We start from the raw sequence: 55,328 nt of genomic DNA on the forward strand, positions 1-55,328 counted from the left end.
GTTCGCGAGGCCGCTGGCGTAGACCTCGATCTTGAAACCCTCCGGGACCTTCAGCTTGTCGAGCGGCAGCTTGGCGGCCGCGGTCGCCAGAGGCGGTCCGGCCACCGGCGCGAGCTTGGCCGCGGCGCCGCCCTCGGGCCGGCCGTAGAGCGCCGAGCCGCGATCGACCTGGACGCTGGGCGGCGGGGCGGCGGTCGCGGGCGTCTCCTGCGCGACGACCGGGCCGGATCCTATCAGGCCGAGACTGAGTCCGGCGAGGGCGGCGGCGAGGCCGCGGGTCAGGATCGGCTGGCTGATCGGCGTCATGATGTCTCCCGGTGGCGGCGGCCTCGCGGACCGCCCGCTCGCTCTGCACTCTTTATTCAACGGTCCGCCGGGGAGTGCGACCGGCCCGGGTGGCAGGGAGGCGACACTCCGCGGCCGCCGTAACGTCGGCCGGGATTCGGCGCGCCGCCGCCTCCTTCGGGGCCATCTTCGGCTGTCGCGTCGGCTCACCTTGCGTTTTGGGCAATGATCTCCGAAAACGCCCCCCGTCCGGGAAGCTTAGGCTTGGCCGGGGCTGCCGGCCGTCCGCCGGAGCCCGGCCGACGCGGCGTTCCGATCCGGTTCGAGGACACGTATCGATGATCGATTACGCGCAGGCGCGGCGGATGATGGTCGACTGCCAGTTGCGGACCTTCGACGTGAACGACAACTTGGTGCTCGACGCGTTCGACACCGTGCCGCGCGAGGCCTTCGTGCCGAAGGGCCGCGAGCCCTTCGCGTATATCGACCAGACCCTGAACCTCGGCGAGGCCGGCGGCGAAACTCGCTGCATGCCGGCCCCGATGGTCGTGGCCCGGATGATCCAGGCCCTGCGGGTCCGGCCGGGCGTCGCCGCCCTCGACGTCGCCACCGGCTACGGCTACGCCGCCGCCGTCATGGCTGAGCTCGGCGCGCAGGTGACGGCGCTGGAATCGGTGCCCGATCTCGCCGCGGCGGCGCGCACCCGGCTCGGCGCCTCCGCCCAGGTGATCGAAGGCCCGATCGCCGACGGCGCGCCCAAGCAGGGCCCCTTCGACGTCATCCTGATCAACGGCCGGGTCGAGGTCCGGCCGCAGGCGCTGCTGAACCAGCTCAAGGACGACGGTCGCCTGGTCTGCGTGTTCGGTCCGCACCGCAACGCCAAGGTCACGCTCTTCGTGCGCGCCGGCGACGCGTTCGGCGCTCGGCCGCTGTTCGACGCGTCGCTGCCCGGTCTCGAGGCCTTCGCGGTGGAAGCCGGCTTCGCGTTCTGAAAGCGCGCGCCGGATCGCGTCCGCCCCCGTCGGCGCGGGCGGATCCGTGACTGCGCCGCAGGCCCCGATCAGCCGAGCCTGTAATCCCCCAGCCGGGCCCGGCGGGCGCTCCGGCGATAGGCCATCACCGAGTCGGGCCAGAGGGTGTTGTTGCGCCCGGACGCGTCGAGGTACCAGCTGCGGCAACCGCCGGCCTGCCAGATGCTGTCGGCCATGCGGCTGTGGATCCGGTCCACGAACCGGGCCTGGGCCTCCGGCCGGACCTCGATGGTCTGCCTCCCGCGGCGCAGCGCCTTCAGGCAGTCGAGGACGTGCTGCACTTGGATCTCGATCATCGAGATGACCGAGTTGTGGCCCAGCCCGGTATTGGGCCCGAGCAGCATGAAGAAATTGGGGAATCCCGCGACCGTGATGCCCTGATAGGCGCCCACGCCGCCGGACCAGGCCTCAGTCAAGCTCCGGCCGTCGCGGCCGACGAGGTGCATCCGCGCGAAGGTCGCGGCCACGTCGAAGCCCGTGGCATAGACGATCACGTCGAGGTCGTGATGCCGCCCGGCCTCGGTGGTCACGCCGGTCTCGGTGATCCGGGCGATGCCGTCCGTCTCCAGGGTGACGTTCGGACGCTGGAGCGCGGGGTAGTACTCGTCGGAGATCAGCACCCGCTTGCAGCCGAGGCGGTAATTCGGCGTCAGCTTCGCCCGCAGGGCCTTGTCGGGGACCGCCTTGGCGAGATGGTGCCGCGCCAGGGACTCGGCCTGGCCGGTGAGCTTCGAGACCTTGGTGAAGCCGAGCAGCGCCCGCACCTCGTGCAGCCAGAACAACCGCGCCCGCTCGAGCCGCCGGCTGAGCGGCAGGCGCCGGTAGCGCTCCCGGGCCCGCTCCGCGATGGCGTGGTCGTTCTTGGGCATGATCCAGGGCGGGGTGCGCTGGAACAGCGTCAGGTGCGACGCGACGGCGGCGAGTTCCGGCACCACCTGGATCGCGCTGGCGCCGGTGCCGATCACCCCGACTCGCTTGCCGGCCAGCGCCACGGAGTGGTCCCAGGCCGCCGTGTGGAAGGCGGGGCCGGCGAACGCGTCGCGGCCGGGGATATCCGGGTAGGCCGGATGGTGGAGCCCGCCCATGCCCGCGACGATCGCGCGCGCCGTGATCGGGCCCCGGTCGGTCTCCACGTGCCACAGGGCGCGCGCCGCGTCCCAGGTGGCGCCGGTGAAGGTCGTCCCGAGCTGGATCAGGGGCGTCAGGCCGTTCCGCTCGGCGGTGTCCCGGAGATAGGCCAGGATCTCCGGCTGCGGCGCGTACATCCGGCTCCAGTCGGCCTTCGGCGCGAAGGACAGCGAGTAGAGGTGGGATGGGACGTCGCAGGCCGCCCCCGGGTAGGTGTTGTCGTGCCACGTGCCGCCGATGCCGTCGGCCTTCTCGATCACCCGCAGCGGGCCGATGCCCGCCTGCCGGCAGCGGATCGCCATCGCGAGCCCCGAGAATCCGGCGCCGACGATCAGGACGGCCAGGGTCTCGTCCGCGAGCTCGGTCATCGCTGGGTGCTCCCGGACGGGGCGTGCGGCGCGTGCGCCGTCAGGAAGGCCGCGGCCTCGTCGAGGGAGGTCCGCGCCTCCGGCAGCATGCTGGCAGCGAACTGCCAGGCGTGGGACACGACCGGGAACAGCTTGAGCTCCGTCTCGACGCCGGCCCTGCGGGCCCGCTCCGCCATGCGCACGGAATCGTCGCGCAGGACCTCGCGGGCGCCGACATGGAACAGCAGCGGCGGGAAGCCGATCGGGTCGCCGTAGAGCGGCGAGACCCGCGGATCGGCCGGATCGGCGGCGCCCAGATACATCGGCCGGATCGCCGCGAGCGCCTGCGGGTCGAACATGGCGTCGCGCCACGCATTGGTCACCCGCGACCCGTCCTCGGACATGAAGTCCGTGGCCGGCGAGAACAGGGCCGCCGCCCAGGGCATCGGCAGGCCGCGGGCGCGGGCCTCGCCCATCAGCACGAGGGCGAGGTTGCCGCCGGCCGACTCGCCCGCCACGCAGGCGGCCCCCTCGGCGCTGAACGCCGCCCAGACCGCCGTGACGTCGTCGACCGCCGCGGGGAACGGGTGCTCGGGGGCGAGGCGGTACTCGGGCGCGAAGATCGTGAAGCCCCGGTTCGCCAGCGCGCCGGTGACCGGACGGTGCGTCCGCGGCGAGCAGGCGATGAAGCCGCCGCCGTGGATGTAGAGCATCCGCCGGCCGGGGCCCGCTTTCGGCCGGACCCACTCGCCCTTCACGCCACCGACGATGCCCGGCTCGTAGGTGACGCCCTTGGGGTCGGGGAAGGTCGGTGCCTCGAAGATCCGGCGGAACGCGGCCGCGTCCCGCGCCCGGGACAGGGGGCCGCGGACCCGGCTGCGGACCATGTAGGCCCCGAGATACGCGCGCAGGCTCGCCATCTCAGAGCGTCCCGCCGGACAGGCGCACGATCGTCTTCCAGTAGCCCACCGGCATCAGCCGCTGGATCAGCGCGGCGTTCTTCGCGTCCTTGCCGATGACGATCCGGGGCGCCCGGGCCTCGATGCCGCGGATGATGGCGGCGGCCGCGTCGGCGGGCGCCAGGGTCAGGAGCTTGCCGAACGCCTCCCGCGCCTCCTCGTCCTCTACGGCCGCGCGCTTCGCAGCCTCCGGATCGCTCGGCGGCCGCCGGCCGCGGGCGTTGCGGGAGATGGCGGTGGCGACGCCGCCCGGGTGGACCACCGTCACCCCGAGGCCAGTGCCGGCGTACTCGTGCCGCAGCGCCTCCGAGAAGCCGCGCACGCCGAACTTGCTGGTGCAGTAGGCGACTTGGCCCGGCGGCGCGATCAGACCGAACAGGCTCGACAGGTTGACGATCTGCGCCGCCGGCCGGGCGCGGAGCATCGGCAGGAAGGCGTGGCACATCCGCACGACGGCGCGCAGGTTGATGTCGAGAAGCCACTCGAAATCGTCGAGATGCGTCTCGTCGAACCGGCCGCCGAGGGCGACGCCGGCATTGTTGATGAGGAGGTCGAGATGCCCGGACCGCTCCGCGACCCAGGCGGGCAGCGCGCGGATCCCCTCGGCATCCGTGAGGTCAAGGACGCGCGTCTCCACCGTGACGCCGCGGATCTTCGCGGCGACGGCCGCGAGGCCGGTCTCGTCTCGGTCCACCAGGAGAAGGGTGCAGCCCTTCGCGGCGAGGCCCTCGGCCAGCGCCGCGCCGATGCCGCTCGCCGCCCCGGTGATCAGGGCCACCGCGCCCGCGAGTTGGAACCGCTGTGCCAAACCGCGCCCCCCGTGCCGCCGATCTGGATCGGATCGTCCACGGGGGATAGGCCCCGCCGGCCGGATTGTCTAGGGTGAACACCCTAGACGGGGACGGGATCATGTCGCGGGGCGAGGGTCGGAGGGTCGAGTGCGAGCGGGAGGTCGGCCCGGAGCCCGGTCCCGCGGCCGCGTCGCCCGACACGCGCACCCGGATCCTCGCCGTCAGCCTCGCGCTGTTCAATGCCCGCGGCCTCGGCCACGTCACGACGGCGGAGATCGCGGCCGCGGCGGGGATCCGCGAGGGCAATCTGCAGTACCATTTCCCGCGCAAGCGCGGCCTCGTCGAAGCCCTGTTCGCGGCCTTCGAGACCGAGGCCGTGGCGGTGGCGGGCCGGATGCCCGCCGACCCCGCGGCGCCGGAGGCGCTGCTCGCCTACCAGAGGGCGTGGTTCGACCTGATGTGGCGCTACCGCTGCGTCTACCGCGACGGTATCGCCATGGTGGAGATCGCGCCGGCCCTGCGCGCCCGGGTGCACGCGCTGCGGGCCGAGACCCAGGCGCTGGCCCGCGCCGTGTTCGAGGCGGCCGTGCGGGCGGGGCAGCTGCGCGTTTCCCCGGACGCGCTCGGGCGACTCATCGACAACGCCTGGATCGTGTCGAGCCACTGGATGAGCCACCGTCTCCAGGGCGGCACCGCCCTGACGGAAGCGGATCGGGACTGGGGCTTCGCGCAGGTCCGCGACCTCTTCGCGCCCTATCTCGCGCCCGAGAGCCCTACTTGACGGCCACTGGCCCGATCCTTCCATGCGCTCCGGCCAAGCTCGGACCCGAAGGACGCGATGCTCGACCGCCTGACCCATGCCGGCCTCAGCCTGCTCGTGCTGCTCGCGGTCGCGTTCCTGTTCTCGACCAACCGGCGGGCGATCAGTCCCCGCGTGGTCCTCACGGGACTGGCTTTGCAGGTCGGCCTCGGCGCGCTGGTCCTGTTCCTGCCCGCCGGGCAGGCCGCGCTGCGCGCTGCCGCGGACGCGGTCGTGACCGTGCTGTCCTACGGCGACCGCGGCACGGCCTTCCTGTTCGGCGGCCTCGTCGAGCCGAAGATGTTCGAGCTGTTCGGCGGCTCAGGCTTCATCCTGGCGCTGCGGGTCCTGCCGCAGATCCTCTACGTCTCCGCGCTGATCGGCGTGCTCTACCACCTCGGCGTGATGCAGGTGCTCGCCCGCGGGCTCGGCGCCGTGCTCCGGCGGATCCTCGGCACCTCGCCGATCGAGTCGTTCTCGGCGGTGATCACGATCGCCATCGGCCAGAGCGAGATCGCCGTCGCCCTGCGCCCGTTCCTCGCCCTGCTGACCGGCGCCGAGCTGTTCGCCGTCATGTCGAGCGGCGCCGCGTCGACGGCGGGCTCGATCCTGGCCGGCTACGCGGCGCTCGGCGTGCCCATGACCTACCTGCTCGCGGCCTCCGTGATGGCGATCCCGGGGGGCCTCGTCTACGCCAAGATCCTGATGCCCTCGACGGAGCCGACCAGGATCGCCACCACCCGGGTAGAGTTCGGCGAGACACGGGCGGCCAACATCATCGAGGCGGCGGCCGACGGCACTCAGAAGGGGCTCGCGGTGGCGGTCTCGGTGGGGGCCATGCTGATCGCCTTCGTCGGGCTGATCGCGCTGGCGGACGGCCTGTTCGGCACCCTCGGCGGCTGGATCGGCTACCCGTCCGCCTCGTTCGAGGGCGTGCTCGGCTGGGCGCTCGCCCCGCTGGCGTGGCTGCTCGGCGTGCCCTGGGACCAGGCGACCCTGGTCGGCGGGGCGATCGGCCAGAAGCTCGCCTTCAACGAGTTCCTGGCCTACGCCAACCTGTCGCCGGTCCTGAAAGCCGGAACCCTCGAGCCGCGGGCGCAGGCCATCGTCTGCTTCGCCCTGTGCGGCTTCGCGAATCTCGCGTCGATCGCGATCCAGCTCGCGAGCTTCTCCAGCCTCGTCCCGGAGCGGCGCTCGGAGGTCGCCCGGTACGGCCTGCGGGCCATCCTCGCGGGGACGCTGTCGAACCTCACGAGCGCGGCGATCGCGGGGCTGTTCGTGGCGTGACGGGTCAGGCCGCCTTGCGCGCCGCGAGCAGCAGCGCGTTCGGGCGGGTCCGCTTCGGCACCGGCAGGACGCGGTCGAGGACGGCGCCGACGCCGTACGCGAAGGCGAGCGCCGCCGCCCAGGACCATGTCCGCCGGAAGAAGCGGTCGCGGCAGCGGACGGGGCTGACCTTGGCCATCCAGTGGATCAGCGAATCGTGCCGGTCCATGCCGATGGCGTGGACGGCCTCGGGCGTGCAGCCGAGCGTCCCGGCCAGCGCCTCCAGGGCTCTGGGCGTCCACCACGTCAGGTGGTGGGGCGGCGCGTTGATGACGAAATTCGGGACCGTGGTGTTGGGCGAGGGCCAGAGCGGCGTGCCGATCAGGACCACGCCGCCCGGCTTGACGCAGGCCGCGAGCGCCCGGGCGAAACCCAGCGGGTCCGCCACGTGCTCGATCACCTGGAACGCGCAGGCGACGTCGTAGACCGGCCCGACGCGCGCCGCGTGCGCCTCCACGGTCTCGTCGAGGATCGCGCCGGTCGGGTCCTCGGCGGAGAAGTTCGGATCGAGGCCGGTATAGGTGGCGTCCGGCACGTAGGCGCGGAACCCGCCGTGGCCGCAGCCGACATCGAGCACCCGGGCTCCGGACGGGACGTGCGCGGCGGCCTGGCGGAATTCCAGGCGCTCCGTCTCCGGGCCGGCGAGCTTATCGTGCGCGGCGATCCGGCCGTAAAACGCCCGGTAGAAGGCCGCGTCGCCGGCCACCGGCGGATCGAAGAAGATCAGTCCCGTAGGAGATTCCCAGAGCCGGAACGTGCCGGCGGGGCGGAGCAGCGGCCCGACATCGACGCGGCCGGAATAGTGCCAGAGGAGCGTCAGGAAGCCGGCGTCCAAGCGCTCGACGCAGCGCAGAGCGGGGGCACCGGTGATCGGGCAGGGGGGGATCGACCGATCGGCCGTGTGCGCGCTGTCCGCCAAACTGGTCCTCGCTCGCTCCGCAGGCCCGGCTGGTCCGGGGCGCCGCAGCGGCACAGGTTTGGTGCGGCCCGTCAAGCCGAGGCGCGGCTCGTGGCGAGCGCGCAAAGAAAAAGGCGCCGCTTCGGATGAAGCAGCGCCCGGAAACGTCAGAGCGACGTCTTAGTGGAAGGTGTCGATCTCAGCGGACTCGTAGCTGGTGACTTCCATGCCGACGCAGATCTCGGAGACGACGGGGGCGGACCAAGCCATGATTTCCTCCAGGTAAGTTGATGCGATGGATAGAGAGGCCACGAAGGCCGGAGCGAACCGCGCTCCGGACCGCGCGCGACTTAGTTGAACGTGTCGATCTCGGCGGACTCGTAGCTGGTGACTTCCATGCCGACGCAGATCTCGGACACGATCGGGGCAGACCAAGCCATGGCGTTTCTCCTCGCTGTTGCTGCGATCCATATAGGCAATATCTTGGACGCAATACAAGCGAGCACAACACTTATATTTCTCATAGGGAGCCTGGCCGTGGGCGGCGCGGGGTCGTTCCGTGGCCGCGCGGCCACCCGCCGGAGTCCTGTTCGGCATCGGCTGCGGATGGGCGCGGTTTCGGCTTGACGGGCCCCGCGCCCGGGCGCACGACGCACCCGCGCGACGGTGTCCTCGACGGTGTCGCGCTCCCATTCCAGCAGCGACCCGCGAAGCGACGTGCCCGACCGATCGTGCCTGCCGTGCCCGGCCCCGTGCCGTCGTTCCGCCTGAGCCGCTGAGAGGCCCGGCCGCGGGGTGACCGACGCGGCGGCCGGCCACGGCCCAGACCCAGGATGACCGGCGCCGCGTCGCCTCGTAACCCACGAGGCGAGGCCATGAACGAGATCGCCCCCTTCGATACGCGCGTCGATCCCTCCGTGCTGGCCGCCCGCCTGTCGGACGAACGGGCGCCCGACATCGTCGAGGCCTTGAACGACGAGGCACCCGAGGTCGCCGCCGCCATCCTGCTCGGCCTGCCGCTGGAGCGGGCGATCGAGGTGCTGGACCAGCCGGAACTCGACTGCGCCGCCGACATCATCGAGATGCTGCCGCGGGACCGGGTCGCGGGCTACCTGTCGGGCATGTCGGCCGACCGGGTCACGGACGTGTTCCGCGAGATCGAGGAGCCGGGCCGCTCCGACCTGCGTGCCCGCCTCGACGCCGAGACCCGCGGCGCTGTCGATCGCCTGTCGGCCTACGGCGAGGAGACCGTGGGCTCGCTGATGACCACCGAGTTCGTCACCGTGCCGGGGACCTGGACGGTGGGCCAGACGCTGGAGCACATCCGCCACGTCGAGAAGACCCGGGAGACGATCTACGCGATCTTCGTGCTCGACCCGCGCACCCGCGCGCTCACCAAGGCGGTGCCCCTGCGGCGCCTGATCTCGGGGGACCCGGGCGACAACGTGCTCAGCGTTGCGCCGGGACGCCGGCCGCTCGCGGTCTCGCCCACGGCGAGCCGCGAGGAGGCGGCCCGGCTGATCTCCAAGTACGACCTCCTGGCGCTGCCGGTCGTCGACGCGGTCGGCCACGTGATCGGCATCGTCACCGTCGACGACATGATCGACGCGATGATCGAGAAGCAGACGCAGGACGTGCAGCGCTTCGGCGGCATGGAGGCGCTGCCCGAGCCCTACATGGATATCGGCTTCTTCACGATGATCCGGAAGCGGGCCGGCTGGCTGTGCGCGCTGTTCCTGTCGGAGATGCTCACCGCCTCGGCCATGCAGGGCTTCGAGGGCGAGCTGGAGAAGGCGATCGTCCTGACCCTGTTCATCCCGCTCATCATGAGCTCCGGCGGCAATTCCGGCTCGCAGGCGACCTCGCTGCTGATCCGGGCGCTGGCGCTCCACCAGATCCGCCTGCGCGACTGGTGGCGGGTGGCGCTGCGCGAATTGCCGACCGGGATCTTCCTCGGCGCGATCCTCGGCGTGATCGCGGTGATCCGGATCGTCGCGTGGCAGAAGCTCGGCCTCTACGATTACGGCGCGCACTGGCCGCTGGTCGCCGCCACGGTCGGCGCGGCGCTGGTCGGGATCGTGACCTTCGGATCGCTCGCCGGCTCGATGCTGCCGTTCCTGCTCCAGCGGATCGGCTTCGATCCGGCCACCGCCTCGGCGCCCTTCGTGGCGACGCTGGTCGATGTCACCGGCCTCGTCATCTACTTCTCGGTGGCCCCCCTCATCCTAAAAAAAAAACTGCTGTAGGAAGGCCTCCGCGCATCATCCCGTGACCGCCTCGGCCAGCCGCTTCCTCTGGACCTTGCCGTTCGCCGTCCGCGGCAGGGCGTCGAGGAAGCGGATCTCCCGCGGGCGCTTGTAGGCGGCGAGCCGCTCGGCGCACCACGCGAGCAGGGCCTCCGCGTCGGGCTCGGCGCCCGCCTGCAGCACCACGAAGCCGCAGATGACCGAGACGTCCGCCCGCACCGGCAGCTCGGCGACGCCCACTTCCGCCACGGACGGGTGGGTCGACAGCACCGCCTCCACCTCGTTCGGCGAGACCCGGTAGCCCATCGCCTTCATCAGGTCGTTGTTGCGGCCCTCGAACCAGAGGTAGCCGTCGGCGTCGAGGCGCGCGAGATCGCCGCCGACGAACCAGTCGCCGCGCATGACCTCCGCCTCTTCCTCCGGCCGGTTCCAGTAGCCGAGCATCAGCGCAGGCTCGGTCCGGTGGACGGCGAGGAGCCCGCTCTCTCCGGCCGGGAGCGGCACGGGCTCGCCCGCCACGGGCAGGATCGCCACCCGCCGGCCCGGCTGCGGCTTGCCGGGCGAGCCGGGGCGCACCGGGATGGTCGGGCCGCTGGAGATGTAGGTCGAGATCTCGCTCATCCCCAGCGCCTCGTAGAGGGGCTTGCCGGTGGCCTGCTGCCAAGCCTCCAGCAGCTCCACCGCGAGGGGCTCGCCGGCCGCGCAGCCGTGGCGGAGGCTCGACAGGTCGTGGGCGCCGAGGTCGCCGTACTTGAGGATCTGGCGGTAGAGCGTCGGGACGGCGGCGAACAGGGTCGCGCCGTACGCCGCGATCAGGCGCGGCCAGACTCCGGGATCGCGCGGGCCGTTGTAGAGCACCGCGGTCGCGCCCACCGACCAGGGATCGCTCAGGCCGACGCCCAGCGTGTAGGTCCAGTTCATGGTACCGGCGTGGAGCATCACGTCGGATTCGGTGAGACCGAGCCAGTGGTCGAGCATGGGGCGGCGGCCATAGGCGGCGCGGTGGGCGTGCAGCACCCCCTTGGGCCGGCTCGTCGTGCCGGAGGTGTAGATCAGCATCGCCGGGTCGTCGGCGGCGGTGTCGGCGTAGTCGGGCAGGGGTGGGCCAGCCTTCAGGGCGGAGACCGCGGCGGCGTCGAGCAGGAGGCGCCCGCCCAGGACCTCGGGCGCGACCGTGCAGCCGCTTCCGATCACCACGGCGGCGGCCCCGGAATTGTCCATGAGGAACGCCGCCTCGCTCTCGGTGAGCTGTGGCGAGGACGGCAGCGCCACGAGGCCGGCCGCCAGGGCGCCGAAGTAGACGAGGACGTAGTCGGCCTCGTTGTCCATCCGGATCATCACCCGGTCGCCGGGCCTCAGGCCGAGGCCGAGGAGACCCGCCGCGATGCCGCGCACCGCCCGCTCGACTTCGCCGAAGCTGAGGCGGTCCGCGGTGCCGTCGCCGACCATCACCAGGGCGGTCTTGTCGGGACGCAGGCGCGCGTTCTCGGCGAGGCAGTACCGCGCCGCGTTGAAGCGGGCCGGCGGACGGCGGTCATCGTGCTGGCTGTCGGACACCGGGCGCTCCCCGCGGGCGGCTTTTCGCCGGGTGTCCCGCCTGGGCGCGCCTGCGTCAACTGGGGCCGTCGCCCCGCCGGCGAGCGCGGCCCCCGGGCAGTCTGGCCCTCAGGTCCGCCGCTGCGCCTGGCCCTCCTGCTCCTCGAAGCCCTTGAGCATCTTGTCGAGGGTCATCGGGTAGTCGCGGACCCGGATCCCGGTGGCGTTGTAGATCGCGTTGGCGAGCGAGGCGCCGGCGCCGCAGATGCCGAGCTCACCGAGCCCCTTGCTCTTCAGCGGGTTCGCCTTGTCGTCGAGCTCCGGCAGGAACACCGCGTCGATCTCCGGGAGGTCGGCGTGGACCGGCACGTGGTACTCGGCCATGTCGTGGTTGACGAAGAAGCTGTAGCGCGGATCGACCACGGCATCCTCCATCAGCGCCGCGCCGACGCCAAAGGTCATGCCGCCGATCGCTTGGCTGCGCGCGGTCTTGGCGTTGAGGATGCGCCCGCCGGTGAACACGCCGAGCATCCGCCGCAGCCGGATCTCACCGGTATCGACGTCGACCCCGACCTCTGCGAAGTGCGCTCCGTACGAGTACTGCGAGAACTTCTGCTTCATCTCTCCAGGCTTGATCTCGCCGGAGGCCTCCAGCCCGGACTTGGCGAGATCGGTGAGCGACTCGGTGCGGTTGCCGGACGTGACCGCGCCGTCGCGGAAGGTGGCGCCGTCCGGGTTGAGGTCGCCGGCCTTGAGCAGGGCCTGCCGGAGGTTGTCGCAGGCGACGTAGAGCGCCGAGCCCGCCGAGCCGGCGCCGAAGGATCCCCCGGAGCCGGCCGCGAACGGGAACTCGGTGTCGCCCATCTCGACCCGCACGCGCTCGGGCGGCAGCCCCAGCATCTCGCCGGCGATCTGGGTGAGGATCGTGTAGGTGCCGGTGCCGGGATCGGTCATCGCCATCCGCACCACCAGCACGCCGTCCGGCCCGAGGCGGACCTTCGCGGCGGACGGCATCAGCGGGTTGAGGCGCGCGGCCGCCGACATGCCCATGCCGACGAGCCAGTTGCCCTCGCGCCGGGAGCCCGCGGCCTGCCGCCTGTCCCAGCCGAACAGGCGCGCGCCCTCGTGCATGCAGGGCACCAGCTTGCGGGTCGAGAACGGGACTTTCTTCTCGGGATCCTCGGCCGGCTCGTTGCGCACCCGGAGCTCGATCGGGTCGATCTTCAGCTGCTCGGCGAGCTCGTCCATGGCGCACTCGAAGGCGAGCTGGCCTACGGCCTCCCCGGGAGCGCGCATCGCCGAGGCGATCGGCATGTTGAGGTTGACCAGCCGATGGCGCGTCACGCGGTTCTGCGCGGCGTACAGGGAGCGGGTGACGTTGGCCGAGGTCTCGAAGAACCCGTCGCCCTCGGCGGTGTCGGACCAGGATTCGTGGCTGATCGCGGAGAGACGGCCGTCGCGGTCGGCGCCGAGGCGGATCCGCTGGATCGTGTCGGTCCGGTGGGTCGCGACGTGGAACTCCTGCTGCCGGGTGAGCGCGACCTTCACGGGACGCTGGATCACCTTCGAGGCCAGGATCGCGAGCGTCGCCTCCGGCTGGACCTGCAGCTTCGCGCCGAATCCGCCGCCGATATAGGGGCTGACGATGCGCACCTTCTCGGGGGGGAGCTTGAGCACCGAGCCGAGGGATTTCTGGCCCCGGTTCGGCATCTGGTTGGCCGTGTAGAGCACGACCCCGTCGCCCTCCCAAGACGCGATGGTGGCGTGCGGCTCCATCTGCGCGTGGATCTGGTTCGGCGTGACATACTCCACGTCGAGCTTGACCGGTGCGGCCGCGAAGGCGGCGTCGAAGTCGCCGAGCTTGGAATCCGGCGGCGAGTTGACCGGCTTCGGCTCGTAGGCCGCCGCCAGGCTGTCCTTGAGCAGCCCCTTGGGCTTGGCCGCGTCGTACCGGACCTTGACCAGCATCGCGGCGGCGCGCGCCTGCTCGAAGGTCTCGGCGACCACGAAGGCGACCGGCTGCCCGTAGAACCGGATCTCCGTCCCCTGGAGCTGCGGCCAGACCTGCTCTTTCTTCTCGCCCTGCTCGGGCACGTTCTCGTGGGTCATCACCAGGATCGCGCCGGGCGCCTTGCGGGCGGCCTCCGCGTCGATCGACCGGATCGTGCCGGAAGCGATCGCCGCCGGCACGATGAAGCCGTAAGCGGGGGTCTTCAGGGCCCGGGTCTCGTACGCGTAGGGCGCGTGACCCGTGACCTTGAGCTTGCCTTCGACCCGGTTCAGCGGCTTGCCGACGAGCCCGTCGGGCCGGTCGTCGAGGGGCGTCCGGCCGATCGGCTGGTTCATCTCCATGGGAACGGTCCTTGCCGGGATCTACGCGCGGGTCGCCTGCGCCACGACGGCCCGAAGGGTCCGGCGCGTCAGCGGGATCTTGAAGTCGTTGCTGCCGTAGCCGCGGGCGCCCTTGAGCACCGCGTCGGCGGCAGCGTCGGCCGAGCCGGTCTGCACCAGCGCCGTCTCGGCCTCGGCCACCCGCCAGGGCTTGTGCGCCAGGCCGCCGAACGCGAGCCGCGCGGCCTGAGGCTTGCCGCCCTCGGCACCGGCGATCACGGCAGCCACCGACACGGTCGCGAAGGCGTAGGACGCCCGGTCGCGAACCTTCCGATAGATGTGCGTGCCGGCCACCGGCTTCGGCAGCGTCACGGCCGTGATGATCTCGCCCTTGCGCAGCTCGGTCTCGATCTGCGGCGTGTCGCCGGGCAGCCGGTGGAAGTCGGCGATCGGGATGCTGCGCGCCTGCCCGTCCGGGTTGACGGTCTCCACGGTCGCGTCGAGGGCCTGCATGGCGACGTTCATGTCGGACGGGTTGGTGGCGATGCAGGCCTCGCTCGCGCCGACCACTGCCATGATGCGGTTGAACCCGCCGATCGCCGAGCAGCCCGAGCCGGGCTCGCGCTTATTGCAGGGCATAGCGGTGTCGTAGAAATAGTAGCACCGCGTCCGCTGGAGCAGGTTGCCGGCCGTCGTCGCCTTGTTGCGCAACTGGCCCGAGGCGCCGGCGAGCAGCGCCTTCGCCAGCACGGCGTAGTCCTTCCGGACCCGCGGGTCGGCGGCGAGGTCGGCGTTGCGGACGAGCGCGCCGATGCGCAGGCCGCCATCCTGCGTGGCCTCGACCGTGTCGAGCGGCAGCCGGTTGACGTCGATCAACGTGGCCGGGGTCTCGATCTGGAGCTTCATAAGGTCGAGAAGGTTGGTGCCGCCAGCGATGAACTTGGCGTTCGGCCGCTCGGCCGCGAGCTTCGCGGCGTCCTGCACGGTGGCGGGGCGCTCGTAGGCAAAGGCCTTCATCTGCGCCTCCTCAGAGTTTGGTGGCGGCGGCGTCGCGAATCGCCGCGACGATGTTCGGGTAGGCGCTGCAGCGGCAGATGTTGCCGCTCATCCGCTCGCGAATCTCGGCGTCGCTGAGTGTCGGAGTCGCCGCGACGTCCTCGGTAACGTGGCTCGGCCAGCCGGCCTTGGCCTCGCTCAGCATGCCGACCGACGAGCAGATCTGGCCCGGCGTACAGTAGCCGCACTGGAAGCCGTCATGCTCCAGGAACGCCGCCTGCATCGGGTGGAGCTTGTCCCCGTCCGCCAAGCCCTCGATCGTGGTGATCGGGTCGCCCTCGTGCATCGCCGCGAGCGTCAGGCAGGAATTGATCCGCCGGCCGTCGACCAGGACCGTGCAGGCCCCGCACTGGCCGTGATCGCAGCCCTTCTTGGTGCCGGTGAGCGCGAGGTGCTCGCGCAGAGCGTCGAGGAGCGTCGTGCGGGTGTCGAGGACGAGATCGTGCCGTTGGCCATTGATGCTGAGCCGCACCGGCATGGTCTGCGGAGCCGGATCGCCCGGCGCCGACGCGGACATCGCGGGATTGGGCCGGAACCCGAGGGCGCCGAGTGCGCCGGCCACCGCACAGCCCTCCACCACGGCCCGCCGCGTCAGCGCGAGCGGCTTCGTCGGAGTCGCGTCTGTCATGCTGCCATCCAGCCCGTGCACCGCGCGTGGGACGCCGCGCGCAGCTTGGAATCTGGTGCGCCAACGTCCGGCCGGATGGATTAGATCCTGTCCAGACTGCGCCCGTTCAGCGCGGCTCCGCCGCTACGGGCGCTGGACCCATGTCGTGACCCGATCGCTCCGTCCTTGCTTCGCTGCGCTCGCGAGAACGGTGACGCCTTGGAACGCGTCCCGCTGCGAGCGTTTGGGTTGATCGGACCACGACACCGGAGCCTCGCCTCATGGCTATCCCGACCCTGCCGCTCAACGACGGCCGACACATCCCGCAGATCGGCTACGGCTGCTGGCAGCTCTCGGATGCCCAGGCTCCGGATCTCGTCGGACAGGCCCTCCGCGCCGGCTATCGTCTGATCGACACGGCCGCGGCGTACGGCAACGAGGCGGGCGTCGGGCGCGGCATCCGGGACGCGGGGATCTCCCGCGAGGAGATCTTCGTCACCACGAAGCTCTGGAACGACCGCCAGGGCCGCGACGAGGCGCGGCGCGCCTTCGACGAGAGCCTGCGGCAACTCGGTCTCCCCTATGTCGACCTGTACCTGATCCACTGGCCGTGCCCGCAGCGTCGCCTGTTCGTCGAGACCTGGAAGACGCTGATCGAGCTCCGGAAGGAGGGCCGCGCGAAGTCCATCGGCGTGTCGAACTTCTCGCCCGAGCATCTCGCCACGCTGATCGGCGAGACCGACGTGGCCCCGGCCGTCAACCAGATCGAGCTGCACCCCTATTTCCAGCGCAAAGAACCGCGCGCGGAGGACGCCCGTCACGGGATCGTGACCGAGTCGTGGAGCCCGCTGGGCCGGGGCAAGGAGCTGAACGACCCGGTCATCCTCGCAATCGCGGAAGCGCACGGGAAGACGCCCGCCCAGGTGGTGCTCCGCTGGCAGATCCAGATCGGATGCGTGGCGATCCCCAAGACCGCCACCCCGCGGCGCATCGCCGAAAACATATCGCTGTTCGATTTTGAACTCGGCGCGGACGAGATGGCGCGGATCGCCGGCCTCGACAGGCCCGATGGCCGGATCGGGCCGGACCCGGCGACGTTCTGCTGAGCGCTCAAGCCTTCGGCGGCGCAGCGTAACATCGCACCGCAAAAGATTTATGCTCACAGCTAGCATATCTGGACAGGCGCGTCCGGCCCCCATAAGTTAGACGGCACAATGCTCAAACTGAGCATAATGGAGGACGCCATGACGGCGACCGTTGCACCCGTCTCCCGCACGACGATCCCGGGCCTGCCCCTTTCGGATCTGTACGCACGCGTCAGCCGGCACGTCCCCGCGATCGAGTGGCCGGCGCTCGCCCCCGACATCGAGGCGATCCTGCGCCTGAAGCGGGAGCGCAACGCCGTGATCCTGGCGCACAACTACCAAGCGCCCGAGATCTTCCACACGGTGGCCGACATCGTGGGCGACAGCCTCGCGCTGGCCCGCGAGGCGGTGAACGTGAACGCCGACGTGATCGTGCTGGCGGGCGTCCACTTCATGGCCGAGACGGCCAAGCTTCTGAATCCGAGCAAGACCGTGCTCATCCCCGACATGGGCGCCGGCTGCTCGCTGGCCGATTCGATCACCGCCGCGGATGTGCGCGGCCTGCGCGCCAAATACCCGGGCGTGCCGATCGTGACCTACGTGAACACCTCGGCGGCCGTGAAGGCCGAGTCGGACCTGTGCTGCACCTCCGGCAACGCGGTCGCGGTGGTCAGGTCGCTGAACGCCCCGCGCGTGCTGATGATCCCGGACGAGTTCCTGGCTCAGAACGTCCAGGCCGAGATCCCGGAGGTCGAGATCCTGACCTGGGCCGGCCACTGCGAGGTGCACGAGCGCTTCACCCCGGCCGACATCCGCGACGTCCGCGACAGCTATCCTGGGGTGACCGTGATCGCGCACCCGGAATGCCCGCCGGACGTGGTGGCCGAATCGGACTTCTCGGGCTCCACCGCGATGATGATGGACTTCGTCGTCGAGAAGCGGCCGAAGCAGGTAGTACTCGTCACCGAGTGCTCCATGGCGGACAACATCGCGGCGCAGAACCCGGACATCGAGTTCATCAAGCCATGCAACATGTGCCCGCACATGAAGCGGATGAGCCTGCGCAACATCCGGCGGTCGCTCGAGACGTTGACCCACGAGGTCACGGTCGACCCGGCGCTCGCCGACCGCGCCCGGGCCGCGGTCGAGCGCATGCTCGAGGTGCGCACACGATGAACGCGATCTCCCCGAACAGCGCCGACCGCGTCGTCGTGGTCGGCGGCGGCGTCGCGGGCCTCAGCGTCGCGCTGCGCCTCGCGCCCCGCCCGGTGACGCTGGTCACGGCCTCGGCCCTCGGCCTCGGCACCGCCACCGGCTGGGCCCAGGGCGGCATCGCGGCCGCGGTCGGCGCCGACGACGCGGCGGCGCTCCACGCCGCCGACACGGAGGCCGCCGGCGCCGGGCTCACCGAGCCCGACGTGGCGCTCCGGGTCGCCGCGGAGGGCCCCGCGCTGATCGACTGGCTCGTGCGGATCGGCGTCCCGTTCGACCGCACCGACGACGGCGCGCTGGCCCTCGGGCTCGAGGCGGCCCACGGCCGCCGCCGCATCGTCCGCTCCGGCGGCGACGCCACCGGCGCCCGCGTCCTCGAAGGGCTCGTCCGGGCCGTGCTGTCGGCGCCGTCCGTGGAGGTCGTCGAGGCGCGGGCCTGCGACCTGCTCCGGGACACGCGCGGGGCGGTGGCCGGCATCGTCGCCGAGCGCGACGGCGCGCTGTTCCGCATCCCGGCCCGCGCGGTGGTGCTCGCCACCGGCGGTGTCGGCGCCCTCTACGCGGCGACCACCAACCCGCCGGGCGCCGTCGGCCGCGGGCTGGCGCTCGCCGCCCGGGCCGGCGCGGTGATGCGCGACATGGAGTTCGTGCAGTTCCACCCGACCGCCATCGCGGCCGGCGCCGACCCGATGCCGCTCGCCACCGAGGCCCTGCGCGGCGAGGGCGCCCGCCTCATCGACGAGAACGGCGCCGCCGTGATGGCCGGCATCGCGGGCGGCGACCTCGCGCCGCGCGACGTGGTCGCCCGCGGCATCTTCCAGGCGCTGCAGCGGGGCCGCACGGTCTACCTCGACGCCCGCGGCGCGCTCGGCGCCGCGATGCCGACGCGGTTCCCGACCGTGGCGGGGCTCTGCGCCGCCGCCGGCATCGACCCCGCCGTGCAGCCGATCCCGGTCCGCCCGGCGGCGCACTACCACATGGGCGGCGTGAAGGTGGACGCGTACGGCGCCACCTCGGTGCCGGGCCTCTACGCCTGCGGCGAGGTCTCCTCGACGGGCCTCCACGGCGCCAACCGGCTCGCCAGCAACTCCCTGCTGGAGGGCCTCGCCTACGCGCGCTTCATCGCCGACGGGCTCGACACGCCGCCGCCCGCCGCGATCGTGCCCGAGGCCGTGTCTGTCCGTGCCGCCGGCGACCTGCCGGCGATCCGCGCGCTGATGGAGCGCAGGGTCGGCGTCGTGCGCGACGCCGCCGGCCTCGAGGAAGCCGTCGCCGTCCTCGAGGCGGGGGCTGAGACCTGCGACGCCGCCCTCGTGGCGCTGCTCATCGCCCGCGGCGCGCTCGCCCGCCGGGAGAGCCGCGGCGCCCACTGGCGCAGCGACTTCCCCCATCTCGCTCCGGTCGCGCACACCGAGGCCGCGCTGGCCGACCCGATCGCCGCGACCCCGTCCGCCGAGGAGGCGCTGACGCCATGACCCAGTCGGTTCTCTCCGATGAGATCCTCCCCCTGCCGCGGCTCCTCGTGGAGCCCGTGGTGCGCGCCGCCTTGCTGGAGGATCTCGGCCGGGCCGGCGACATCACCACCGACGCCATCGTCCCCCCGGGCGAGCGGATGCGCGGCGTGATCGCCTCCCGGCAGGACGGCGTCATCTCGGGCACCGACGCCGCCGCCATCGCGTTCGCGCTGGTGGACCCGGCCGTCACCGTGACGGTCGAGCGCGGCGACGGCGCCCGCGTGGCGCCGGGCGACGTGGTGCTGCGCCTCGAGGGGCCGGCGCGGGCGATCCTCACGGCCGAGCGCGTGGCGCTGAACCTGCTCTGCCGGATGTCGGGCGTGGCCACCGCCACCCACGGCCTCGTCGAGGCCGCGCGCCCGCACGGGAAGGCGTCGATCGTCTGCACCCGCAAGACCACGCCGGGCCTGCGCGCCCTGGAGAAGCACGCGGTCCGGGCCGGCGGCGGCTCGAACCACCGCTTCGGCCTCGACGACGCGGTGCTGATCAAGGACAACCACGTGGCGGTGGCCGGCGGCATCGTCCCGGCGATCGAGCGCGCCCGGTCCCGGGCCGGCCACTTGGTGAAGATCGAGTGCGAGGTCGACAGCCTGGAGCAGCTGGAGGAGGCCCTGTCGGTCGGGATCGACGCGGTGCTCCTCGACAATATGGGGCCCGACCTGCTCCGCCGCGCCGTGACGATGATCGACGGGCGCGCCCTGTCCGAGGCGTCGGGCCGGATCACCCGCGAGACGGTCGGGGCCGTCGCGGCCTCGGGGGTCGACCTGATCTCCTGCGGCTGGATCACCCATTCGGCGGCGATCATCGACCTGGGGCTCGACGCCGCCTGATCGGCGGGCCCCGCGCGCCGCCGGCGCGGCGGGGCCGAAGCGGTCGCTCGACTGTCATCACGTTCGGGTGACAAGTCTTCGCCGCGGTCGCTCGGGAGATCTGCCGAGTCTATCGCCGCGCGACCGACTCGCTAAGATTTCGGCCAACCGCGACGCCATCGACCGGACCCGACCGTGAGCCAAGCCCTGCCTTCCGCGGCTGCCCCGGCGGTCGATCGTCCGGCGGCGCCGGTGGCGCGCAAGCCCGGCGCGGTCCGGCACGGGCCCGGCGGCGCGCTGATGCTGGGCGCGCTGGGCGTCGTGTACGGCGACATCGGGACGAGCCCGCTCTACGCGTTCAAGGAGGCCGTGAAGGCCGCGACCAGCGGCAGCGCCTCGGTGCCGGCGGCGGCCACCGGCGCGGTGTCGCTGATCCTGTGGTCGCTGATCCTGATCGTGTCGCTGAAATACGCGGTGCTGATCCTGCGCGCCGACAACCGCGGCGAGGGCGGCATCGTCGCCATGCTGGCGCTGCTCGGCGCGCGGCACGCCCGGCCGGGGACGTGGAAGGCACTGCTGCTGGTGGTCGGGCTGGTCGGCGCGGCCTTGCTCTACGGCGACGGCGCGATCACGCCGGCGATCTCGGTGCTGTCGGCGATCGAGGGGTTGAAGATCGACGCGCCGGCGCTCGGGCCGTACGTCGTGCCGATCACCCTCGCCATCCTGGTCGGGCTGTTCCTGGTCCAGCACAAGGGCGTCGCCGCCATCGGCCGGGTGTTCGGACCGGTCATGCTCGTCTGGTTCGTCGTCCTGGTCCTGCTCGCGGTCCCGAGCATCCTGCACGCGCCGGAGATCCTGGCGGCGGCCAACCCGTTCCGGGCGGTCGACTTTCTGATCCATGCCGGCTGGCATGTCAGCTTCCTGATGCTCGGCGCGGCCTTCCTGGCGGTGACCGGCGGCGAGGCGATGTACGCCGATCTCGGCCATTTCGGCGCCCCGGCGATCCGGATCGCGTGGTTCGGCCTCGTGCTGCCGGCGCTGCTGATCCACTATTGCGGCCAGGGCGCGCTGATCATCGCCGACCCGAGCGCGATCGAGAACCCGTTCTACCGGCTCGCGCCGGACTGGGCGCATTACCCGCTGGTGGCGCTCGCCACGATGGCGACCGTCATCGCCTCGCAGGCGGTGATCTCGGGCGTCTACTCGCTCACCCAGCAGTCGATCCAGCTCGGCTTCATGCCGATGATGCGGGTGGTGCACACCGATGAGGACGAGCGCGGCCAGATCTACGTGCCGGCGGTGAACTGGCTGCTCGCCGTGGCGACCCTGACGGCCGTGGTGGTGTTCGGCTCCTCCGACGCCCTGGCCGGCGCCTACGGCATCGCGGTCTCGGCACTCATGGGCATCACCACGCTCCTCGCCGCGCTGATCGCGCTCCGCTGGGGCTACAACCCGATCCTGGTCCTCGCGGTCAACGGCTTCTTCCTCGGCATCGACCTCGTGTTCTTCTCCGCCAACAGCGTGAAGCTGTTCGAGGGCGGCTGGTTTCCGCTGCTGCTCGCCGGCGTGGTCGCCTTCCTGATGCTGACCTGGATGAAGGGTAACCACGTCCTCGAATCCGTCCGCCAGACCATGCGCATGTCCGAGGCCTCCTTCCTCTCCAGCCTCGGCTCGCACCCGCCGGTGACGCTGCCCGGCACCGCGGCCTTCCTGACCGCCGCCACCGAGGGCATCCCGATGGCGCTCGGCCGCCTGCTGGAGCGCAGCCGCTGCCTGCACGAGCGGATCCTGCTGATCACCGTCGTCTACGAGGAGGAGCCGGTGATCCCGGCGAGCGAGCGGGCGCAGGTCACGCTGGTGGCGCAGGGGATCCGCAAGGCGATCTCGAAGTACACGCCCGGCATGGAGCGCGTCGTGCTGCGCTACGGCTTCATGCAGACCGCCTCGATCCCCGAGGGGCTGCAATGCGCGGTGGCGAGCGGGCTGCTGCCGCCGGAATATCTGGAGGACATGACGTATTTCGTGGGCCACGAGGTGGTGATCCCGTCGCCGACCCATCCCGGCATGGCGCCGTGGCGGGAGGGCCTGTTCGCCTTCATGAAGCGGAACGCCGAGCGCACCGGCGCCCATTTCGGCCTGCCGACCCGGCAGATCGTGGAGGTGGGCACCGAGATCGAGATCTGAGCGGCCGCGGCGCGCGGGGGCGCTGCCCGAGGCGCGCGTCGGAGGCCGGGGCCGGCCGTCTTTCGCATTGAAAACGGCCCCGTTCGCCAGCATATCGCCACCGCAATTTCCCCACAGCGGAGGCATCACCCGTGAGCGAGACGATCGAGCGGCACGAATTCGGGGCGGAGGTGGGACGCCTCCTCGACCTCGTCGTGCACGCGCTCTACTCCGACCGCGAGATCTTCCTGCGCGAACTCGTCGCCAACGCGGCCGACGCCATGGACCGGCGGCGGTTCGAGGCCCTGACCTCGGCGGCGAGCGCGCTGCCGCCGGACGCCAAGGTCCGCATCGCGCCCGACAAGGAGGCGCGGACCCTGACCGTGTCGGACGCCGGCATCGGCATGACCAAGGAGGATCTCGCCACCAACCTCGGCACCATCGCGCGCTCCGGCACGCGGGCCTTCTCGCAGACGCTCGAATCCGCCAAGGCCGAGGACCGGCCGAGCCTGATCGGCCAGTTCGGCGTCGGCTTCTACTCGGCCTTCATGGTCGCCGACCGCGTCACCGTCACGTCGCGCCGCGCCGGCAGCGACGAGGCCTGGACCTGGGCCTCGGAGGGGCAGGGCAGCTACACGCTGGAGCCGGCGACGCGGGCCGAGCCCGGCACCGACATCGTGCTGCACCTCAAGGCGGATGCCGACGAGTACCTCGAGCCCTACCGCCTCGACCATCTCGTGCGGAAATGGGCCGACTTCATCACGGTGCCGATCGCCGTCGTGCGCGACGGCAAGGACGAGTCGGCCAACCAGGGCACCGCGCTCTGGCGCAAGGCGAAGTCCGAGGTCACCGAGGAGCAGTACGAGGAATTCTACCACTCCATCGGCATGAACTTCGACAAGCCGTGGGCGACGCTCCACTGGCGCGCCGAGGGGCAGCTCGAGTTCTCCGCGCTTCTGTTCATCCCCGGCTCGAAGCCGTTCCAGGCCCTCGAGAACGAGCGGCAGAGCAAGGTCCGGCTGCATGTCCGGCGGATGTTCATCACCGACGAGGCCGAGCTGCTGCCGCCGTGGCTGCGCTTCGTCCAGGGCGTCGTCGACACCGAGGACCTGCCGCTGAACGTCTCCCGCGAGATGCTGCAATCGACCCCGGCGCTCGCCCGGATCCGCCGCGCGGTCACCGGGCGCGTCGTCTCCGAACTCAGCACCCGCGCCAAGGACGCGGAGGGCTACCAGTCCTTCTGGGAGAATTTCGGCCCCGTCCTCAAGGAGGGCATCTACGAGGATTTCGAGCGCCGGGGCGAGATCGCGCCGCTCCTGCGCTTCCGCTCCTCGGCGGTCGAGGGCTGGACCTCGCTGCCCGACTACGTGTCCCGCATGAAGGACGGCCAGGAGGCGATCTACTACCTCGTCGCCGACGACGCCGAGGCGCTCAAGTCGTCGCCGCAGCTGGAGGGCTTCCGGGCCCGCGGCCTCGAGGTGCTGCTCCTCTCCGACCACGTCGACGCCTTCTGGCCCGATCAGCTCGGCACCTTCGACGAGAAGCCGCTCCGCTCGATCACCAAGGGCGGCCTCGACCTGTCGAAGTTCGCGCCGGAGGGCGAGCAGCCGGAGGCGCCGGAGGGCATCGACGCCTTCGTCGCCGCCGTGAAGACGGCGCTCGGCGCCGAGGTCTCGGACGTGCGCACCACCGACCGGCTCGTCGATTCGGCCGTGGTCCTCTCGGCCGGTACCGGCGGACCCGACCTGCAGATGCAGCGGCTCATGCGCCGGGCCGGGCGGGCCGGTGCCGGGCAGCCGGTCCTGGAGATCAACCCGCGCCACCCGCTGATTCGGGCGCTGGCCGCGGCGCCCGAATCGGAGGTGCCGCAGGCCGCCGGCACGCTCCTCGACCTCGCCCGCATCCAGGACGGCGACAGCCCCCGCGACCCGGCGGCCTTCGCCCGCACGGTGGCGGCGGCGCTCGCGGCCGCGCGGGGCGCGTAGGACTACGGAGACCCGCGCCGCGCGCTGCTAGGACGGCGCGCGCGGCGTGTGTCTCCACACACATCCGTTCGGGATGATTGTGGGTTCGGTTGATCATTCGGAAATGGTCGAGCCATAACTTCGCCACCGGTCGGGATCATTGCCCGGCCGAAGGCGCGGGCGCGGTGGGGGCCGCAGGCGTCTGAGCCGAACCCTCTCGCGCGCCTCGGGCGCGCCTCACGGACGCTGCATGAACCCGGTCGAGGCTGAAGCCGGCAACGGACAGGCGGTCGCGGCGGCGCGGACCCGGGCCCACGCCCGGGCGTACCGCCACAGCGGACGCGTGCGCACCATGCGTCGGCTGATCCCGGTGGTCGCCGGCGGCGCGGTGGCGCTGCTGCTGGGCTACCTGTTCAATCCCTTCGCGGCGCAGCTGCCGGGCGTCTCGGTCGGCCCGGTGACGCTGGCCGGCTCCAAGGTCCGCATGGAGAACCCGCGGCTCTCGGGCTTCCGCCAGGGCACGCGCGGCTACGAGGTGACGGCCGACGCCGCCCTCCAGGATGTCCGCAAGCCGAGCCAGATCGAGCTGCAGCAGATGCGCGGCCACATCGCCACCGACGACCAGGGCGGCATCGCCCGCCTCTCGGCGACGTCGGGCCTGTTCGACACCGCCCGCGAGGCGCTCGACCTGAAGGACGACATCCGCATCTGGACCGACAAGGGCGAGGAGGCGCGCCTGCGCTCCGCCGCCGTCGCGTTCAAGACCGGCTCCATCAGCTCGCAGGAGCCCGTCACCGTCTCGAGCGCGCGGGCCAACGTGAAGGCCGACACCCTCGACGTCGTCGAGAACGGCAAGCGGATCTCCTTCGTGGGCAACGTCCACGTGGTCATCGTCAGCGACGCGCCGGGGGAGAAGCCCCAGGCCCGCATCCTGACCTCGGACGCCGAAGCCGCGGACGGTGCCCGATGAGCGCCGCCCGCCTCCTCTGCGCCGCCCTGGCGGCCGGGCTGGTCCTCGCCGGCCCGGCGCTGGCCGAGAAGCCGGCGCGCAAGGATTCGCCCTTCGGCAATATCGGCGGCGGCGGCAAGGACCCGATCAAGATCGACGCCGACCGGCTCGACGTGTTCGACCGGGAGAACAAGGCGGTCTTCGCCGGCAACGTCGTAGCCGTGCAGGGCGACAGCACCATCCGCTGCTCGACCATGACGGTGACCTACAAGCGCGGCAAGGACGCGCCGGGCAAGGACGCGCCGGGCAAGGGCGCCAAGGGCGACGCCAAGCCTGAGGCGCGGGACGAGGGCGCCGACGCGGCGCCGCGGAACCCCGCCGAGAACGGGATCCAGAAGGTCGACTGCGCCGGGCCGGTGACGGTGGTGCAGAAGGACCAGGTCGCCACGGGCGATCACGCGGTGTTCGACCAGGACGCCAAGCGGATCGTGCTGACCGGCAACGTCGTCCTGAGCCAGTGCCAGAACGTCACCCGGGGGCAGCGGCTCGTCTACGACATGAACACCGGGCGCGCGAACATGGACCCGGTGGCGGGCGGCCGCGTCTCGGCCCTGTTCGTGCCCGGCGAGAAGTCCGACGCCAAGGACGGTAAGGCGAAGGGCTGCAGCCAGCCGCCGCCCAGGCCGAAGGCGCAGGTCGATTGAGCGGCGCCGTGGCGTTCCAGGCGGGCCCGCAGGAGCCGGCCCGGACGGGCTGGCTCGGCCGGCTGTTCGGCCGGCGCGCGCGGCAGGCCGAACAGCCGGCCGAGGCCGACGGCTGGTCCGCGGCCGAGGAGGGCGGTCTCGGCATCCTCAGCGTGCGCGGCCTGCGCAAGAGCTACGGCGCCCGCACGGTCGTCCACGAGGCCGGCCTCACCGTGCGCACCGGCGAGGCCGTCGGGCTGCTCGGGCCGAACGGCGCCGGCAAGACCACGATCTTCTACATGATCACCGGGCTGGTCGCGGCCGATCGCGGCCACATCACCCTGGACGGCCTGCCGATCACGCACCTGCCCATGTACCAGCGGGCGCGGCTCGGGATCGGCTACCTGCCGCAGGAGGCCTCGATCTTCCGCGGGCTCACCGTGGAGGACAACATCCGGGCGGTGCTGGAGGTGGTCGAGCCGGACCGCAAGGCGCGCGCGCGCAAGCTCGACTCGCTGCTGGAGGAGTTCGACATCGCGCGCCTGCGCAAGTCGCCCTCGATCGCGCTCTCGGGCGGCGAGCGGCGGCGCTGCGAGATCGCCCGGGCGCTCGCCTCGTCGCCGACCTTCATGCTGCTGGACGAGCCCTTCGCGGGCATCGACCCGATCGCGGTCGGCGACATCCAGGACCTCGTGAAGCACCTGAAGCAGCGCGGCATCGGCGTGCTGATCACCGACCACAACGTCCGCGAGACGCTGGGCCTGATCGACCGCGCCTACATCGCCCATTCCGGCCGCATCCTCACGGAGGGCACGCCCGAGGAGATCGTGGCGAACCCGGACGCGCGCCGGCTCTATCTCGGCGAGGATTTCCGGCTCTAGGCCGGCCGCTCAGCCCTTCCAGTTCTTCAGCGCCGCGAAGGGGCTGTCCGAACCCGCGGGCTTCTCCGGGTTCAGCACCGGCTCCACCTGGGCGATCGCGTCCGCCATCGAGAAGGCCGAGCCGCTCTGGAGCCGGCCGCCCGCCGCGTCGCGGTGGCCGCCGCCGCGGAACAGGCGGGCGCCGTCGAGGGCCGTGCCGTCGTTGGACCGGAACGACAGCGTGCCCATCCGCTGGACGTTGACCACGCGCTTGGCCCGGCCCGCGTCCATGATCAGGTCGGAGACCCGCTGGAAGGTGCCCGAATCGAGGGCGAAGGACAGGAGCGTGCCGTCCTTCAGCGGGCGGAACAGGGAATCCGAGCGGGCGAGCGCCCGGGCGAGCCGCATGCGCGTCGTCAGCGCCGGATCGTCGTCCGGCGCGTCGCGCAGCAGGGTGTCGACCACGCCGGCGCGGAGCGCCGAGGCGCGGCGCTCCAGCTCGGCCGGGCTCGCCCCGTCCCGCAGGGCGGCGGCGGCCGCGAGCAGGATCTCGGACACGAACCGGTCGTGCCAGGGATGCCCGACCGGCACGTAGCTCGACACGACCTCCCAGAACAGCTCGTCCAGGGCCAGGCCGCCCCGGAAGGCGGGGCTCTCCTTGCGCCAGAGGTCGAGGGCGTCGACCGCGGTGAGCAGGCTCGACAGGTCGGTCGCGGGCTCGTGCGCGGCGAACAGGGCCCGGTGCTGGAAGGCCATCCGCGTGGCGCAGATGTCGTCCTCGATCAGCACGGCGATCTCGGGGTCGCCCAGGTCGATCCGGTGGAGCGCCGGCCGCTCGGCGTCGGGCGCCGCGTCCAGGCCCAGGCGCCGCATCTGGTCGAGGGAGGAGGCGTGGTGGTCGAGGACCACGAGGCGGTGCTTCTGCCCGTCCTCGCGGCGCCGATTCATCGCGGCGAACTTCTTCAGGCCCGCGATGGTCTGCTCCTCCAGGCCGAGGTCGGTCATCAGCAGGATCTCCCGCTCCACCGCGCGGCCGAGGCGCTTGATCTCGTCCTCGAAGACCGGGCCGACATCGCTGTAGCGGGGCACGTGGACGACGCGCTCGACCGGGGCGCAGGCGGCGGCGACCGTCGAGGCGCCGTAGCCGTCGAGGTCGTGGTGGGTGATCTGGATCAGGCGCAACGGGCGGACTCGGAGGGTGACGGAGCGGCCCGTCTACGACGCCCGGCGCCGCGAGGCGAGGGGCGGCGGCCCTTCCGTCCGGCGGCGTTCGGTGCAGAATGCTCCGCGGCCGCCACGAGTCGCGAAGGACCGGCTGGCCGCGGAGACCCCCAAGGGGCCCGTCATTCGGGGAGGACACGATGGCCCTGGCCGCAACGCCGCGCGTGCGCCGCATCCAGACGATCTCGCTCGCCCTGCTGGTGACGGCGGGCGTCGTCAACTACGTCGACCGGGCCACCCTGGCGGTGGCCAACCCGCTGATCCGCGAGGATCTCGGCCTCTCGATCCCCGACATGGGCCTGCTGCTCTCGGCCTTCCTCTGGGCCTACGCCTTCGCGCAGCTGCCGGCCGGGGCGCTCGCCGACCGGCTCGGCCCGCGCCTGACGCTGACGCTCGGCCTGACCTGCTGGTCGTTCGGGCAGATGCTCGGCGGCGCGGTGACGTCGTTCTGGCAGTTCGTGAGCGCGCGGATCGTGCTCGGAATCGGCGAGGCGCCGCATTTCCCGACCTGCGCCCGCGTCTCCCGCGACTGGTTCAACATCCGCCAGCGCGGCACCGCCACGGGGATCTGGAACTGCGCCTCCTCGCTCGGGACCTTCCTGGCCCTGCCGCTGCTGACCTTCCTGATGGTGAGCTTCGGCTGGCGGGCGATGTTCGTCATCATGGGCGCGGCCGGCCTCGTCCTCGCCGCGATCGTCTACCTCGTGTTCCGCAACCCGCGCGAGACCGACCTGACGCCGGGGGAGCGGGCTTTCCTGGAGGAGGGCGATGCCCCGAACGCCGGCCGCGCGGTCACGTGGAGCGCGTGGCGGCGGCTCTTCCGGTTCCGCACCAGCTGGGGGATGATCGTCGGCTATTTCGGCTGCATCTACATGACGTGGCTCTACACCGCGTGGCTGCCGAGCTACCTCGAGATCGAGCGGCACTTCACCCTGCAGAAGACCGGCCTCGTCGGCTCGATCCCCTTCGCCTTCGGCGTGCTGGGCGGGATCCTGGGCGGTCGCGTCGTCGATGTCCTCGTCCGCCGCGGCGTCGACCCGATCCGCAGCCGCAAGATCCCGATGGTCGGCTCCCTGGTGGCGACCGCCGCGTTCACGGTGGTGGCGGCGCTGACGCCGAGCGACACCCTCGCGATCGCCTGCATCTCGGCCTCGCTGTTCCTGGTCTACATGAGCTCGTCGTCGGCCTGGGCGATGGCCTCCGTGGCGGCGCCGGCCAGCTGCACGGCGTCGCTCGGCGCCATGCAGAATTTCGGCGGCTACATCGGCGGCGCCCTGGCGCCGACCGTGACGGGCTTCATCGTCGGCGGCACGGGCCATTTCTCCATGGCCTTCATCACCGACGCCGTGATCGCGCTGGTGGCGGCCCTGGGCTACTGGACGCTGATCCAGGATCCCATCGCCGACGCGGGTCCGGAGAGCCCCGCCGTCGGCGCGCTCGGGGCCGCACGCTAGGCCGGCCGACGGCGCCCTCTCGCGCCACCCCCGCGCGTCACCCCCACGCTTCACCCCCGCAGGTTCGGCGCGGCCAGGATCAGGTCGCGCAGATGCGTGCGGGCCGTGAAGCTCCGGCGCATCAGGTCGACGAAGGTGGCGGCCGGCCCGTCCCAGTCGTGGCGCGCCGCGTGGGCCCGTGCGGCGCAGGCGTCGAAGGGCAGCCGCCCCTCGACCGCCGCGCCCATCAGCTCCGCGAGACGGTCGACCCGGTCGGGCGCGTCCGGGTCGAAGTAGCTCGCCGCGCTGCCGCCGGCTTCCGGGATGGCCGTCAGGCTCGAGGCGATGACGGGGGTTCCCCGGGCGAGGCTGTCGAGCACCGGGATGCCCCAGCCCTCGCCGCGGCTCGGGAAGACCAGGGCGGCGGCCCGGGCGTAGAGGTCGGACAGGCCCTGGTCGTCGATGCCGGCGATGTGCACCGCGTCCGGCGTCCGGGCGAGGCGGTCGAGAGTCTCGGGCCGCTCGCCGTCGCCCTTGCCGACCACGATCAGCCGGGCCGCGCCCTGCGGCAGCCGCGCGAAGGCGTCGAGGACGAGGCCGAGATTCTTCCGCGGCTCCAGCCGGCCGACCATCAGCAGGTAGGGGCGCCCGTCGGCGAGCGGCGTCCGCTCCGTGACCGCCTGCGGCGGCGTGGAGCCGCAGCGCACCTCGGCGATGCGCTCCCGCGCGATGCCGTAGACGTTGGCGATGGAGTCGCGGCTGTAGTCGGAGATGGTCAGGACCAGCTTGGCGCGCCGCGCCGAGAGCCGGGTCAGGATCTTGTTCCGCCAGCGCATCGACCAGGGGAAGAACTCGGGATGCGTCTCGAACAGGATGTCGTGGACCACCACCACCTGCCGGTCGCCCGGCACCAGCGGCGGGGCGATGTAGGTGGTCAGCAGCGTGTCCAGACGGTCGCGCAGGAACAGCCACGGCCAGACCAGGGTCAGCCGCACGGTCGCGGGCACGCGCGGCAGCCGTTGGTGCTCGATGTTGTCGCCCGAGACGATGCGGGCGCAGGCCTCCGGGTCGCCGGAATACACCACGTAGGTGGCGTCCGGGTGGCGCGCGGCGGCGCGCCCGATGATGTTCACGAGCCAGGTCCGGCTGCCCTGGGGCTTGCCGGTGAGCACGTGCGCGTCGATGCCGATGCGAAGCATGTTACGGGCTCCTGTAGGCGCCGAAGGTCGGGGCCTCGCCGGGGGCGTAGGCCTGGCCGGCGATGTCGCGGGTGGCGCCGAGCGGGATGCCGGCGCGGGCCGGGGGCGCCGTCAGGGCGAGCCCGCCGGCCATGGGGTTCGCGGGATCGCGGAAGGCGGGCGTGCCGGTGAGGTCGGCACCCTGGCCGTTGAGCGGCAGGCTCGCCCCGTCGCCGGTGGCCTGCGTGCCCCAGCGGTAGAGCGGGGCGCCGACGGCGCTGCCGAGGAAGTTCGGCCCGATCGCGTTGTTGTTGTCGGTGGTGGTCGCCTCGACCACGATCGCGGCCACGTTCGGCCGGGTCGCGTAGGCGATGTTGTTGAGCACCCGGTTGTTCGACGTGCGGTCGACCTGCTTGGTGTAGTCGGAGGCCAGCACGATCTCGCCGCGATAGACGTGCTTGCCGCCGGAATCGCGCATGTTGCCGGTGGTCGTGTTGTTGACCACCGTGTTGGAGCCGGCGTCGAACAGGTTGATCCCGGCGCCGTCGTTGTCGGCCGCGACGTTGAACGCGACGATGTTGCCGTCGCACCACTGGTCGATCTGGATGCCGTTGCCGTCCTGGCCGGTGGTCTCCTTCTGGCCGGTGACGATGTTGTACCGGATGATGTTGCGGTCGCCGGCGTCCTGGGCGGCGTCCTTGGCGTAGACGTGGATGCCCGAGGTGCCCGACATCCCCACGCCGTTGCCCGCGACGCGGTTGCCCTCCACGACGTAGCCGGAGCCGTTGATCTCCATCCCGTGGATGCCGTTGCCGGTCACGGTGTTGTCGAGGATGTAGCTCGGATCCTCCGCGGGCGCGTTGATCACGTCGACGGCCACGCCGTGGGTCTGGTTGTCGGCGAGGGTGTTGCCGGTGATGCGGTGACCCGCCCCGGCACCGTCGCCGATCCAGATCCCCAGGCCGGAGCGGGACACGGTCGAGCCCGCGACCGTGACGTGGCTCGATCCCCGGCGGATGATGAAGCCGGAATTCACCGCGCCCTGGACGCTCAGGCCCGTGACCGTGACGTAGGCGGCGTTCTCGAACACCACGGAGTTGGACAGGCGCGGCTGCGTGCCGGGTTCTGCCGCCACCGTCACGGGCGCCGCCGCGGTCCCGCGGGACCCGACGAACACGACATCGCCGTAGCTGCCGCCCCGGACCAGCACGCTCGATCCGGGACCGAGACTGGCGAAGGGCACGTCGGCGAGCCGCGCCACCGTGGTGTAGCCGGGCTTCGCGCCGCCGGCGGGATCGACCAGGATGTTCTGCTGCACCTGCGCGTCGGCCGGCCCGCAGGCGGACAGGACCGGCAGGAGCAGGGCCGACAGGGCGCCGAGGACCGTGCGGGGCCACCTCATGCCGCGAGCGCCCGGGCGATGGCGAGGCGCTTGCGCCGCTGGAACAGCCGCCGCCACACGCTGCGGCCGGCCTCGGGGCTGATCCGCGTCAGCGCGCGCGCCGCCATCTGCCAGCCGGGCAGGAGCGCCTGCGGCATGGCGAGGTCGGCGACCCGGTGGCGCGCCGCCGCGCCCAGCGGCGGCGGCCCGACGAGGCCGAGCCGGCCGAGATCCGCCACGAGGTCCGGGCGCTTGCGGTACCACAGCACCAGCGCCGCGCCCTCGCGCTCGGCGATCCGCAGGTAGGCCGCCTCGTCCAGGAGGTGGTGGTGGTAGCCCAGCGCCTCGGGCGCGTAGAACAGGCGCATGCCGCGCCGGGCCAGCCGCTCGCCGAGCTCGATGTCCTCGTGCCAGAACAGCTTCGGGTCGAAGCCGCCCGCCTCCTCCAGGAAGCGCCGGTCGACGCTGACGTTGCAGGTCAGGAACGCGTCCCAGCCGACCGCGTCGCGGCCCGCCAGCGCGTCGTAGGAGGCGTCGTGGTGGAGCGCCGAGAAGGGCGAGAAGGGCAGGGCGGGGTCGATCGTCATCCGTCCGAGGATCGCTGTCTCACGACCGCCCCGCCGGGCGTGGGCGAGGCGGTGCGCCTCGACGAGGCTCGGGACCGGGATCGTGTCGTCGTTGACGATCAGGAGGCGCTCGCCCCGCGCCGCCGCGATGGCGCGGTTGCGGGCGGCGTTCGCCCCGGCATTCTCCTGGCGCAGGTGCACCACGGGGATCCGGGCCGTGGCGACGGCGCGGCTGACGACCGTCCCGGTGTGGTCGGTCGAGCCGTCGTCGCAGACGACGATCTCGAAGGGCGCGTCCGTCTCCTGCCGGTCGAAGGCCCTCAGGCACAGGCGCAGCGTGTCGGCGCGGTTGTAGGTCGGGATGATGACCGAGAGCACGGGTCGATCGCTCATGAGGAGGCTTCCGGGAGCGGGAGGTCTAGGGGATCGGTCGGGGCGCGGCGCAGGCACAGCCACCCCGCGAGGGCGGCCGAGATGGCCGCGGCGGCGGGCACCGCCGCGGGCGCCAGGGCGGCGGGACCGGCGGCCCAGGCGAGGGCGGTGAGGAGGGCCGGCGCGGCGAGGATCGGCACGTCGGTCAGGGCGAGGGGCGGTCCGGCCTCCCGCCAGAAGGCCTGGGCCAGGACGCCGAGCATCGCGGCCTCGGCGAGCAGCGCGGCGATGCCCGCGCCGAGGAGCGGATCCCAGGGGATCAGCAGCGTGCAGGCGAAGAGGTTCGTGGCGCAGGCCGCCGCGCTCCCGCGCACCGCGAAGCCGGTCCGGCCCAGCGGGACGAGGCCCGCGAACAGGATCGTGGCGGCGATCAGCAGGACGCTCATCCCGGTGGCGATGCGCAGCACCGGGACGGCGCGGCCGAAATCCGGGCCGAAGGCGAGGCGCACCAAGGGCTCCGCGAGGGCGCAGGTCGCCACCGCTCCGGCGCAGGACGCGGCGAGGATCGGGACCAGCGCGCCGCGGACCCGCGCGCGCAGGGCGGTCGTGCCGGCGCGCGACCGTCCGTCGACCAGGGGCCCGACGGCGCGCCCGAAGACCGGCACCAGCGGGGCGCACAGGGTGATCGCCACCGCGGCGCCCAGCTCGAAGAACCGGAAGCCGGCCGTGAACTGGCCGAGCTCGGCCGCGCCCGCGAAGGCGGCCAGCATCATCAGGCTGATCCGGCCGTTGAGCGAGCCGAGGGCGTTCGAGACGCCCACCCCCGCCGCGGCCCGGATTGTCGCGAGCGCGTGCGGCAGCGAGGCGGGGCGGGCGGGCACGAGGCGCAGCGCCAGCGCCAGCCCGACCGCGCCGTACGCGATGCCGGCGGCCACCGCCACGAGGCTGAGCGCCGCCTCCGGAAGCTGCAGCCAGAGCGCGAGTGCCGTCCCGCCGACCAGCAGGGCGGCGTTGGCGAGCGACGGCCAGACGGACCAGCCCGGGCGCCCGCAGACCTGGAACAGGGCGTCGAGGAAGCGGGCGGCCGCGAGCGGCATGAGGAGAGCGGCCAGCGCCAGGGCGGGCCGGATCGCGTCCGGCAGCATCGGCAGGACACCGAGGAGTGCGGCGCCGGTCCCGAGACCGAGGACGAGGCGCGCCGACAGCATCCGGCCGAACTCGGCCGCCCGCATCTCCGGCCCGACCGCGCCGAGCCGCGCCCCGAAGGTCAGCGTGGTGCCGAAATCCGCCGCGATCAGCGCGACCGCGAGGATCGCCAGGGCGAGGCCGTAGCGGCCCAGCGCCGCCGGTCCGGCGAAATGGCCGACCATCACGAAGGCCGCGAAGCCGGCCGCGAGGTAGACGCCGCGCCCCGCCGCCTGACCGAGCAGGTTCGCGCCGTAGCGCAGCCCGCCGGCGCGCCTCCGTCCCGACAATCGGTTTACCAAGCGAAGCATCTCTCGGTGAAGCCTGACTGAAAACTGCGACCTACGATTGCATCGTGGCAGGCTGCGTATGGCTTGCAACCGCAAGCTCAATTTATGGTTGCAGAGTTGTCGCGTTGGGAAAAACCGGAGGACTGCGTATGTCCGAGACAGCCGCTGGACCGGATCTGCGTCTCTCGCGCGGAGTGGACGCGGAGGCGGGGCGTCTCCGGTGGGCCGAGGTGCGGGCTGCCCTGTCCGCCGACCGCGATCACTGGCGCCGCCGCGGCGGCGGACCGGCCCGCCTGCGCCGGGGCTACCACGCGGTCTGGCTCTACCGCCTGTCCCGCTACGCCCACGAGCGCGGCTGGCGGATGGCGGCGTGGCTGCTGTGGCTGGTGAACGGCTGGTGGACGGGCGCCGACATCCCGCCCTCCAGCCGCATCGCCGGCGGCCTGTTCCTGCCGCAGCCCTACGGGACGGTCATCGCCGGCGCCGTGGGCCGCGACGCCGCCTTCGGGATCCAGGCCTCCATCGGCGGCCTGCTGAAGGAGCCCGACCAGGACATCGGCGGTGGCCCCGGCCTGCCGGTGCTGGGCGACGACGTCGTCCTGGAAGCCGGCGCCATCGTGCTCGGCGCCGTCCCGATCGGTGACCGGGCCCGGATCGGCCCGCGGACCACCATCCTCAAGCCCGTCCAGGCCGACGAGGAGGTCATGCCGCAGCCCTGGCGGCCGCTTCCCGGCCGGGGGGTCGCGGCGTGAGCGGCCCGATGACCGACCACGTCACCCTGCCGGGCCTACGGCGCCTCCTGGCGGCCGACTTCGCCCGCGTCCTGCGCCAGACGACGGGGGGCAAGCCGACCTCGCGGCTGCGGCGCGCGATGCACCTCACGCTGCCGGCCATGCAGGTGGCGATCCTCCACCGGACCGCGCACCTGCTGCACGGCCGGGGCTGGCGCCGCTGCGCCGCCCTGGTGGCGGACCTGTCCCTGCGGCTGACCGGCGCCTGCCTGCATCCGGGCTCGCGCCTCGGGCCCGGGCTGTTCGTGCCGCACCCGGCGCGGGTCGCCTTCTGCGGCACCGGGGGCGCCGACCTGACGCTCCTGCCCGGCACCCTGGTCGGGCCGCGGGACTGGGTCTTCCCGAGCCAGCCGTTCCCCACCGACGGCCCCCATCTCGGCGACGGCGCCGTGGTCGGCGCGCACGCCGCCGTGCAGGGGGCGGTCGCCATCGGCGCGGGCGCGACGATCGGGATCGGGGTCTGCAGCCTCCGGGACGTCCCGGCCGGCACCGTGACGATGCTGGTCCAGCGGCAGCTCCGCAGCGGCGGGCGCGGCCCGGAGGCGGGCCGTGGGCGCTAGATCCGGACGCGCCGGGCCGGTGCCCGGCTCACGCGCGCCCGTGCTCCCGGCGGACGGCCGGCCGCGCCTCCCGGCCCTGGCGCCTGGGCGCCAGCTGACGGCGCAGCACGCGCTCGTAGGCGTCGAAGATGCCGCGCCACGTGAACGCCTCGGCGTGGCGGCGACGGGACGCCTCGCCCATGACCTCGAGGCGGCGCGGCCCGGCCCGCACCAAGCCGAGGATGCCCCGCCGCAGCTCGGTCTCGTCGCCGAAGTAGAGCGCCTGCGGCCCCGCCACCCAGCGGTTGAACGGGTTGTCGTGGGCGAGGATCGGCGAGCCCGCCCCCAGCGCCTCGACCAGCGACGGGTTGGTCCCGCCCACGGTGTGGCCGTGGATGTGGAAGCGGGCGTGGAAGCGGAGCGCGGCCACGCGCTCGGCCTCGTAGATCGCGCCGGCGAAGATCACGTCCGGCCCGCCCGCCGCGCGGACGGCGCGGTGGTACGGGTCGGACTCCGCGAGCTTGCCCAGCACGAGCAGCGGCAGGCCCAGCCGGACCTCGCTCCAGGCCCGGACGATCTGGAGCACGAGGTTCTCGGGCACCACCCGGGCGATCAGCAGGCCGTAATCCCGCGGGCGCAGGCCGAACGTCGCCAGCGGCTCGGTCGAGGCCTCCAGCACCGGGTCGGCGCCGTACGCGATGGTGGTGATCCGGGCGGCCGAGGTCCGGCGGGCGAGGTGCCGGGCGATCTCCGGGTGGTCCGCCACGAGGTGGGTCGAGAACAGGCTGCCGAGCCGCTCGTTCAGCCAGAACCAGGCCTTGGCGGGCTTCGACCAGCGGTCGCGCTTCCACTCGATGCCGTCCATGTTCATCACGCTGCGCTTGGCGGTCAGCCGGTAGAGCAGCGAGAACACCGCGGTGTTGTAGCCGAGCACGAGGGGCAGGGCCGGCCGGAACGCCGCCCGCAGGGTGCATTTCAGGTCGAACACGATCGTCGAGACGGCGCCGTCGCCCCGGACCGCGACCGGGATCAGCAGGATCCCGCGCCAGACCATCGGGGGCGCCGGCTCGCGCACTTGGCAATAGACCTCGACCCGCCAGCCGCGCGCCACGAGCTCCAGCGCGAGGCGCTCCGCCAGCGTCTCGAACCCTCCGTGCGCCGCCGGCACCCCGCGGGTGCCGAGGATCGCCACCGTCGGGCGCCCGCCCGATCCCCCGGATTTCATATGCGCCGTCGGCGCAGCACGTTCAGAGGAGCCTGAGGCATGGTCACGGTCGAACAGCGTCTGTTCCGGGAGATGGGAGCCGGGGGCTATTCCCGGCACGACCACCGGATGGAGTACATCGTGCGCGTCAACGCGCTGCTCCGCTCCGACATGCGGGTCATGGAGTTCGGCGCGGGGCGCGGCAAGTGGAGCGATGACCCGGTCCCACTGCGGCGGCACCTCGGCGACTTCCGGGGGCGCTGCGCCCAGGTCGTCGCCTGCGACGTCGACGAGGCGGTCCTCGGCAACCGGTCGGCCGACGAGGTCCGGCTGATCGGTCACGACGGGGTGCTGCCATTTCCGGACGGGAGCTTCGACCTGATCTCGGCCTTCTCGGTCCTCGAGCATATCGAGCACCCCGAGGTCACCGCGGCGGAGCTCGGCCGGGTGCTCGCGCCGGGCGGCTGGCTCTGCGCCTGGACGCCGAACCGCTGGGGCTATGTCGGGATCGGGGCGCGGCTCGTGCCGAAGCGGCTGCACGCCCGGGTGCTGCGCCTCGTCGAGCCGCGGCGGGTCGAGATCGACTCGTTCGTGCCGCTCTACACGATGAACACGGAGGCGGCGCGGAAGCGGCTTTTCCCAACTGACCGGTTCGAGCACTTCACCTACAGTTTCGACGGGCAGCCGTTCTATCATGGCGAGAACATCGTCCTGGGCAAGTTCTGGGAGCTGCTGTTCCGGCTCACGCCGGGTCCCTTCAAGGGCTACCACATGGTGTTCATCCGCAAACGGCCATGACGGTTCATCGCGGTCGGAGACGAAGACTGCGCAGGTGCCCGGAGAACCTGCGCATGTCCTCGGCCTTGCGGGCGAGGTCCGGCTGCCGGCGCAGCCGGGCCGCGAGACCGTAGGCCACGGCCCGCAGGGTGAAGCCGAGCCGGAGCGGGCCGGAGAAGAAGGCGGGCGACGACAGGAGCCGCCCGGCATTGCGCAGGCTGTAGATGGCCGCCAGCCCGTCGAGCCAGCGGGCCGAGCGGGCGCTTCCCGAGCCGCCCTGGAGATGGGTGACGGCGATGTCCGGGCGGTAGGCGACGCGCAGGCCGGCATCGCGCAGGCGGCAGCCCCAGTCCACGTCCTCGCCGTAGAGGAACATCGGGCTCTCCAGGCCGCCGATCGCGGCGATCGCCGAGCGGCGCAGGAGCAGGCAGGCCCCGCAGATCCAGTCGACGTCGAGCGCCCGCGCCCCCCTGGCCTGGCGGCTCGCGAGGTAGAGGCCGCGCAGCCCGAGGCGGCCCGACAGGCCGGCGGCGTGCACCAGGATCGAGAGCGGGCGCGGCTCGTAGCCGGCGTCACCGACCTGATGCGTCCCGTCCGGGAAGGTCAGGCGCGGGCCGACCGCCCCGACATCCGGTTGCGCGTCGAGATGGTCCAGGAGGCCCGAGAGCGCGTCCGGGTCGTGCAGGAACGCGTCGGGGTTGAGGAGCAGGATCGCGGTACCGCGCGCGTGCTCCAGCGCGCGCGCGTTGCCGCCCGCGAAGCCGTGATTGGTCGGCTCGGCGATGACCCGCACCCAGGGAAAGGCCCGCGCGACGCGCTCCGGCGTCCCGTCGGTCGAGGCGTTGTCGACGAGGATCACCTCGTAGGGGCGTCTCACCCGGCTCGCCGCCAGCAGGTCCAGGCAGGTCTCGATGTCCCGGCCGGCATTGTAGGTGACGATCAGGACGCTGAGGCTGACGGCGCTCACGGACGGTCTCCGTACGCTGCGAGGGATGGGCGACGCCCGGTCGGCGAGGGCATCCGCTCCGGTCGCGCGCGCGCCGCGCCGATCGGGCCCGTCGACGGGACCGCCCGGGACGCCGCGACGGCCCTGCGCCGCTGCGCCGCCCGCACCCCGGCGATCAGCCCGAGGCCGGTGTAGAGCAGCTCGGCGATGCCGAGATTCAGGCGGAAGCCCGGATCGACCAGCCCGTGCAGAAGGTGCGCGATCAGGCCGACCGCGCAGGCGGCCGCGATCGCCGCGAGCGGATCGCCCACCGGCGCGCGGCGGGCGGCGCGGAAGCCCCGGGCGATGCCGATGCCGAAGACCAGCGCGAAGGCCGCGTAGCCGACGACCCCGACCTCGGTGAGGATCAGGATGTGCAGGTTGTGCACCACGTGGTTCGACCGGTCGAACAGTCCGGCGAGCCGGGACAGGCCGGTCCTGTCGAGGACCGCGAACTGGTTGCCGAAGTTGTTCAGGCCGACGCCGAAGATCGGGAACTGCTCGAACAGGGCGAGGGCCGCGGCGTTCAGCGGGCCGCGCTGGGCGGCCGAGCCGCCGTCGTCGGCGGTGAGCCGCTCCCAGATCAGCGGGCCGGCGTAGAGCGCCGCGACGGCGCCGACGATCGCCAGCAGGCCGAGGACGATCAGGCTCGTCCGGGAGAACAGGCGGTCGCGATAGACCAGCAGGATCAGGAGGGCGGCCGAGACCGGGAAGGTCAGCCAGGACGCGCGCGACAGGGTCAGGACCACGCCGACCAGGGCCGAGGCGGCGCCCGCCGCCCCCGCGAGGCGCAGGAGCAGCGGGCCGCGCGACAGGGCCAGCGCCAGGGCGAGCGGCCAGACGAACTCGTAGTAGTAGCCGAGGATGTTCGGGTGGACCTTCAGTCCGCCGGCGCGGCGCTGAGCCGAGAAGTTGATGTTCTCCTCGACGATCTGTTCCTCGCCCAGCACCGAGAGGCCGAGTTCCGAGCCCGAGACGTATTGCAGGCCTGCCACCGCGGTCTGGACGAGGCAGAGGGCGCAGATCGCCAGCGCGAGGGTCCGGATGTCGGATTCGGACAGGTTCGAGACCGCGACCGAGACCAGGAGGAGGCCGGCGAAGCGCCACGTGTCGAACCAGAGATAGGCCGGGTCGGTGGCGTTGGAGAGCGAGAGCAGCCCCGCGATCAGGAAGCCGAGCTGCGTCAGCACGAGGGGCCGGTCGAGCCGCAGGCCCGGGGCATCCTCCCCGAGTCCGGTGAGCTTGGCGACGATCAGCGCCACGGCCACCAGCAGGGCGACGCTCACCGTCAGGCCGGCGCCGCCGCCGATGCTCGGCAGGTACTGCCCGACGGCCTCGAAATGCTGGAGGAAGCTGACGTCGAGCTTGACCGTCAGCCCGACCGCGAGGGCGACGAGCAGGAGCGGCGTGAGGCGATAGAGCCGCCCGACGATCAGGGCGCCGACCCCGCCGAAGGCCGCCGCGAGGCCGACGACGGCGAATTTGAGCGGTGCCGCGCTCAGGGCGATCGCCCCGGCCGCGGCCGCGAAGCCGATCCCGGCGAGCGGCAGGACCCGCAGCGCGCGGACGGGCGCCGCGCTCATCCGAGCCACCGGTAGAGCCATCGCGGGATCGGCCGCCGCGTGCGGTTCAGGACGACGCCGAGCGGCGCCCCGCCGGCGGCCTTGAGGTCGGCCAGGGCGCGCCGCGCCACGGCCCGACGGGTGCGCTCGGCGCCGATCACCACGATGAAGCCGTCCACGAAGGGGGAGAGCGCGGCGGCGTCGCCAATCTCGGTGATCGGCTCGCAATCCACGATCGCGAGCTCGAAGCGGTCGTCGACGAGCGCCAGGAAATCCTCCACGCGGCCGTCGTCCAGGGACGCCTGGCGGATGGCCGAAGGGCTGCCCGCGGGCACGACGCTGAGGTTGTCGGCGACCGGGTGGACGCCGCAGCTCGGGGCGACCGTGCCGGCGACGATGTCGGCGAAGCCCGGCTGGCCGGTCAGGCCGTAGGCCTCCGCCAGCGACGGGCGGGACCAGTTCGCCTCGATCAGCACGGCGCTGCGGCCCCGCCGGGCGTAGGCGCCGGCGAGTTCACGCGCGAGGGTGCTCACGCCCTCGCCGGGCTGGACCGCGGTGACGCCGACCCGGCGCACGCGCGCCTCGTGCCGGGTGAGCTGGACGAGGGCCGGCTCCAGGATCGCCGGATCGATCTTCGGCGCGATGGCGGTGGCGATCATGCGGCGGCTCCCGTCTGCAGCGGCACCGCGGCCAGCACCGGCACCCGCAGCGAGCGGGCGACCTCCGACGCGCTGCGGTAGGTCTGGGCCAGGATCTCCGCGAGGGCGACGTAGGCCAGGGCGGCGAGCAGGCCGAGACCGGCCGCGAGCCCGAGGATCAGCGGCCGGTTCGGGCCGGAGGGCAGCCGCGGCGGCACGGCGCGCGCCACGAGGGCCGAGGAGGTGACGGCCTGCGCGTCGAGACCCGTGCCGGTCTTCAGAGCGTCGATCCGCTTCTGGGTCTCGGTGATCTCGTCGGTGAGCAGGCCCTTCTGCTGGGTCAGCCGGCCGTAGGCCAGGGCGGCGTCGCTCTGGCCGATGGCCGCCCGGCGGCGGGTCTGCTCGATCCCCGTGATGCTCTGGATCTTCTCGGCGAGGATGGCGAGCTTCGCCGTGTCGGCGGCGAGGAGCGCCTGATACTTCTGTCGGGCCAGGGCCGCGAGGTCCCGATCGAGGCTCACGAACTCGGGGGCGGTCGGCCGGAACCGCACCGCCAGCTCGGCGCGCTTCGTCCGCAGGTCCGCCCAGCGCTGGTCGAAGGCCGTGACCGTCGGGTCCGCCTCGGGCGGCGTCGGCTGCCAGCGGTCGGGTCCGGCCTCGCGGGTGCGCTTGAGCCGGGTCTCGACCACCTCGCGCTCGATCTGCGCCGCCGATTTCTGCTTGGCGAGGTCAGCGAGGGTGCCGAGGTCGTTCTGCTGCTCGATCTCGAAGCTCGCGGTGTTGTTGCCCTTGAGGTAGGTCGAGAGCTGCGCGTCGATGGCGGCGAGGTCGGCCCGGGCGCGCTCCAGCTTGCTCTGGTAGAACGAGGCGGGCGTCTCGTCGGCGTAGACCTCCACGTGGCGGCGCTTGTAGGCGTCGAGCAGCCGGTTCAGCGCCTGGGCGGCGAAGTGCGGGTCCGTCCAGGTGAAGCCCGTCAGGATCACGTCCGTCTCCTTCACGAAGACGACCTTGAACGCCGCGAGGTACGCCTCGTAGAGCTTCTCGTCCGGGGTCAGGTGGCGCAGCAGGCCCACCGCCTCGAACGGGATCCGCACCGTATCGACGATCCAGGTCTTGACCGCCTTCGCGCTCCGCACGGCCTGACGGCCCTGGTAGATCAGCCAGTCGGTCCAGTCCGCCGGGGGCGGCCCGAGGTCGCCGGTCGGGGTGATCGCCTTCAGCGTCGCGAACTCGTCGCGCACGATGCTGGGATCGCGCAGGATCTCGATCTCGTTGTTCACGTTCTGCGCGCGCTCCGAGAACATGTAGTTCTGGTTCGCGCCGCCCTGGAGCGGGGCGCCGGCCTTCTCGCGGCCGAGACGGATGATCAGCTTGGCGTCGGCCGTGTACTCGGCCGGCGTCAGCAGGAGGTAGATCCCGGCGCCGAGGATCGCCGCGACCAGGATTAGCAGCGCCGGCCGGATGTGCCGGAACAGGGCCGCGAGGGCGTCGCGGAGGTCGAAGGCCGGGCCCTCGACCGCGTCGGCGGCGGTCAGGTCGCTCTGCCTCACGTGCCGGACCTCACGGTGGCGCTGGTGGAGGTGCTGGCGGACGGGCCGGTGATGTAGTTCACGCCGAAGCCGGTCCCGTTGAAGAGCAGGATCTGGCGCACCACCAGGTCCACCGCGCGGGCGGTCTTGGCCAGCAGCGAGGGCGGTACGTAGACGGTGGCGTTGGGCGGCACCACGATCGAGTCCGCCAAGCCCGGCTGGCCGATGTCGACGATGCGCACGCTGCCGGCCGCCTCGGCGTCGAAGCGGATGATCCGCACGGCCTCGCCGGCCGCGGTCGGCAGGACGCCGCCGGCCGAGCCCAGGACCTGCGCCAGCGTCCGCGGCCCCTGCAGGGTGACGGGACCCGGCGCGCGGACCTCGCCGAACACCATGGTGTTGGCCGGGACGAGGCTCGCGAGCCGGACGCTGGTCGTCACCGAGGCCAGCTGGTGCTTGTAGGCGGCGTTCAGGCTGCCCATGACCTCGTGGACGGTCCGGCCCGCCGCCTGCACCGGGGGCACCATCGGCAGGTTGATCTTGCCGTCCGGCTCGATCGCCAGGACCTTCACGCGGCCCATGTCGGCCCGCTGGGTGAGGTCGCGGAAATCGTCGGTGACGGTGCGGAACCGGCGCAGCATCAGGGTGACGACCGGATCGATCAGCACGTCGTCGTAGGTGCTCTTGATCAGCGCGGCGGCCGCCTCCGGCGACAGGCCCGCGACCTTGATGCCGTTCTTGCCCGGCAGCGAGATCCGGCCATCCGGCCGGACGATCACCGTACGGTTGTATTCCGGGTGCGTGCGGAAATCGACGTCGAACTCGTCGTTCGGGTTCAGGCGGTAGGTCGGCTGGACGACGCTGGAATCGATCAGGAACGAGACTTCCAGGTTGTCGCCGACGTTGAGCCGGTAGTTCGCCAGCCCGAGGCGCATGGTCCGCCCGACCTCCTCCTGGGCGGCCGCGACCAGCGCGGCCGGGAGGCCCTCGGTGACCGAGCCGGTCTGAGCCACGTCGAGGCCGGAGCGCGCCGCGCTCTGCGGGCGCCCGGAACTGCAGCCGGCGAGCAGCGGCGCGCAGGCGACGAGCGCGAGCGCGACCGCCGCGGCACCGGATGGCCGGCCGGGACGCCGTCGCGCGACACCGAGGAACGCAGACAGGGTAAACGCCATCGACCTTCAGCCGCATCCTGCTCGAGTGCGCTCGTCCCATCACAACTCGTGATCGAACCGCGCACCGCGATACAATCGCCAAGCTTGGTTAACGAGGCTTGAACCCGGCTCTCGGCAACTCTATCAGAAGTTGTGTCTGGCAAGCCGTGGCAAAGTGCTGAGCCTCGCCCGCCGCGTAGAGGGGGGCGGGTTCCGGCGCAGGCCGAACGCGTGTGCGCGGCCGGGGCGCCGTCATTCCCACCGCCGGCGGGTCGACGCGCGGATCCCGACGCGGCGGCGCCGTCTCCCGACAAGTCCCGCGCACGCTCCCGCCGATCTAAACCTGTAATTAGAGGGATGCTTGCCCGGATTTAAGAACGTGATCTATAGTTCGACGGTATGGAGCCGTACCGAGCCAGGACGAGAGTTCGGCGAGCCGGCGCGGGGCGCCAGTATCCGGCGCGGCGGAGGCGCGTCACATGTCGGGCGTGAGGCCGGATCTCTTCGCCCGCCTGCACGACGACCTGGAGTCCGGCTTCCGGGAGGACCTCGAGGAGGCCGTGATCGATCCCGCGCGCTGGCCTGACTTGGCCGAGCGCGTCGTGCGGGCGTCCGGCAGCGAGGGCGCCCTGCTGCTGCGCTCCGACCGGACCGGCCTCGAATCGCTCTGCACCGCCTCCCTCGCGGACGCCTCGCGCCGCTACTTCGACGAGGGCTGGCACCGCGACGACCATCGCCTCCGCGGCATCCCGCTCATGCGGACGCGCGGGATCGCGGTCGATCAGGACTTCACCACGCCGGAGGAGATCGCGCGCTTGCCCTTCTACCAGGACCTGCTGGCCTCCCGCGGCCTGCGCTGGTTCGCCGGGATCGGCTTCTCCGTGAAGGGACGCCTGTGGTGCCTCTCCCTGCAGCGGACCGTGGAGCAGGGACCGTACGAGCTGCACGAGCAGCGGCGCCTCGCGACCCTGTCGCCGCTCCTGCAGCGCGCGGGCCTGCTGACGTCGATGGTCGAGCGGGCCCGGCTCGCGGGGCTGACGCAGGCCTTCGAGCTGATCGACCGCGCCGCCCTGATCCTCGACGCCGACGGACGGGCGCTCCGCTGGAACGACGCGTTCGGCGCCCTCCTCGGGCGCGACCTGAAGCTCTCGGGCGGCCGCCTCACCGCGGAGGATCCGGACGCCGCGCGGCAGCTCGAAGCCCTGGCGCGGCCCTCCGGCCGCCCGCCGATCTCGGCGGTCGTCGCGGCGCGACGGGACGGGCCGCCGCTCGTGATCCACGTCGTGCCGCTGGTCGGGCCGAGCCGCGGCCTGTTCGCCGGGGCGAGCACGCTGCTCCTCGGGAGCGTGCCCGGGGCCCCGGCCGCGCCCGCGACCGCGATCCTCCAGGCGGCCTATCGGCTGACCCCGGCGGAGGCGCGCCTCGCCCAGGCGCTGTCGAGCGGAATCTCGCTGGCCGAAGCCGCTTCGCGATTCGCGATCACCGCGGCGACCGCGCGCTCGCAGCTGAAGGCGATCTTCGCCAAGACCGGAGCGACGCGCCAGTCGGATCTCGTGCGGCTCGTGGCCGGGCTCGCGCGCTGAGGGGTCACGGTTCCGAGAGGCGCGCGGCCCTGTCGCGTCGGCGCCGGAACGGGTGGGGCCGGCCGCCGGTTGCCGCAGGAACGACAGGAGATGTCTCGATGACGAATCGGATCGCACTCGTTTCCGCCCTGGCCGTCGCGGGCCTGCTGGCCGGCGCGCCCGCCCAGGCGAAGGGCTGCCTCAAGGGCGCCGTGGTCGGCGGAGTCGCCGGGCACATGGCCGGACACGGCAAGATGGGCGCGGCCGCGGGCTGCGCGATCGGTCACCACAACGCCAACAAGAAGGCCAAGCAGGGCTGACCGTCCCGACGCCGTCTACTTTGACGGCGATCGGATCGGCCAAAGGGTGATGACCAAGTCATCGCCGCTTCTCCGAAGCCGGATTCCCAGCGGAATCCGGCTTCGCTGCGTTCTGGGCCATGGCGCCAGCGAGATCGGTTCGCGCGGCACCTGACCTTCTCACCCAGATGACGGGACCGTCGGCGCGGCGACCGCCGACCCGGACCGCCCGCGCGTCCACGTCTCCAGTCGCCCTCGCTCCACCCTTTCGCACCGCGTCGCGCTCGGCCGCCCGCCCGCAAGCCCCGCGCAAGCCGGCCGTTGACCTTACTTTCGAGCTATTCTAATTAAGAACTGTGGAGGGCGCGCCGCCGAGGCGGTCCCCTCCCTCCGAGATACCCGATGGAGAGACCCGATGGCCGGTTCCGCGAACGCCGCTTGCGAAAGCTGCCGCTTCTTCGACGATCACAAGCTCAACGGTGCCCAGGCGCAGGGTGACGAGGGCCTCTGCCGCTTCAATCCGCCGGTCAGCCAGCCGGCCCCCGAGTCGAAGGGTCTCTGGCCGGTCGTGGCCTCGAAGGACTGGTGCGGCCACTTCACGGCCGAGATGTCCGCCGCCGAGTAAGTCATCGCATCCTCGAGCCGTGCGGGATCTGCGCCGAGGCGCCGGTCCCGCCGAGGCTCCGCCGCCGTCCGCGGGATCGAGCCGCGCCCGGCTCGTGCGGGGCAGATTGCCGGAGCCGCGCCGCCTCGCGTAACCTGCGGCCGTGACAGACGTGATACGCCCGGCCACGGAGGCCGACCTTCCCGCCATCGCGGCGATCTACGGCGACGCCGTCGCCTCCAGCACGGCCAGCTTCGAGACGGAGCCGCCGACGCTGGCCGAGATGACGCGCCGCTTCGAGGTGCTGCGCGCGGGCGGCTTTCCCTACCTCGTGGCCGAACGGGACGGCGCGGTCGCGGGCTACGCCTATGCCGGCCCCTATCACCAGCGCGCCGCCTATCGCTCGACCCTCGAGGATTCGATCTACGTCGCCCGGACGGCCCGCGGCGGCGGAGTCGGCCGGCGCCTGCTCGCCGCCCTGATCGCGGCGAGCGAGCAGATCGACTGCCGGACCCTGGTCGCCATCATCGCCGAGAGCGGCTCACCCGCCTCGATCGCGCTGCACGCGAGCCTCGGCTTCACGCCCGTCGGAACGCTCGCGGGAGTCGGCCACAAGCACGGGCGCTGGCTCGACGTGACGCTCATGCAGCGCAGCCTCGGACCCGGCCGCAGCCGTCCGCCGACCCGGATCTGACCGTCCAACGCGCACCGATCCCAGTATCGCCGGGTCGATTCCCGTCCAGAGTCCCGGCTGAGTTGTCATGATGCGGACAACTTCGCGCGGGAGAGGGCGGGCATGACGCGCACGCCGTCCGGTTCTCGGCGCGGGCGCGATGACGCGGAGGGAGCGATCCTTCCTGCGCGGAAGCGGCACACGCGAGGACGGGCGGTCAAGGCTCCATCACGACTCGCGAGGGATGGGAGTTCGGGTATGCGGTTTACATCGATCGGTCGCCGGGTTGCGCCGCTCGCGATCCTGGCGCTCTCGGCGCTGGCGGGCACGGCCCAGGCCAAGACGCCGACCGATCCCAGCGGCACCTATCTCACCGAGGACGGCCGCGCGCGCGTGCGCCTCGAGAAGTGCGGGACCGCGGGTGACCGGCTGTGCGGATACGTGGTCTGGCTGAAGGTCCCGCTGAACGACAAGGGCGAGCCGCGGATCGACTTCAAGAACCCCGATCCCAAGAAGCAGGCCCGGCCGTCCCTCGGACACCAGCTGATCCTGGGCCTGAAGCCGAATGCCGACGCCCATTACGAGGGCAAGATCTACAATTCCGAGGACGGCAAGTCCTACGACGTCACCATCTGGACCGAGACGGCCGGCGAGCTGACGGTGCGCGGCTGCCTGATCGCGTTCCTGTGCAAGTCGCAGACCTGGACCAAGGTGACCGATCTCGCGCCGGGCCAGCTCCCCGGCCCGACCAACGGTGCGAACGGTCCGCGCAGCGATCCTGAATACGCCACCGCCGCCCCGAAGCCGACCGCCAAGGCCGGCGCGAAGCCGACTCAGAAGCCGGCCGCCGAGGCGCCCAAGGAGGAGTGACCGGCGCGGACCCGCGCGTGGCCGGCCCTCACTCGGCCAGGGCCGCGTAGGTCAGGACGCGCAGCTCGCGCCGGATCGGCAGGGCCGAGGACGGGACGAGCTGCGTCATGAGCACCACCGACAGGTCCTCGGCCGGGTCGATCCAGAACGCAGTCGAGGCGAGGCCGCCCCAGGCGACCTCGCCGGGCGTGCCGAGGATCTGGGCCCGGTCGGGGTCGAGCATCACCGAGAAGCCCAGGCCGAAGCCGATGCCGGTGTAGGAGGTCTCGGCGAAGCGCGGCGTGCCCATCGCGGCCAGGTCGCCCGGCAGGTGGTTCGCCAGCATCAGGTCGACCGTCTTGCGGCCCAGCAGGCGCGCGCCGTCGAGGGTGCCCCGGTTGAGGATCATCCGGCAGAAGCGCTGATAGTCCGCCGCCGTCGAGACGAGGCCGCCGCCGCCCGACGCGATGGCGGGCGGGCGCGCGAAGGCCGTGTCCACGGAATCGTCGAACAGGCGCAGCTGCCGCGCGCGGTCGTACGCGTAGGTGGCGCAGAAGCGCGGCATCAGCTCGGGCCGCACGTGGAAGTCGGTATCGACCATGCCGAGAGGCCCGATCACCGCTTCGCGGAGGTGGTCGGCGAACGGGCGGCCGGTCAGCGCGGCCACGTACTGGCCGAGCACGTCGGTGGCGACGCTGTAGTTCCAGGCGCTGCCCGGCTGGGCGAGGAGCGGCAGCTTCGCGACCCGCGCGGTCATCTCGGCGAGGGAGCCCTCGCGCGCCAGGAAGTCGACGCCCTGCTCGCGGTACTGCGCGTCGACCAGGGTCGCCTCCATGAAGCCGTAGGTCAGCCCGGCCGTGTGGGTCAGCAGGTCCCGCACGGTGATCGCCCGGCGGGCCGGCTCGGTCTCGAGCTTCGCCCGGTTGCCGCCCACGGCGACGCGCATCTCGGCGAACTCGGGCAGGACCCGGGAGATCGGATCGTCGAGCTGGAACAGGCCCTGCTCGTAGAGCTGCATCACCGCCACCGAGGTCAGCGGCTTGGTCATCGAGTAGATCCGGGTGACCGTGTCGAGGGTGAACGGCGTTGCCCGGGCGAGGTCGGCCTGCCCGCAGGCGCGCGCGAAGGCGATGCGCCCGCGCCGCGCCACGGTGACCGACAGTCCGGCCAGCCGGCCGTCGCCGACGAGGCGGTCCATCCACGGCACGATCCGGGCGAGCCCCTCCGGGCTGAACCCGGCGCCGGTCGGATCGGTCTCGGTCAGCGCGGTCATGCGGTCTCCTCGTGGTGGCTTTCCGCGAACGTAGAAGCGGCGGGGGACGAAATCACCAGCCCATCGTTCCGGGACCGCCCTTGAACGGGCCGACGATGCCGGGCGTGATCCAGCCACCGTAGAAGTTTCCCGGTTGCGGGGTCACCGGGTCCGCCCCGACGAAGCAGGCGTCCATGGGGCCGGCGTAGAACGCGACGTAGCCGGCGATCGCGCGGAAATCCGGGGTCGGATCCGGGTAGGCCCAGGCCGCCCCGGGCACGAGACGGTCGCCGCCGCGCACGTCGAACAGGACCGCCTGTCCCTTCCACTCGCAGATCCCGCCGCGCCGCTGGTTCACGAGCGTCCCGTCCGCGATGTCGGCGGGCGGCAGGTAGTAGGTCGGCGGGTGCGAGGTCTCGAGCACCCGGAACCCGGAGCCCGTCTCGGCGATGACGCGGCCGCCGAGCACGACCCGCAGCCGGTCCGGGACGGATTCGAGCCGGGGCGGCCGCGGATAGTCCCAGACGCTCTCCTCGCCGGGTCTGACCGGATCGGGGACGGGCCGGAAGGGCGATCCGCGCATGGAGAACCTCGTGCTGTGCCGCTTCGGATCCAGATAGGGCAGTGCTGCCGGCGTTTGTCGTCCGGCGCGCCCGTGCTAGCCCGTCGCCGACACTCGAGCCCGGGATCCCCCGCGATGGACATCGCCCTCTTCCTCGACTTCGACGGCACGCTCGCCGAGATCGCGCCGCGTCCGGACGCCGTGCGGGTCGAGCCCGGCCTCGTGGAGGATCTGGAGCGGCTCCGGGCGCGACTCGACGGCGCCCTCGCCATCGTCACCGGCCGGCCGGTCACAGTGATCGACGGCTTCCTGGCGCCGTCCCGGTTGGATGCGGCCGGTCTCCACGGCGTCGAGCGCCGGGTCGCCGGCGCGCTCACGGGCGGCCGCGCGGAGGACCATCCGGATCTGCGCCGGCAGGTCGCGCGCCTGCAGGCCGAGACCGCCGCGCTCGCGCAGGTCCTGATCGAGGACAAGGGCGCCTCGGTGGCGGTCCACTGGCGGCTCGCGAACCCGGACGATGCCCTGCGGGCCGAGACGCTGGTGAAGGGCGCGGCGGAGGCGCTCGGCGCCGAGTACCGCCTGCAGCTCGGCAAGGCGGTCGGCGAGATCGTCCCCGCGCAGGCCACCAAGGCCCACGCAATCCGCGCCTTCATGGCGCAGGCGCCCTACGCCGGACGGGTCCCCGTCTTCTTCGGCGACGACCGCACCGACGAGATCGCCTTCGCGTCGATCAACGAGGACGGCGGGGTCGCGGTGCGCGTCGGTGACGGCGAGACCGTCGCCCGGCGGCGCCTGCCCGACCCCGCCGCCGTCCGTGCCCTGCTGAGCAACTGGGCTGCCGGTGGCGCGATCGACCCGGACGCGCTGCCGCCGGCCTGACGCGCCGCGCCGTTCAGAGGAGATCGCGATGTCGGGGCGTTCCGTCACGGGCTGGCCGCGCCTGCTGCTGCGGCTGGAGGGGGGCTGCATCCTCGTCGCCGCCCTGCTCGCCTATGGCTGGCTCGGGCCGTCGTGGTGGCTCTTCGCGGCGCTGCTCTTCGTCCCCGACCTGAGCATGCTGGGCTACGCGGCCGGTCCCGTGGTCGGCGCCGTGCTCTACAACGCGGCCCACACGCTCGCGCTGCCGCTCGTCGGCCTGTCCCTGGCGATCGCTTCGGGCCGCCCCGAGGCCATCGGGCCGGTCCTCATCTGGCTGGCCCATATCGGCCTCGACCGCGCCCTCGGTTACGGTCTCAAATACGGCAGCGGCTTCGGAGATACCCATCTCGGCGTGATCGGCCGGGCTCGTGACAAGACGATCGCGCAATCCTGAGCGGCGGATGCCGCCGATTGGGACTTGCCCGCGCGGTGTCGCGCGGCCGATGAATCGCCGGAGCCGTGCTGGACGCGAGTCCCGTCGCGGCGGGCCAGAGAGCAGGGGCATGTTGCGATGTTCGAGTTTCCGGTTCTGGTCGGCGACATCGGCGGGACGAACGCGCGGTTCGGTCTGATCGAGACGTCCGGCGACCAGCCCCGCCTCCTCGCGCACGAGGCGACCGCCGACCATCCCGATCCGTCGAGCGCCATCAAGGCGTCGCTCGCCAAGGGTGGCGGCCCGGCACCGCGCTCGGCGATCCTGGCGATCGCCGGCCGGGTCGACGGGCCGGAGATCCAGCTGACGAACGCGCATTGGAAGATCGCGGGCCAGCGCATCGCCGAGGATTTCGGGCTTTCCTCCGCGACGGTGGTCAACGACTACGTGCCGGTGGCGGCCGGCGCCGCCGATATCGAGCCCCACGACCTCACGCCGGTCGGCCCCTGTCCCCCCGTGCCCGGCGGCGCCCGCGTGGTGCTGGGCCCCGGGACCGGGTTCGGCGCGGCCGCGCTGGTCCCCTATGCGGCGCATCTCGCCATCGTCTCCACCGAGGTCGGCCACACCGATATCGGCCCGGCCGACGCCTTCGAGGAGAAGGTCTGGCACGCGCTGGAGCGGGTCGAGGACCGGATCACCGTGGAGACGGTGCTGTCGGGACCGGGCCTGTCGCGGCTCCACGCGGCCGTCGCCCATGTCCGGACCGGGCAGCCGCACGAGAAGATCGAGCCGGCCGCGGTCACCGAGGCCGGTCTGAACGCCACCGATCCGCACGCTGCGGAGACGCTCGCGCTGTTCGGCCGGGTGCTCGGACGCGTCTGCGGCGACCTCGCTCTGACCTTCCTGGCGACGAGCGGGGTCTATATCGGCGGGGGCATCGCGCCCCGGATCCTCAAGGTGCTGGAGGAGAGCGGCTTCCGCACCGCCTTCGAGAAGAAGGCGCCCTTCGCCGCCATGATGCGCCAGATCCCGACCAGCGTGATCACCGTCCACGACCCCGCTTTCCGGGGCCTGGCGGCACTGGCGAACGAGGGCGCCAAGTTCGTCTACCACGGGCAGGTGTGGCGGAAGGGGGCGTGAGCGCCCGCGGCGGCGTCGGCCGGGCGCGGAGCGAGGCCGGACGGCTCCGCTCCGCGCGCGTCCCGCTGTCGCGCCGGGCCCGCCCTCAGGCCGCCGCCAGCGGCTTCGAGACCTCCTCCAGGGACTTGCCCTCCGCGGCGGTGCCCCAGATGCCTCCGACGACCGCCGCGATGAGCATCAGCACGGCGCCGAGGCCGTAGCCGAACAGCACCCAGTCGCGCGAGCCGGTCTCGACCAGCGTGCCGAACAGGAGCGGGCCCGAGACGCCGCCGATGCCGGTGCCGACCGCGTAGAAGACCGCGATGGCGAGCGCCCGGATCTCCAGCGGGAACGTCTCGGAGACCGTGAGATAGGCCGAGCTCGCCGCCGCCGAGGCGAAGAAGAACACCACCATCCAGGCCGCGGTCTGGCCGACCGGCCCGAGCAGTTCGAGGCGGAACAGCAGTCCGACCGCGGCGAGCAGCAGCGCCGAGATGCCGTACGTGAAGGCGATCATCTTGCGCCGACCGATCGTGTCGAACAGCCGCCCGAGGAGCAGCGGGCCGAGGAACGAGCCGAGCGCGAAGGGCAGCAGGTACCAGCCGACATGGTTGCCGGGCACCTGATAGAAGCGCTCCAGCACCAGCGCGTAGGTGAAGAACAGCGCGTTGTAGAAGAAGGCCTGCGCGATCATCAGCGCGAGGCCGACCATGGTCTCCTTGCGGCTCGTCACGAACAGCGCCTTGAACACCTCGGAGAGCGGGGTGTGGTCGCGGGTGCGGACCTTCATGCGCTTGCTCTCGTCCACCGGCGGCAGGGTCACGCCCTCGTCGGTGAAGCGCTTCTCGATGCCGGTGACGACACGGTCGGCCTCCGCCGCGTAGCCGTGGGTCGCGAGCCAGCGCGGGCTCTCGGGGATCCAGGTGCGCAGGAGCAGGATCACGAGGCCGATGGCGCCGCCGGTGAAGAAGGCGACGCGCCAGCCCCAGGCCGGGTCGATCACCTCGGGCTTCAGGAGCACGATCGACATGAACGAGCCGAGCGCCGCGCCGATCCAGAACGAGCCGTTGATGACGAGGTTGGTCCAGCCGCGGACCCGGGCCGGGACCAGCTCCTGGATGGTCGAGTTGATCGCCGTGTACTCGCCGCCGATCCCCGCGCCCGTGAGGAAGCGGAAGAAGCAGAAGCTCCAGATGTTCCAAGACAGGCCGGTGGCCGCCGTGGCGACGAGGTAGAGGGCGAGCGTGATGAAGAACAGCTTCTTCCGGCCGATCCGGTCGGTGAGCCAGCCGAAGCCGATCGCGCCGGTCACGGCGCCCACGAGATAGCAGGAGGCGGCGAGCCCGACGTCGAACTCCGAGAACGACATCGGCGGCTGGCGCAGCGCGCCCACCAGGGAGCCGGCGAGCGTCACCTCGAGGCCGTCCAGCACCCAGGTGATGCCGAGCGCCACGATCACGAGGACGTGGAAGCGGCCCCAGGGCAGCCGGTCCAGGCGCGCGGAGATGTCGGTGTCGATCACGCGGCCGATCTCCGCGCGCTCCGGCGTCCCGGATCCCCCCTCGACCTTGCTCGCCATGTCCGCGTGTCCTCCCGATTCACCTGTTTAACCGTGCCTGGACAGCGGGCATTTACCGCGACTGTAGGCAGGTGTTGGGAACGGGTTGGAAATCGATTCGGTTCGATTTCGTCTTCATGTGCGCGGCGCAGAACAGGGAGGTCCACGCGGTGCCCCTCCCATGCCTTCCAGTCCCGCTCGTCCCCGCCGATCCTGGCCCCGCTACGCCCTGCTGGCCGCGATGACGCTCGGCGGGCTCGCGACCGCCCCCACCGAGGGCGCGGACCGGCACCTCGAACGGCCCAAGCCCCGCGTCGCGATCCAGGCGGCCGAGCGCTGGCGCCTGCGGCCGACCGAGCCCGTCGTGGCGGCGACGACCGGCAGCATCCGCAAGCGGGCGGAGACCGCGATCCCCGAGGATCGGCGCAACGTCCGCCTCGTCTACCCGGCGCTGATCGAGGCGCGCTGACCGAGCCGGCGCCCGACCCATCTCGACGATCCGGATCCCGTCAGGCACAGCGCCTGCTTCGCCCGCGCGTGGACGGGCGAAGCGGTACGGTGCGGAGGATGCTGATGGCGGAGGCGATCGCCCTGGTCGGGTGCAAGGGGCCGGATCAGGAGGCGGAGTACCTGCGGATCCTCTCGGCGGCCATGCCCGAGGAGCGCCTGATCCCGTTCCGGTCGATGGACGACGCGGCCCGGGCGGCCGCGCGGGTCGCCGTCGTGGCCAACCCCGATCCGGCCGAGGTCGCGGCGCTGCCGGGGCTCGTCTGGGTGCAGAGCCTGTGGGCCGGGGTCGAGAAGCTCGTCGGTGCCTTCGACCGGCCGCTGCCGATCGTCCGCCTCGTCGACCGCGAGATGGCCCGCACCATGGCCGAGGCCGTGCTGGCCTGGACCTACTATCTCCAGCGCGACATGCCGGCCTACGCCCGCCAGCAGAGGGACCGGGTCTGGCGCCCGCACGCCTACCGCAAGCCGTCCGACACCACGGTCGGCCTGCTCGGCCTCGGGGCGCTCGGGACCGCGGCGGCGGAGCGGCTCACCGGAGCCGGCTTCCGCGTCGTCGGCTGGAGCCGCAGCCCCAAGGCGGTGCCGGACCTCGAGACGTTCCACGGCGCCGACGGCCTCCCGGCGATGCTCGGCCGGTGCGACATCCTCGTCTGCCTCGTGCCGCTGACGCCGGAGACGCGGGGCCTCGTGAACGCCGAGCGCCTCGCCGCCCTGAAGCCCGGCGCCGCGCTGATCAACTTCGCCCGCGGACCGATCGTCGTCACCGAGGACCTGATCGCCGCCCTGGACAAGGGCCACCTCGCCCACGCCGTGCTCGACGTCTTCGCGGTCGAGCCCCTGCCGGCGGAGTCGCCGCTGTGGTCGCATCCCGGCGTGACGGTGCTGCCGCACGTCTCGGGGCCGACCGACATGGATTCGGCGGCCGCCACGGTGGCGGCCAACCTGAGGGCCTATCGGCGGACCGGCCAGGTGCCGGACGGCGTCGACGCGGCGCGCGGATACTAGGGCGCGCGCCTCACAGCTTCGGGAATGTCGCCGCGAGGTGGTCGATCAGCACCCGCACGGCCGGCGGCAGCCCGCGCCGGGTCGTGAAGACGATGTGCACGATCCCGGGCTGACCCTGCCAGTCCGGGTAGACGGGCACGAGCCGGCCGGCCGCGACGGCATCGGTGCAGGCGTGGTCGGGCAGGAACGCGACCCCGAGGCCGTCGGCCGCAGCGTCGCACAGCGCGGCGAAGTCGCCGCAGGTCAGGCGCGGCTCGTGGCGCAGGGTGAAGATCGTGCCGTCCCGGTGCTCCAGCCGCCACTCCGCCTCGCCCGGATCGTCGCGGGTGCCGAGGGTCGGGACCGCGCCGAGCGCGGCGATGTCGGGGCCGAGGCCGCGCGCGATCCGCGGCGCGGCGACCAGGATCCACCGCGAGGTTCCGAGCGTGCGCATGGTCAGCGACGCGTCGCTCGTCAGGTCCCGTCGGACCCGCAGCGCCACGTCGATCCGCTCCTCGATCAGGTCGACGGGCCGGTCGGTCACGACCAGCTGCAGCCGCACCTTCGGGTATCGGACGAGGAAGCCGCGGACGCGCGCCGCGACGATGTCGGTGAGGCCCGTGGGACAGCTCATGCGGATCCGCCCGTGCGGCTCGGTCTGCGCCTCCGCGACCAGCGCCTCGG

The 55,328-nt window shown here is 72.4% G+C and carries 53 protein-coding genes (2 of these 53 running past the window's edge); 27 read left to right on the forward strand and 26 right to left on the reverse strand.

All coding sequences use genetic code 11. The features are described from left to right. A protein-coding gene (locus BMY19_RS01815; protein ID WP_170862890.1) for a PQQ-dependent sugar dehydrogenase crosses the window boundary here: on the reverse strand, nt 1–306 show its 5' end (the start). The gene continues 969 nt to the left of window position 1, outside the view; the window shows 306 of its 1,275 coding nt (coding positions 1–306); the start codon lies at nt 304–306; the stop codon falls past the left edge of the window. 317 nt (nt 307–623) lie between these two features. Between BMY19_RS01815 and BMY19_RS01820 the strand changes: the two genes are divergently transcribed. Then, on the forward strand, nt 624–1,277 hold the full coding sequence (locus BMY19_RS01820) for a protein-L-isoaspartate O-methyltransferase family protein (protein ID WP_100250691.1): 654 nt from the start codon (nt 624–626) through the stop codon (nt 1,275–1,277). 68 nt (nt 1,278–1,345) lie between these two features. Here BMY19_RS01820 and BMY19_RS01825 read toward each other — a convergent pair whose 3' ends face one another. Genes BMY19_RS01825 through BMY19_RS01835 form a run of 3 tightly spaced genes read right to left on the reverse strand, consistent with a single transcriptional unit; the run spans nt 1,346 to nt 4,558 of the window. Continuing rightward, nucleotides 1,346–2,812 (reverse strand): flavin-containing monooxygenase, encoded by a 1,467-nt coding sequence (locus BMY19_RS01825; RefSeq protein WP_100250692.1) that lies wholly within the window; start codon nt 2,810–2,812, stop codon nt 1,346–1,348. Next, nucleotides 2,809–3,711 (reverse strand): alpha/beta hydrolase, encoded by a 903-nt coding sequence (locus BMY19_RS01830; protein ID WP_100250693.1) that lies wholly within the window; start codon nt 3,709–3,711, stop codon nt 2,809–2,811. Before BMY19_RS01830 ends, BMY19_RS01825 begins: the two co-directional genes overlap by 4 nt. 1 nt (nt 3,712) lies before the next feature. Then, nucleotides 3,713–4,558, reverse strand: coding sequence for an SDR family NAD(P)-dependent oxidoreductase (locus tag BMY19_RS01835; protein WP_056531794.1), 846 nt, complete (start codon nt 4,556–4,558; stop codon nt 3,713–3,715). A 74-nt stretch (nt 4,559–4,632) separates the two neighbouring features. Here BMY19_RS01835 and BMY19_RS01840 point away from each other — a divergent pair, with 74 nt between their 5' ends. Together BMY19_RS01840 and BMY19_RS01845 are read left to right on the forward strand one after the other, a co-directional pair. Then, entirely contained in the window at nt 4,633–5,322 is a 690-nt protein-coding gene (locus tag BMY19_RS01840; RefSeq protein WP_244534806.1) for a TetR/AcrR family transcriptional regulator, read from the forward strand. A 57-nt stretch (nt 5,323–5,379) separates the two neighbouring features. Then, on the forward strand, nt 5,380–6,627 hold the full coding sequence (locus BMY19_RS01845; protein WP_020090599.1) for a NupC/NupG family nucleoside CNT transporter: 1,248 nt from the start codon (nt 5,380–5,382) through the stop codon (nt 6,625–6,627). Nucleotides 6,628–6,631: 4 nt separating this feature from the next. Here BMY19_RS01845 and BMY19_RS01850 read toward each other — a convergent pair whose 3' ends face one another. From BMY19_RS01850 to pqqA (BMY19_RS01860), 3 genes are all read right to left on the reverse strand, one after another. Further along, nucleotides 6,632–7,585 carry a class I SAM-dependent methyltransferase gene (locus tag BMY19_RS01850; RefSeq protein WP_020090598.1) on the reverse strand — a complete coding sequence of 318 codons (954 nt, stop codon included), beginning with the start codon at nt 7,583–7,585 and terminating at the stop codon, nt 6,632–6,634. A gap of 159 nt (nt 7,586–7,744) precedes the next feature. Continuing rightward, nucleotides 7,745–7,834: a pyrroloquinoline quinone precursor peptide PqqA gene (gene pqqA / locus BMY19_RS01855; RefSeq protein WP_020090597.1), complete on the reverse strand. Its 90-nt coding sequence runs from the start codon at nt 7,832–7,834 to the stop codon at nt 7,745–7,747. A gap of 80 nt (nt 7,835–7,914) precedes the next feature. After that, nucleotides 7,915–8,004 carry a pyrroloquinoline quinone precursor peptide PqqA gene (gene pqqA, locus BMY19_RS01860; protein WP_007559223.1) on the reverse strand — a complete coding sequence of 30 codons (90 nt, stop codon included), beginning with the start codon at nt 8,002–8,004 and terminating at the stop codon, nt 7,915–7,917. A gap of 435 nt (nt 8,005–8,439) precedes the next feature. Here pqqA (BMY19_RS01860) and mgtE point away from each other — a divergent pair, with 435 nt between their 5' ends. Next, the gene (mgtE, locus tag BMY19_RS01865) at nt 8,440–9,810 is read left to right on the forward strand and encodes a magnesium transporter (RefSeq protein WP_100250695.1); all 1,371 of its coding nucleotides are present in this window, start codon (nt 8,440–8,442) and stop codon (nt 9,808–9,810) included. A 15-nt stretch (nt 9,811–9,825) separates the two neighbouring features. Here the strand turns inward: mgtE and BMY19_RS01870 are convergent, their stop codons facing one another. The 4 genes from BMY19_RS01870 to paoA all read right to left on the reverse strand — a co-directional run bounded on the left by BMY19_RS01870 (nt 9,826) and on the right by paoA (nt 15,361). Further along, on the reverse strand, nt 9,826–11,367 hold the full coding sequence (locus BMY19_RS01870) for an acetate--CoA ligase (RefSeq protein ID WP_100250696.1): 1,542 nt from the start codon (nt 11,365–11,367) through the stop codon (nt 9,826–9,828). A 108-nt stretch (nt 11,368–11,475) separates the two neighbouring features. Continuing rightward, nucleotides 11,476–13,698, reverse strand: a complete 2,223-nt coding sequence (locus BMY19_RS01875; protein WP_100250697.1) for a xanthine dehydrogenase family protein molybdopterin-binding subunit — start codon at nt 13,696–13,698, stop codon at nt 11,476–11,478. A 21-nt stretch (nt 13,699–13,719) separates the two neighbouring features. Further along, nucleotides 13,720–14,694, reverse strand: a complete 975-nt coding sequence (locus tag BMY19_RS01880; RefSeq protein ID WP_100250698.1) for an FAD binding domain-containing protein — start codon at nt 14,692–14,694, stop codon at nt 13,720–13,722. A gap of 10 nt (nt 14,695–14,704) precedes the next feature. Continuing rightward, nucleotides 14,705–15,361, reverse strand: coding sequence for an aldehyde dehydrogenase iron-sulfur subunit PaoA (gene paoA / locus BMY19_RS01885; protein ID WP_100250699.1), 657 nt, complete (start codon nt 15,359–15,361; stop codon nt 14,705–14,707). A 260-nt stretch (nt 15,362–15,621) separates the two neighbouring features. On the opposite strand from paoA, the gene BMY19_RS01890 reads away from it, so the two are divergent. From BMY19_RS01890 to lptB, 9 genes are all read left to right on the forward strand, one after another. Then, nucleotides 15,622–16,446, forward strand: a complete 825-nt coding sequence (locus BMY19_RS01890) for an aldo/keto reductase (protein WP_100250700.1) — start codon at nt 15,622–15,624, stop codon at nt 16,444–16,446. 138 nt (nt 16,447–16,584) lie between these two features. Next, entirely contained in the window at nt 16,585–17,601 is a 1,017-nt protein-coding gene (gene nadA / locus BMY19_RS01895) for a quinolinate synthase NadA (protein ID WP_100250845.1), read from the forward strand. Then, nucleotides 17,598–19,112: an L-aspartate oxidase gene (locus tag BMY19_RS01900; protein ID WP_100250701.1), complete on the forward strand. Its 1,515-nt coding sequence runs from the start codon at nt 17,598–17,600 to the stop codon at nt 19,110–19,112. Before nadA ends, BMY19_RS01900 begins: the two co-directional genes overlap by 4 nt. Further along, the gene (gene nadC / locus BMY19_RS01905; RefSeq protein WP_091977714.1) at nt 19,109–19,981 is read left to right on the forward strand and encodes a carboxylating nicotinate-nucleotide diphosphorylase; all 873 of its coding nucleotides are present in this window, start codon (nt 19,109–19,111) and stop codon (nt 19,979–19,981) included. The genes BMY19_RS01900 and nadC overlap by 4 nt, the downstream gene beginning before the upstream one ends. Before the next feature lie 279 nt (nt 19,982–20,260). Continuing rightward, complete coding sequence (locus BMY19_RS01910) at nt 20,261–22,144, forward strand: potassium transporter Kup (RefSeq protein ID WP_244534820.1); 1,884 nt, start codon at nt 20,261–20,263, stop codon at nt 22,142–22,144. Between the two features lie 131 nt (nt 22,145–22,275). Beyond that, nucleotides 22,276–24,108 carry a molecular chaperone HtpG gene (htpG, locus tag BMY19_RS01915; protein ID WP_100250703.1) on the forward strand — a complete coding sequence of 611 codons (1,833 nt, stop codon included), beginning with the start codon at nt 22,276–22,278 and terminating at the stop codon, nt 24,106–24,108. Between the two features lie 229 nt (nt 24,109–24,337). Beyond that, complete coding sequence (gene lptC, locus BMY19_RS01920) at nt 24,338–25,057, forward strand: LPS export ABC transporter periplasmic protein LptC (RefSeq protein WP_042671243.1); 720 nt, start codon at nt 24,338–24,340, stop codon at nt 25,055–25,057. After that, a complete protein-coding gene (locus tag BMY19_RS01925) occupies nt 25,054–25,740 on the forward strand; it encodes an LptA/OstA family protein (protein ID WP_100250704.1) in 687 nt (228 codons plus the stop codon). The genes lptC and BMY19_RS01925 overlap by 4 nt, the downstream gene beginning before the upstream one ends. A gap of 62 nt (nt 25,741–25,802) precedes the next feature. After that, complete coding sequence (lptB, locus tag BMY19_RS01930) at nt 25,803–26,600, forward strand: LPS export ABC transporter ATP-binding protein (protein ID WP_234082960.1); 798 nt, start codon at nt 25,803–25,805, stop codon at nt 26,598–26,600. A 9-nt stretch (nt 26,601–26,609) separates the two neighbouring features. Here the strand turns inward: lptB and BMY19_RS01935 are convergent, their stop codons facing one another. Continuing rightward, nucleotides 26,610–27,761, reverse strand: coding sequence for a dimethylmenaquinone methyltransferase (locus BMY19_RS01935; RefSeq protein ID WP_100250705.1), 1,152 nt, complete (start codon nt 27,759–27,761; stop codon nt 26,610–26,612). 179 nt (nt 27,762–27,940) lie between these two features. Between BMY19_RS01935 and BMY19_RS01940 the strand changes: the two genes are divergently transcribed. After that, nucleotides 27,941–29,254 carry an MFS transporter gene (locus BMY19_RS01940; protein ID WP_100250706.1) on the forward strand — a complete coding sequence of 438 codons (1,314 nt, stop codon included), beginning with the start codon at nt 27,941–27,943 and terminating at the stop codon, nt 29,252–29,254. A 50-nt stretch (nt 29,255–29,304) separates the two neighbouring features. Here the strand turns inward: BMY19_RS01940 and BMY19_RS01945 are convergent, their stop codons facing one another. Genes BMY19_RS01945 through BMY19_RS01960 form a run of 4 tightly spaced genes read right to left on the reverse strand, consistent with a single transcriptional unit; the run spans nt 29,305 to nt 34,205 of the window. Beyond that, entirely contained in the window at nt 29,305–30,432 is a 1,128-nt protein-coding gene (locus BMY19_RS01945) for a glycosyltransferase family 4 protein (protein ID WP_100250707.1), read from the reverse strand. A 1-nt stretch (nt 30,433) separates the two neighbouring features. Then, complete coding sequence (locus BMY19_RS01950; protein ID WP_091679046.1) at nt 30,434–31,813, reverse strand: right-handed parallel beta-helix repeat-containing protein; 1,380 nt, start codon at nt 31,811–31,813, stop codon at nt 30,434–30,436. Further along, nucleotides 31,810–32,751: a glycosyltransferase family 2 protein gene (locus BMY19_RS01955; protein ID WP_026604531.1), complete on the reverse strand. Its 942-nt coding sequence runs from the start codon at nt 32,749–32,751 to the stop codon at nt 31,810–31,812. Before BMY19_RS01955 ends, BMY19_RS01950 begins: the two co-directional genes overlap by 4 nt. Next, nucleotides 32,748–34,205 carry a lipopolysaccharide biosynthesis protein gene (locus BMY19_RS01960; protein ID WP_244534807.1) on the reverse strand — a complete coding sequence of 486 codons (1,458 nt, stop codon included), beginning with the start codon at nt 34,203–34,205 and terminating at the stop codon, nt 32,748–32,750. Before BMY19_RS01960 ends, BMY19_RS01955 begins: the two co-directional genes overlap by 4 nt. Nucleotides 34,206–34,354: 149 nt before the next feature. Here BMY19_RS01960 and BMY19_RS01965 point away from each other — a divergent pair, with 149 nt between their 5' ends. Both BMY19_RS01965 and BMY19_RS01970 read left to right on the forward strand, forming a co-directional pair. After that, nucleotides 34,355–34,957 carry a serine acetyltransferase gene (locus BMY19_RS01965; protein WP_100250708.1) on the forward strand — a complete coding sequence of 201 codons (603 nt, stop codon included), beginning with the start codon at nt 34,355–34,357 and terminating at the stop codon, nt 34,955–34,957. 8 nt (nt 34,958–34,965) lie between these two features. Beyond that, nucleotides 34,966–35,556: a serine acetyltransferase gene (locus tag BMY19_RS01970; protein WP_100250709.1), complete on the forward strand. Its 591-nt coding sequence runs from the start codon at nt 34,966–34,968 to the stop codon at nt 35,554–35,556. A 28-nt stretch (nt 35,557–35,584) separates the two neighbouring features. On the opposite strand, the gene BMY19_RS01975 is transcribed toward BMY19_RS01970, so the two are convergent. Continuing rightward, on the reverse strand, nt 35,585–36,760 hold the full coding sequence (locus BMY19_RS01975) for a DUF1972 domain-containing protein (protein WP_244534808.1): 1,176 nt from the start codon (nt 36,758–36,760) through the stop codon (nt 35,585–35,587). A gap of 39 nt (nt 36,761–36,799) precedes the next feature. On the opposite strand from BMY19_RS01975, the gene BMY19_RS01980 reads away from it, so the two are divergent. Further along, complete coding sequence (locus tag BMY19_RS01980) at nt 36,800–37,537, forward strand: class I SAM-dependent methyltransferase (protein WP_020090574.1); 738 nt, start codon at nt 36,800–36,802, stop codon at nt 37,535–37,537. Between the two features lie 4 nt (nt 37,538–37,541). Here the strand turns inward: BMY19_RS01980 and BMY19_RS01985 are convergent, their stop codons facing one another. From BMY19_RS01985 to BMY19_RS02005, 5 genes are read right to left on the reverse strand one after another with little or no spacing between them, the layout of a single operon-like run. After that, nucleotides 37,542–38,483 carry a glycosyltransferase family 2 protein gene (locus tag BMY19_RS01985; protein WP_100250711.1) on the reverse strand — a complete coding sequence of 314 codons (942 nt, stop codon included), beginning with the start codon at nt 38,481–38,483 and terminating at the stop codon, nt 37,542–37,544. Continuing rightward, on the reverse strand, nt 38,480–40,084 hold the full coding sequence (locus BMY19_RS01990) for an O-antigen ligase family protein (RefSeq protein ID WP_100250712.1): 1,605 nt from the start codon (nt 40,082–40,084) through the stop codon (nt 38,480–38,482). Before BMY19_RS01990 ends, BMY19_RS01985 begins: the two co-directional genes overlap by 4 nt. After that, nucleotides 40,081–40,722 (reverse strand): CpsD/CapB family tyrosine-protein kinase, encoded by a 642-nt coding sequence (locus tag BMY19_RS01995; RefSeq protein WP_100250713.1) that lies wholly within the window; start codon nt 40,720–40,722, stop codon nt 40,081–40,083. The genes BMY19_RS01990 and BMY19_RS01995 overlap by 4 nt, the downstream gene beginning before the upstream one ends. Beyond that, the gene (locus BMY19_RS02000) at nt 40,719–42,251 is read right to left on the reverse strand and encodes a GumC family protein (RefSeq protein ID WP_100250714.1); all 1,533 of its coding nucleotides are present in this window, start codon (nt 42,249–42,251) and stop codon (nt 40,719–40,721) included. The genes BMY19_RS01995 and BMY19_RS02000 overlap by 4 nt, the downstream gene beginning before the upstream one ends. Beyond that, nucleotides 42,248–43,402, reverse strand: a complete 1,155-nt coding sequence (locus BMY19_RS02005; RefSeq protein WP_091679028.1) for a polysaccharide biosynthesis/export family protein — start codon at nt 43,400–43,402, stop codon at nt 42,248–42,250. Before BMY19_RS02005 ends, BMY19_RS02000 begins: the two co-directional genes overlap by 4 nt. 458 nt (nt 43,403–43,860) lie before the next feature. Between BMY19_RS02005 and BMY19_RS02010 the strand changes: the two genes are divergently transcribed. The 5 genes from BMY19_RS02010 (at nt 43,861) to BMY19_RS02030 (ending at nt 47,389) form a co-directional block, all read left to right on the forward strand. Continuing rightward, nucleotides 43,861–44,964, forward strand: a complete 1,104-nt coding sequence (locus tag BMY19_RS02010) for a helix-turn-helix transcriptional regulator (RefSeq protein WP_100250715.1) — start codon at nt 43,861–43,863, stop codon at nt 44,962–44,964. 98 nt (nt 44,965–45,062) lie between these two features. After that, nucleotides 45,063–45,263: a hypothetical protein gene (locus BMY19_RS02015; protein WP_012322375.1), complete on the forward strand. Its 201-nt coding sequence runs from the start codon at nt 45,063–45,065 to the stop codon at nt 45,261–45,263. Between the two features lie 394 nt (nt 45,264–45,657). After that, nucleotides 45,658–45,867, forward strand: a complete 210-nt coding sequence (locus BMY19_RS02020; RefSeq protein ID WP_020090567.1) for a hypothetical protein — start codon at nt 45,658–45,660, stop codon at nt 45,865–45,867. A 142-nt stretch (nt 45,868–46,009) separates the two neighbouring features. After that, entirely contained in the window at nt 46,010–46,540 is a 531-nt protein-coding gene (locus BMY19_RS02025; RefSeq protein WP_100250716.1) for a GNAT family N-acetyltransferase, read from the forward strand. Between the two features lie 237 nt (nt 46,541–46,777). Then, entirely contained in the window at nt 46,778–47,389 is a 612-nt protein-coding gene (locus BMY19_RS02030; RefSeq protein WP_091925272.1) for a DUF2147 domain-containing protein, read from the forward strand. Nucleotides 47,390–47,417: 28 nt separating this feature from the next. Here BMY19_RS02030 and BMY19_RS02035 read toward each other — a convergent pair whose 3' ends face one another. Both BMY19_RS02035 and BMY19_RS02040 read right to left on the reverse strand, forming a co-directional pair. Continuing rightward, nucleotides 47,418–48,641, reverse strand: a complete 1,224-nt coding sequence (locus tag BMY19_RS02035) for a serine hydrolase domain-containing protein (RefSeq protein WP_100250717.1) — start codon at nt 48,639–48,641, stop codon at nt 47,418–47,420. A gap of 52 nt (nt 48,642–48,693) precedes the next feature. Further along, the gene (locus BMY19_RS02040) at nt 48,694–49,203 is read right to left on the reverse strand and encodes a DUF427 domain-containing protein (protein ID WP_100250718.1); all 510 of its coding nucleotides are present in this window, start codon (nt 49,201–49,203) and stop codon (nt 48,694–48,696) included. A gap of 114 nt (nt 49,204–49,317) precedes the next feature. On the opposite strand from BMY19_RS02040, the gene otsB reads away from it, so the two are divergent. From otsB to BMY19_RS02055, 3 genes are all read left to right on the forward strand, one after another. Further along, a complete protein-coding gene (gene otsB, locus BMY19_RS02045; protein ID WP_091925265.1) occupies nt 49,318–50,061 on the forward strand; it encodes a trehalose-phosphatase in 744 nt (247 codons plus the stop codon). Nucleotides 50,062–50,089: 28 nt separating this feature from the next. Next, on the forward strand, nt 50,090–50,494 hold the full coding sequence (locus BMY19_RS02050) for a DUF4260 domain-containing protein (protein ID WP_091977690.1): 405 nt from the start codon (nt 50,090–50,092) through the stop codon (nt 50,492–50,494). 117 nt (nt 50,495–50,611) lie between these two features. Beyond that, a complete protein-coding gene (locus BMY19_RS02055) occupies nt 50,612–51,613 on the forward strand; it encodes a glucokinase (protein ID WP_020090560.1) in 1,002 nt (333 codons plus the stop codon). A gap of 85 nt (nt 51,614–51,698) precedes the next feature. On the opposite strand, the gene BMY19_RS02060 is transcribed toward BMY19_RS02055, so the two are convergent. Beyond that, a complete protein-coding gene (locus BMY19_RS02060) occupies nt 51,699–53,171 on the reverse strand; it encodes an MFS transporter (RefSeq protein WP_100250719.1) in 1,473 nt (490 codons plus the stop codon). 160 nt (nt 53,172–53,331) lie between these two features. On the opposite strand from BMY19_RS02060, the gene BMY19_RS02065 reads away from it, so the two are divergent. Both BMY19_RS02065 and BMY19_RS02070 read left to right on the forward strand, forming a co-directional pair. Then, nucleotides 53,332–53,619: a hypothetical protein gene (locus tag BMY19_RS02065; RefSeq protein WP_244492186.1), complete on the forward strand. Its 288-nt coding sequence runs from the start codon at nt 53,332–53,334 to the stop codon at nt 53,617–53,619. A gap of 104 nt (nt 53,620–53,723) precedes the next feature. Beyond that, nucleotides 53,724–54,665 (forward strand): 2-hydroxyacid dehydrogenase, encoded by a 942-nt coding sequence (locus tag BMY19_RS02070; protein ID WP_091679008.1) that lies wholly within the window; start codon nt 53,724–53,726, stop codon nt 54,663–54,665. Nucleotides 54,666–54,675: 10 nt separating this feature from the next. Here the strand turns inward: BMY19_RS02070 and BMY19_RS02075 are convergent, their stop codons facing one another. After that, a protein-coding gene (locus BMY19_RS02075) for a LysR substrate-binding domain-containing protein (RefSeq protein ID WP_100250720.1) crosses the window boundary here: on the reverse strand, nt 54,676–55,328 show its 3' portion. Its footprint extends 241 nt past the window's final position; only the last 653 of its 894 coding nucleotides appear in the window; its start codon lies beyond the right edge, outside the window; its stop codon occupies nt 54,676–54,678.

It is taken from the genome of Methylobacterium sp. UNC300MFChir4.1 (assembly GCF_900110155.1).
Taxonomy (GTDB): Bacteria; Pseudomonadota; Alphaproteobacteria; order Rhizobiales; family Beijerinckiaceae; genus Methylobacterium.

Bases quoted from the DNA above. Each gene is read 5' to 3' on its own strand.
- BMY19_RS02060 (WP_100250719.1), bottom strand. From the start codon at position 53,171: ATGGCGAGCAAGGTCGAGGGGGGATCCGGGACGCCGGAGCGCGCGGAG.
- BMY19_RS02035 (WP_100250717.1), bottom strand. From the start codon at position 48,641: ATGACCGCGCTGACCGAGACCGATCCGACCGGCGCCGGGTTCAGCCCG.
- nadC (WP_091977714.1), top strand. From the start codon at position 19,109: ATGACCCAGTCGGTTCTCTCCGATGAGATCCTCCCCCTGCCGCGGCTC.
- BMY19_RS01820 (WP_100250691.1), top strand. From the start codon at position 624: ATGATCGATTACGCGCAGGCGCGGCGGATGATGGTCGACTGCCAGTTG.
- BMY19_RS01910 (WP_244534820.1), top strand. From the start codon at position 20,261: ATGCTGGGCGCGCTGGGCGTCGTGTACGGCGACATCGGGACGAGCCCG.
- pqqA (WP_007559223.1), bottom strand. From the start codon at position 8,004: ATGGCTTGGTCTGCCCCGATCGTGTCCGAGATCTGCGTCGGCATGGAA.
- BMY19_RS01970 (WP_100250709.1), top strand. From the start codon at position 34,966: ATGACCGACCACGTCACCCTGCCGGGCCTACGGCGCCTCCTGGCGGCC.
- BMY19_RS02015 (WP_012322375.1), top strand. From the start codon at position 45,063: ATGACGAATCGGATCGCACTCGTTTCCGCCCTGGCCGTCGCGGGCCTG.
- BMY19_RS02055 (WP_020090560.1), top strand. From the start codon at position 50,612: ATGTTCGAGTTTCCGGTTCTGGTCGGCGACATCGGCGGGACGAACGCG.
- BMY19_RS02005 (WP_091679028.1), bottom strand. From the start codon at position 43,402: ATGGCGTTTACCCTGTCTGCGTTCCTCGGTGTCGCGCGACGGCGTCCC.
- BMY19_RS02010 (WP_100250715.1), top strand. From the start codon at position 43,861: ATGTCGGGCGTGAGGCCGGATCTCTTCGCCCGCCTGCACGACGACCTG.
- BMY19_RS01975 (WP_244534808.1), bottom strand. From the start codon at position 36,760: ATGAAATCCGGGGGATCGGGCGGGCGCCCGACGGTGGCGATCCTCGGC.
- BMY19_RS01950 (WP_091679046.1), bottom strand. From the start codon at position 31,813: ATGAGGTGGCCCCGCACGGTCCTCGGCGCCCTGTCGGCCCTGCTCCTG.
- BMY19_RS01965 (WP_100250708.1), top strand. From the start codon at position 34,355: ATGTCCGAGACAGCCGCTGGACCGGATCTGCGTCTCTCGCGCGGAGTG.
- BMY19_RS01955 (WP_026604531.1), bottom strand. From the start codon at position 32,751: ATGAGCGATCGACCCGTGCTCTCGGTCATCATCCCGACCTACAACCGC.
- BMY19_RS01980 (WP_020090574.1), top strand. From the start codon at position 36,800: ATGGTCACGGTCGAACAGCGTCTGTTCCGGGAGATGGGAGCCGGGGGC.
- BMY19_RS01825 (WP_100250692.1), bottom strand. From the start codon at position 2,812: ATGACCGAGCTCGCGGACGAGACCCTGGCCGTCCTGATCGTCGGCGCC.
- BMY19_RS01890 (WP_100250700.1), top strand. From the start codon at position 15,622: ATGGCTATCCCGACCCTGCCGCTCAACGACGGCCGACACATCCCGCAG.
- lptC (WP_042671243.1), top strand. From the start codon at position 24,338: ATGAACCCGGTCGAGGCTGAAGCCGGCAACGGACAGGCGGTCGCGGCG.
- BMY19_RS01830 (WP_100250693.1), bottom strand. From the start codon at position 3,711: ATGGCGAGCCTGCGCGCGTATCTCGGGGCCTACATGGTCCGCAGCCGG.
- BMY19_RS01845 (WP_020090599.1), top strand. From the start codon at position 5,380: ATGCTCGACCGCCTGACCCATGCCGGCCTCAGCCTGCTCGTGCTGCTC.
- BMY19_RS02050 (WP_091977690.1), top strand. From the start codon at position 50,090: ATGTCGGGGCGTTCCGTCACGGGCTGGCCGCGCCTGCTGCTGCGGCTG.
- BMY19_RS01875 (WP_100250697.1), bottom strand. From the start codon at position 13,698: ATGGAGATGAACCAGCCGATCGGCCGGACGCCCCTCGACGACCGGCCC.
- BMY19_RS01945 (WP_100250707.1), bottom strand. From the start codon at position 30,432: ATGCTTCGCATCGGCATCGACGCGCACGTGCTCACCGGCAAGCCCCAG.
- BMY19_RS01880 (WP_100250698.1), bottom strand. From the start codon at position 14,694: ATGAAGGCCTTTGCCTACGAGCGCCCCGCCACCGTGCAGGACGCCGCG.
- pqqA (WP_020090597.1), bottom strand. From the start codon at position 7,834: ATGGCTTGGTCCGCCCCCGTCGTCTCCGAGATCTGCGTCGGCATGGAA.
- paoA (WP_100250699.1), bottom strand. From the start codon at position 15,361: ATGACAGACGCGACTCCGACGAAGCCGCTCGCGCTGACGCGGCGGGCC.
- BMY19_RS02040 (WP_100250718.1), bottom strand. From the start codon at position 49,203: ATGCGCGGATCGCCCTTCCGGCCCGTCCCCGATCCGGTCAGACCCGGC.
- BMY19_RS02065 (WP_244492186.1), top strand. From the start codon at position 53,332: ATGCCTTCCAGTCCCGCTCGTCCCCGCCGATCCTGGCCCCGCTACGCC.
- nadA (WP_100250845.1), top strand. From the start codon at position 16,585: ATGACGGCGACCGTTGCACCCGTCTCCCGCACGACGATCCCGGGCCTG.
- mgtE (WP_100250695.1), top strand. From the start codon at position 8,440: ATGAACGAGATCGCCCCCTTCGATACGCGCGTCGATCCCTCCGTGCTG.
- otsB (WP_091925265.1), top strand. From the start codon at position 49,318: ATGGACATCGCCCTCTTCCTCGACTTCGACGGCACGCTCGCCGAGATC.
- BMY19_RS01940 (WP_100250706.1), top strand. From the start codon at position 27,941: ATGGCCCTGGCCGCAACGCCGCGCGTGCGCCGCATCCAGACGATCTCG.
- BMY19_RS01925 (WP_100250704.1), top strand. From the start codon at position 25,054: ATGAGCGCCGCCCGCCTCCTCTGCGCCGCCCTGGCGGCCGGGCTGGTC.
- BMY19_RS01900 (WP_100250701.1), top strand. From the start codon at position 17,598: ATGAACGCGATCTCCCCGAACAGCGCCGACCGCGTCGTCGTGGTCGGC.
- BMY19_RS01990 (WP_100250712.1), bottom strand. From the start codon at position 40,084: ATGAGCGCGGCGCCCGTCCGCGCGCTGCGGGTCCTGCCGCTCGCCGGG.
- BMY19_RS02030 (WP_091925272.1), top strand. From the start codon at position 46,778: ATGCGGTTTACATCGATCGGTCGCCGGGTTGCGCCGCTCGCGATCCTG.
- BMY19_RS01995 (WP_100250713.1), bottom strand. From the start codon at position 40,722: ATGATCGCCACCGCCATCGCGCCGAAGATCGATCCGGCGATCCTGGAG.
- BMY19_RS02020 (WP_020090567.1), top strand. From the start codon at position 45,658: ATGGCCGGTTCCGCGAACGCCGCTTGCGAAAGCTGCCGCTTCTTCGAC.
- BMY19_RS02070 (WP_091679008.1), top strand. From the start codon at position 53,724: ATGGCGGAGGCGATCGCCCTGGTCGGGTGCAAGGGGCCGGATCAGGAG.